48 protein-coding genes and 8 tRNA genes (1 of these 56 only partly in view) are annotated in these 57671 nt (G+C 35.1%); 24 read left to right on the forward strand and 32 right to left on the reverse strand.

The window, feature by feature from the left end:
* The 3 genes from rsmI to KMW28_RS18470 all read left to right on the forward strand — a co-directional run.
* Positions 1-197, forward strand: partial view of a 16S rRNA (cytidine(1402)-2'-O)-methyltransferase gene (gene rsmI / locus KMW28_RS18460; protein ID WP_169666804.1) — the 3' end only. 529 nt of this gene lie to the left of the window's left edge; the window shows 197 of its 726 coding nt (coding positions 530-726); the start codon falls outside the window, past its left edge; the stop codon is at positions 195-197.
* The gene (gene lnt, locus KMW28_RS18465; RefSeq protein ID WP_169666801.1) at positions 194-1816 is read left to right on the forward strand and encodes an apolipoprotein N-acyltransferase; all 1623 of its coding nucleotides are present in this window, start codon (positions 194-196) and stop codon (positions 1814-1816) included. Before rsmI ends, lnt begins: the two co-directional genes overlap by 4 nt.
* Before the next feature lie 68 nt (positions 1817-1884).
* The gene (locus tag KMW28_RS18470; protein WP_205958235.1) at positions 1885-2388 is read left to right on the forward strand and encodes a methylated-DNA--[protein]-cysteine S-methyltransferase; all 504 of its coding nucleotides are present in this window, start codon (positions 1885-1887) and stop codon (positions 2386-2388) included.
* 16 nt (positions 2389-2404) lie between these two features.
* On the opposite strand, the gene KMW28_RS18475 is transcribed toward KMW28_RS18470, so the two are convergent.
* The 7 genes from KMW28_RS18475 to gpmI all read right to left on the reverse strand — a co-directional run bounded on the left by KMW28_RS18475 (position 2405) and on the right by gpmI (position 15001).
* Entirely contained in the window at positions 2405-3082 is a 678-nt protein-coding gene (locus tag KMW28_RS18475; RefSeq protein WP_169666798.1) for a chemotaxis protein CheC, read from the reverse strand.
* Positions 3083-3099: 17 nt separating this feature from the next.
* Complete coding sequence (locus KMW28_RS18480; protein WP_169666795.1) at positions 3100-4905, reverse strand: chemotaxis protein CheA; 1806 nt, start codon at positions 4903-4905, stop codon at positions 3100-3102.
* A 23-nt stretch (positions 4906-4928) separates the two neighbouring features.
* Positions 4929-5288, reverse strand: a complete 360-nt coding sequence (locus KMW28_RS18485; RefSeq protein WP_066212046.1) for a response regulator — start codon at positions 5286-5288, stop codon at positions 4929-4931.
* 31 nt (positions 5289-5319) lie between these two features.
* Complete coding sequence (locus KMW28_RS18490; protein ID WP_066212045.1) at positions 5320-5874, reverse strand: chemotaxis protein CheW; 555 nt, start codon at positions 5872-5874, stop codon at positions 5320-5322.
* Between the two features lie 74 nt (positions 5875-5948).
* Positions 5949-12203 (reverse strand): methyl-accepting chemotaxis protein, encoded by a 6255-nt coding sequence (locus tag KMW28_RS18495; protein WP_169666792.1) that lies wholly within the window; start codon positions 12201-12203, stop codon positions 5949-5951.
* Between the two features lie 337 nt (positions 12204-12540).
* Positions 12541-13308 (reverse strand): ParA family protein, encoded by a 768-nt coding sequence (locus KMW28_RS18500; RefSeq protein ID WP_169666789.1) that lies wholly within the window; start codon positions 13306-13308, stop codon positions 12541-12543.
* Positions 13309-13477: 169 nt separating this feature from the next.
* The gene (gene gpmI, locus KMW28_RS18505) at positions 13478-15001 is read right to left on the reverse strand and encodes a 2,3-bisphosphoglycerate-independent phosphoglycerate mutase (RefSeq protein ID WP_066212040.1); all 1524 of its coding nucleotides are present in this window, start codon (positions 14999-15001) and stop codon (positions 13478-13480) included.
* Between the two features lie 285 nt (positions 15002-15286).
* Here gpmI and KMW28_RS18510 point away from each other — a divergent pair, with 285 nt between their 5' ends.
* The 8 genes from KMW28_RS18510 to KMW28_RS18545 all read left to right on the forward strand — a co-directional run bounded on the left by KMW28_RS18510 (position 15287) and on the right by KMW28_RS18545 (position 22446).
* Positions 15287-15754 carry a hypothetical protein gene (locus KMW28_RS18510; RefSeq protein WP_066212038.1) on the forward strand — a complete coding sequence of 156 codons (468 nt, stop codon included), beginning with the start codon at positions 15287-15289 and terminating at the stop codon, positions 15752-15754.
* Between the two features lie 125 nt (positions 15755-15879).
* On the forward strand, positions 15880-16542 hold the full coding sequence (locus KMW28_RS18515; RefSeq protein WP_169666786.1) for a hypothetical protein: 663 nt from the start codon (positions 15880-15882) through the stop codon (positions 16540-16542).
* A gap of 107 nt (positions 16543-16649) precedes the next feature.
* Complete coding sequence (locus tag KMW28_RS18520; protein WP_169666783.1) at positions 16650-16994, forward strand: hypothetical protein; 345 nt, start codon at positions 16650-16652, stop codon at positions 16992-16994.
* A 150-nt stretch (positions 16995-17144) separates the two neighbouring features.
* The gene (locus KMW28_RS18525) at positions 17145-18365 is read left to right on the forward strand and encodes a pyridoxal phosphate-dependent aminotransferase (RefSeq protein ID WP_169666780.1); all 1221 of its coding nucleotides are present in this window, start codon (positions 17145-17147) and stop codon (positions 18363-18365) included.
* Between the two features lie 72 nt (positions 18366-18437).
* Positions 18438-19415, forward strand: coding sequence for a bifunctional heptose 7-phosphate kinase/heptose 1-phosphate adenyltransferase (locus KMW28_RS18530; protein ID WP_169666776.1), 978 nt, complete (start codon positions 18438-18440; stop codon positions 19413-19415).
* Position 19416: 1 nt separating this feature from the next.
* The gene (locus tag KMW28_RS18535; RefSeq protein WP_169666774.1) at positions 19417-20304 is read left to right on the forward strand and encodes a cation diffusion facilitator family transporter; all 888 of its coding nucleotides are present in this window, start codon (positions 19417-19419) and stop codon (positions 20302-20304) included.
* Positions 20305-20328: 24 nt separating this feature from the next.
* Positions 20329-21825 (forward strand): GH3 auxin-responsive promoter family protein, encoded by a 1497-nt coding sequence (locus tag KMW28_RS18540; RefSeq protein ID WP_169666771.1) that lies wholly within the window; start codon positions 20329-20331, stop codon positions 21823-21825.
* Positions 21826-22041: 216 nt separating this feature from the next.
* Positions 22042-22446, forward strand: a complete 405-nt coding sequence (locus KMW28_RS18545) for a response regulator (RefSeq protein WP_066212026.1) — start codon at positions 22042-22044, stop codon at positions 22444-22446.
* Between the two features lie 105 nt (positions 22447-22551).
* Here the strand turns inward: KMW28_RS18545 and KMW28_RS18550 are convergent, their stop codons facing one another.
* Both KMW28_RS18550 and KMW28_RS18555 read right to left on the reverse strand, forming a co-directional pair.
* A complete protein-coding gene (locus KMW28_RS18550; RefSeq protein WP_169666768.1) occupies positions 22552-24006 on the reverse strand; it encodes a SpoIIE family protein phosphatase in 1455 nt (484 codons plus the stop codon).
* 283 nt (positions 24007-24289) lie between these two features.
* The gene (locus KMW28_RS18555) at positions 24290-25084 is read right to left on the reverse strand and encodes an SDR family oxidoreductase (RefSeq protein WP_169666765.1); all 795 of its coding nucleotides are present in this window, start codon (positions 25082-25084) and stop codon (positions 24290-24292) included.
* Between the two features lie 175 nt (positions 25085-25259).
* Here KMW28_RS18555 and KMW28_RS18560 point away from each other — a divergent pair, with 175 nt between their 5' ends.
* The gene (locus KMW28_RS18560) at positions 25260-26429 is read left to right on the forward strand and encodes an iron-containing alcohol dehydrogenase (RefSeq protein WP_169666762.1); all 1170 of its coding nucleotides are present in this window, start codon (positions 25260-25262) and stop codon (positions 26427-26429) included.
* Positions 26430-26600: 171 nt separating this feature from the next.
* Here KMW28_RS18560 and KMW28_RS18565 read toward each other — a convergent pair whose 3' ends face one another.
* The 18 genes from KMW28_RS18565 to KMW28_RS18650 form a co-directional block, all read right to left on the reverse strand.
* On the reverse strand, positions 26601-27221 hold the full coding sequence (locus KMW28_RS18565; protein WP_169666759.1) for a ferric reductase-like transmembrane domain-containing protein: 621 nt from the start codon (positions 27219-27221) through the stop codon (positions 26601-26603).
* Between the two features lie 29 nt (positions 27222-27250).
* Complete coding sequence (locus KMW28_RS18570) at positions 27251-27556, reverse strand: hypothetical protein (protein WP_066212016.1); 306 nt, start codon at positions 27554-27556, stop codon at positions 27251-27253.
* A 60-nt stretch (positions 27557-27616) separates the two neighbouring features.
* Positions 27617-28165, reverse strand: coding sequence for an RNA polymerase sigma factor (locus tag KMW28_RS18575; RefSeq protein WP_169666756.1), 549 nt, complete (start codon positions 28163-28165; stop codon positions 27617-27619).
* A 195-nt stretch (positions 28166-28360) separates the two neighbouring features.
* Positions 28361-28750, reverse strand: coding sequence for an SMU1112c/YaeR family gloxylase I-like metalloprotein (gloA2, locus tag KMW28_RS18580; RefSeq protein WP_169666753.1), 390 nt, complete (start codon positions 28748-28750; stop codon positions 28361-28363).
* A gap of 16 nt (positions 28751-28766) precedes the next feature.
* A complete protein-coding gene (locus tag KMW28_RS18585) occupies positions 28767-29465 on the reverse strand; it encodes a LytR/AlgR family response regulator transcription factor (RefSeq protein WP_169666750.1) in 699 nt (232 codons plus the stop codon).
* A gap of 2 nt (positions 29466-29467) precedes the next feature.
* A complete protein-coding gene (locus KMW28_RS18590; protein ID WP_169666747.1) occupies positions 29468-30520 on the reverse strand; it encodes a sensor histidine kinase in 1053 nt (350 codons plus the stop codon).
* A complete protein-coding gene (locus KMW28_RS18595; RefSeq protein ID WP_169666744.1) occupies positions 30483-32243 on the reverse strand; it encodes a serine hydrolase domain-containing protein in 1761 nt (586 codons plus the stop codon). The genes KMW28_RS18590 and KMW28_RS18595 overlap by 38 nt, the downstream gene beginning before the upstream one ends.
* A 172-nt stretch (positions 32244-32415) precedes the next feature.
* On the reverse strand, positions 32416-32799 hold the full coding sequence (locus tag KMW28_RS18600) for a hypothetical protein (RefSeq protein WP_066212010.1): 384 nt from the start codon (positions 32797-32799) through the stop codon (positions 32416-32418).
* A gap of 115 nt (positions 32800-32914) precedes the next feature.
* A complete protein-coding gene (locus KMW28_RS18605; protein WP_169666741.1) occupies positions 32915-35827 on the reverse strand; it encodes a VIT domain-containing protein in 2913 nt (970 codons plus the stop codon).
* Positions 35828-35943: 116 nt separating this feature from the next.
* Positions 35944-36543 carry an outer membrane beta-barrel protein gene (locus KMW28_RS18610; protein WP_169666738.1) on the reverse strand — a complete coding sequence of 200 codons (600 nt, stop codon included), beginning with the start codon at positions 36541-36543 and terminating at the stop codon, positions 35944-35946.
* Between the two features lie 149 nt (positions 36544-36692).
* A tRNA-Glu gene (locus KMW28_RS18615) sits at positions 36693-36764 on the reverse strand.
* 33 nt (positions 36765-36797) lie between these two features.
* Positions 36798-36869: transfer RNA gene (locus KMW28_RS18620), tRNA-Glu, on the reverse strand.
* 33 nt (positions 36870-36902) lie between these two features.
* A tRNA-Glu gene (locus tag KMW28_RS18625) sits at positions 36903-36974 on the reverse strand.
* A 33-nt stretch (positions 36975-37007) separates the two neighbouring features.
* A tRNA-Glu gene (locus tag KMW28_RS18630) sits at positions 37008-37079 on the reverse strand.
* A 33-nt stretch (positions 37080-37112) separates the two neighbouring features.
* Positions 37113-37184, reverse strand: a tRNA-Glu gene (locus KMW28_RS18635).
* 33 nt (positions 37185-37217) lie between these two features.
* Positions 37218-37289 (reverse strand) — tRNA-Glu (locus KMW28_RS18640).
* A gap of 33 nt (positions 37290-37322) precedes the next feature.
* Positions 37323-37394: transfer RNA gene (locus tag KMW28_RS18645), tRNA-Glu, on the reverse strand.
* A 33-nt stretch (positions 37395-37427) separates the two neighbouring features.
* Positions 37428-37499 (reverse strand) — tRNA-Glu (locus tag KMW28_RS18650).
* 140 nt (positions 37500-37639) lie between these two features.
* Between KMW28_RS18650 and KMW28_RS18655 the strand changes: the two genes are divergently transcribed.
* The 3 genes from KMW28_RS18655 to KMW28_RS18665 all read left to right on the forward strand — a co-directional run bounded on the left by KMW28_RS18655 (position 37640) and on the right by KMW28_RS18665 (position 40245).
* Entirely contained in the window at positions 37640-38404 is a 765-nt protein-coding gene (locus KMW28_RS18655; RefSeq protein ID WP_169666967.1) for a TIGR02757 family protein, read from the forward strand.
* Between the two features lie 147 nt (positions 38405-38551).
* The gene (locus KMW28_RS18660) at positions 38552-38947 is read left to right on the forward strand and encodes a c-type cytochrome (protein WP_066212002.1); all 396 of its coding nucleotides are present in this window, start codon (positions 38552-38554) and stop codon (positions 38945-38947) included.
* 131 nt (positions 38948-39078) lie between these two features.
* Positions 39079-40245 (forward strand): AIR synthase related protein, encoded by a 1167-nt coding sequence (locus KMW28_RS18665; RefSeq protein WP_169666965.1) that lies wholly within the window; start codon positions 39079-39081, stop codon positions 40243-40245.
* Positions 40246-40427: 182 nt separating this feature from the next.
* On the opposite strand, the gene rsgA is transcribed toward KMW28_RS18665, so the two are convergent.
* Both rsgA and KMW28_RS18675 read right to left on the reverse strand, forming a co-directional pair.
* Positions 40428-41492 (reverse strand): ribosome small subunit-dependent GTPase A, encoded by a 1065-nt coding sequence (rsgA, locus tag KMW28_RS18670; RefSeq protein ID WP_169666963.1) that lies wholly within the window; start codon positions 41490-41492, stop codon positions 40428-40430.
* A gap of 271 nt (positions 41493-41763) precedes the next feature.
* On the reverse strand, positions 41764-41928 hold the full coding sequence (locus KMW28_RS18675) for a DUF5522 domain-containing protein (protein WP_169666961.1): 165 nt from the start codon (positions 41926-41928) through the stop codon (positions 41764-41766).
* A 590-nt stretch (positions 41929-42518) separates the two neighbouring features.
* Between KMW28_RS18675 and KMW28_RS18680 the strand changes: the two genes are divergently transcribed.
* On the forward strand, positions 42519-42851 hold the full coding sequence (locus KMW28_RS18680; protein WP_169666959.1) for a hypothetical protein: 333 nt from the start codon (positions 42519-42521) through the stop codon (positions 42849-42851).
* A gap of 148 nt (positions 42852-42999) precedes the next feature.
* Here KMW28_RS18680 and KMW28_RS18685 read toward each other — a convergent pair whose 3' ends face one another.
* The gene (locus KMW28_RS18685) at positions 43000-43644 is read right to left on the reverse strand and encodes a glucosaminidase domain-containing protein (protein ID WP_169666957.1); all 645 of its coding nucleotides are present in this window, start codon (positions 43642-43644) and stop codon (positions 43000-43002) included.
* Between the two features lie 527 nt (positions 43645-44171).
* On the opposite strand from KMW28_RS18685, the gene KMW28_RS18690 reads away from it, so the two are divergent.
* From KMW28_RS18690 to KMW28_RS18710, 5 genes are all read left to right on the forward strand, one after another.
* On the forward strand, positions 44172-45086 hold the full coding sequence (locus tag KMW28_RS18690) for a coiled-coil domain-containing protein (RefSeq protein ID WP_169666955.1): 915 nt from the start codon (positions 44172-44174) through the stop codon (positions 45084-45086).
* 86 nt (positions 45087-45172) lie between these two features.
* On the forward strand, positions 45173-45970 hold the full coding sequence (locus tag KMW28_RS18695; protein WP_169666953.1) for a hypothetical protein: 798 nt from the start codon (positions 45173-45175) through the stop codon (positions 45968-45970).
* Positions 45971-46021: 51 nt separating this feature from the next.
* Positions 46022-47557: a glycoside hydrolase family 10 protein gene (locus KMW28_RS18700; protein WP_169666951.1), complete on the forward strand. Its 1536-nt coding sequence runs from the start codon at positions 46022-46024 to the stop codon at positions 47555-47557.
* Positions 47558-47581: 24 nt separating this feature from the next.
* The gene (locus tag KMW28_RS18705; RefSeq protein ID WP_169666949.1) at positions 47582-49018 is read left to right on the forward strand and encodes an MFS transporter; all 1437 of its coding nucleotides are present in this window, start codon (positions 47582-47584) and stop codon (positions 49016-49018) included.
* Between the two features lie 114 nt (positions 49019-49132).
* Entirely contained in the window at positions 49133-50782 is a 1650-nt protein-coding gene (locus KMW28_RS18710) for a glycoside hydrolase family 43 protein (protein WP_205958237.1), read from the forward strand.
* A gap of 97 nt (positions 50783-50879) precedes the next feature.
* Here KMW28_RS18710 and KMW28_RS18715 read toward each other — a convergent pair whose 3' ends face one another.
* Positions 50880-51881, reverse strand: a complete 1002-nt coding sequence (locus KMW28_RS18715) for a hypothetical protein (RefSeq protein WP_169666947.1) — start codon at positions 51879-51881, stop codon at positions 50880-50882.
* 170 nt (positions 51882-52051) lie between these two features.
* Positions 52052-53098 carry a hypothetical protein gene (locus KMW28_RS18720; RefSeq protein ID WP_066211985.1) on the reverse strand — a complete coding sequence of 349 codons (1047 nt, stop codon included), beginning with the start codon at positions 53096-53098 and terminating at the stop codon, positions 52052-52054.
* A gap of 301 nt (positions 53099-53399) precedes the next feature.
* Here KMW28_RS18720 and KMW28_RS18725 point away from each other — a divergent pair, with 301 nt between their 5' ends.
* The 3 genes from KMW28_RS18725 to KMW28_RS18735 are packed head-to-tail and all read left to right on the forward strand — an operon-like array spanning position 53400 to position 57509.
* A complete protein-coding gene (locus tag KMW28_RS18725; protein ID WP_169666944.1) occupies positions 53400-53981 on the forward strand; it encodes an RNA polymerase sigma factor in 582 nt (193 codons plus the stop codon).
* Between the two features lie 53 nt (positions 53982-54034).
* A complete protein-coding gene (locus tag KMW28_RS18730; protein WP_169666942.1) occupies positions 54035-54988 on the forward strand; it encodes a FecR family protein in 954 nt (317 codons plus the stop codon).
* The gene (locus KMW28_RS18735; protein WP_169666940.1) at positions 54972-57509 is read left to right on the forward strand and encodes a carboxypeptidase-like regulatory domain-containing protein; all 2538 of its coding nucleotides are present in this window, start codon (positions 54972-54974) and stop codon (positions 57507-57509) included. The genes KMW28_RS18730 and KMW28_RS18735 overlap by 17 nt, the downstream gene beginning before the upstream one ends.
* Positions 57510-57671: the final 162 nt, after the last annotated feature.

Genomic DNA, 57671 nt, shown 5'->3' on the forward strand with positions numbered 1-57671 from the left:
GGGAACCTGATAGAAAGGCCTCTGTATCTAGAGAATTATCTAAACTTCATGAGGATACCAAAAGAGGGACTTTAGAGGAATTGGCTCAACATTATACCGAAGTACCGCCAAAAGGGGAAATCGTTGTAGTGGTTGAAGGAAAGAAAATTGAAAAGAAACCAAAAGGAAATAAGTACAAATACAAAGACGAAGCATGAGAAAATTAATCTACGACTTCATTCAAGCAAACTCTTCTAAGAAATGGTATTTATGGCTAATGGCATTAATTAGCGGCCTTTTCTTGGGATTATCGTGGCATGGTGCTTTGCCGCTTGTATTTATTGGCTATGTTCCTTTGTTAGAAATTGAAAGGGTAATTAGCATTAGCGATAAAAAGTACAAAGGGTGGAAAGTATATTTCTTCTCTTTCATCACCTTATTTATTTTTAATGTTACTGCTTACTGGTGGCTTTGGTATGCTTCTGCTTGGGCTACTTTTGGTGCATGGGGAGCAAATGCAGCTTTAATGGCATTGCCTGTATTGGCTTATCATCATACTAGAAAAATATCAAAAGGAAAATACTTCCATCTAGACTTTGTTTGCTGGATGATCGCTTTTGAGTATTTACATATGCATTGGGATTTCTCTTGGCCTTGGTTAAACATTGGAAATGTATTAAGCTACACTCCAAAACTAGCTCAATGGTATGAATATACTGGTGCTTTTGGTGGTACACTTTGGATATTAATGCTGAATATCTACTTCTTCAGTTTTATGGTGAGTGGTAGAAAAATAGTTTCTATTTTCTTCTATTTAACGATACCTATCACCTTCTCATTATACTTGTATTACACCTATGAGGAAGAAGGTACTGAGATCGAAACAGTGGTTGTACAACCTAATATTGACTGTTATTCGGAGAAGTTCAGGTACAATGCTAGAACGGGAGAACAAAATACAAAGACGTATATCTCTCCAAGAAAGCAAGTCGCTCGCATGATTGAGTTGACGGAAAAAGAAATTACTCCAAATACTAAATTTATCTTTTGGCCTGAAACATCCATCAGTCAGAGTATCGATGAGAAACATCCTGATGCTTCCGGTGAGGTACAATTGGTCAATAAAATGATGCAGAAGTATCCAAATGCTACTTTGGTTACTGGTGCAGATACTTATAAAATTTACGGTGAAACGCCTGAATCAGAAACTGCCCGTCATTCAGAGAGAATTGGTTACTATGATGTATTCAACACAGGCATTCGTTTTCATCAAAAAGATTCTTTGGAATTCTATCATAAATCTCAATTGGTCATTGGTGTAGAAACTATACCATTCCCTGAAATCTTAAAACCTATCATCTTAAACTTCGGAGGAAGTTCTGGAGGATTAGGAAGGCAAGAGGATAGAGATGTATTTAACAATGGAGCTATTAATGTTGGTCCGATTATCTGTTACGAATCTGTTTATGGTGAGTATGTGACTGAATATGTTCAAAATGGTGCTGATTTCTTAACAGTCATTACGAACGATGGTTGGTGGAATGACACTCCTGGACATACTCAACACCTTGCGTTTTCATCACTTAGAGCGATAGAAACTAGAAAAAGTATCGCTCGTTCGGCAAATACAGGTATATCGTGTTTCATTAATCAAAGAGGAGATATTCTTGACCCTATCGCTTATGGCGAAATGGGTGTTGAAAAAGGAAACGTTCATATCAACAAAAAAATGACTATCTATTCTGAATATGGAGATTTTATAGCTCGTATTGCTAGTGTATTGGCGGTAACTATGTTGGTCATTGGTTTTGTAAGAAATAAATCGAATAAATTATAATGGTTTACAACCACTAGAGGAGTCTAATTCTAGTGGTTGTACTTCTTCTAAGTATTTATTATAGGGTGATGAAAACCACAATTTTTAGAGATTATATTGAAAGCCCGATAGGCTTGATCGTTGTTGAAGCGACCTCTAAAGGTGTTTCTTCTATCAGATTCCTTGATGAAAATGAGGAAGTATTGAATGATCTAACAAACCCCCACACAATGGAGGCGATAGAATGGATTGATCAGTACTTTAATGGAGAAAGTAAATTGGGATTTGAGTTTCCATTGGATTTACAAGGAACCACTTTTCAAAAGACAGTTTGGAAAGAGCTTTGTAAAATTAAATACGGTACAGTAGTTTCTTATCTTGATATTTCTGAGCGTATTGGTAATCCAAAAGCAATTCGTGCTGTTGGTGCTGCAAATGGTCAAAATCCTATTGCTTTGGCTATACCCTGCCATAGAGTGATAGGAAGTGATGGATCGCTTACAGGATATGCAGGTGGTATTGGTCGTAAAAAGTGGCTTTTGCAACATGAGGGGCACACTAAATACGGGCATGAACAATTAAGCATGTTTTGATATCAAGGACTCTTTATTAACCGAAAATACTTTTAAAGAAGCCTTTTTTACTATCTCCACAATCTTTTTGCTGGGTTTCTTCTTGATGTCCCACAAATGCTTTATCAATATCAAAGTTATTTACTGTAGGTACCAAGCTTTCATCAAAAACACATACTAAATCTAGTTTTACTCTCGATTTAAAGGCGGCTAGCTCAGCTTTTAAAGCATAAGAAATATTCGTTTCAGCTTCTACTTGCTTGATTTGTTCTTCAAACTGTGAAGAGTTCATTTCTTTGATACTTGGTACATGGCCATAGATCTTATTGTTGAATAAGTTGGCCAATTTGGTCACAAATGCTGCAATAAGAATATTATCTAGTTCCATCAGCATTGCTTCCCTCATTTCTTTTTTACCCCATTCAGAAGTAGGTAGTATTTTCTCTATGATCCCTTGTTCATCTTCTGCATGAATAAGAAGCATAGTATGGGCATTCATATCCCCAATAATATTGGTGGTTAAAACATAAACGTTACCATTGTTCTCTTTACCAAGTAAGGTGTCATTATCTAAAGACTTAACTTCTTGAACATTCCTTATTATGATTTCATCTTTCATTACGGTAGACAAAGACTGGGCAACATTTCCGAGGGCAATGTTAGTTATATCATTAATTAGATAGGTATTCTCTACTGAAAATTGGGATTGAGTCATGACAATCTTTTACTATTTTAAACTGTTGCAAATGTTGGTTTGAATAAGAATTCTGAGATGTCGTTGGCATCTAAAACTAAGCAAACATTACCGTTTCCTAGTATGGTGGCTCCACTTATAAATCTCGCATTTTCAACCGGTTTTCCAAGTGGTTTCTCGATTATTTCTTTTTGTTGTAGTAGTCTATCTACAACAAAACCAATCATTCGATTATCTACTGATACTACCACTATATTAATTTTAGATACTTGATCATCAATTTGATCAAATGATTTGTGGAGAAGATGAGGTTCTAATAACTCTTCGTTGTTGGCACAATCAAAAATATCCTTTAGGAACATCACTGAAATCGTCTCCTCCAAATGTGTGGTTACTAATCCATTTCCCACTTTATGAATGGCCGATTTTTTAACGGAAATTACTGCTTCAGTAAATGATAGAGGTATGGCATATTCTACTTCATTTACTACAAATAACAATGCAGATTTTACGGCCATAGAACTTGGTAAACTCAAACTAAAAGTTGTTCCATGTCCCAATATGGTTTTGGTATTTATCTTACCACCAACAGAATCTACTGCCTTTTTAACCACATCCATTCCAACTCCACGTCCACTTACGGAAGTGACATTATCGACACTAGAAAAGCCTGGTTCGAAGATAAATTTCACGACATCATCATCTGATAATGCGGATAATGCTTCTCTTGATGCTAAGTTCTTTTCTAGGACTTTTTTCCTGATTTTTTTAGCATCTACTCCATTTCCATCATCAATTACTTCGATGATTACATATTCTTTATCTGATGATGCTCTTAGAAGAATATTACCTTCTTCTTTTTTTCCTTTTTTCTTTCTCTCTTCTGGACTTTCAATTCCATGACTCACTGCATTTCTTACCAAATGAATCATAGAATCTGAAATGATCTGAAGTACATTACGATCAATTTCAATTTCTGTTCCTTCAAGTTTCAGGTTTACTTTCTTTCCTTCAAGAGTAGCTACATCACGAACAATTCTATGGAACTTATGAAATAAGGCACCAACTTGTACCAAGCGCACTCCCATTACAGAATATTGTAAATCTGATGTGATTCTATAGAGTCTAGTATACTCATTGGTTGTCCCAAAACTTGCTCCTTGAGCAATTATTCTATCTTTTTCGATAGCTAATTCCCCAACTAAGTTCAGAAGTGTATCTAGTTTACTTACTGGAACTTGAACAAAATCAGAGAAAGTGATTTTTGCCTTTTTGTCTTCACTTTTACTTTCATCATCAAATTCTTCGGCTAAAGGAACACCTATTGGAACAGGTTGTTCTTGCAAGGCTGAAGCTTCTACGGTTTCTTCTTTCATCTCGACTTTAGAGGCTAAAATTGCATCTAATGCCTTGTCTTTTTCTTCTGAAGATTCCCCTCCTTGTGTCGCTTTGTATTCTATTTCACCTTTAAGGTTTCTTAGAATTACTTTCAGTTTTGCTCTTAGTCCTTTGTATGGTACTTTTTTCTCTGCTTTTATGCCATCAATCATCTCTCCAAGCTTATCTATCGCTTTAAAGAGATCATTAAATACCATGGAAGTTAGAACAATTTTTCCTTTACGGATTTCGCTGAAGATATCTTCTAATAGATGACCAATAGCAGCTATATCTTCGAATCCCATCGCTGCAGCATTACCTTTTAGCGTATGAATAATTCTGAAGATAGCTTCTGTGGCTTCTCTATCAGTTATATTTTTTTCGAGCTGAGTAAATAGCCTGTTCAATTCCTCAAAACTGGCTTCCGCTTCAGCAAGAAATATCTGTTTTAGTTCTTCTTGGTTCATCCCTTCCCTAACTTAATCGTCTATTACATTATTTGATTGATTGCATCGGTCAACTGTTCTGGTGTAAAAGGTTTTACCAAGTAGCTATCCAAGCCTAGGTTCATTCCTTCGTCTACAACAGACTGTTGTCCTACAGCACTGATCATAATAATTTTTGATTCCAATTCTTCTTCTTTGAGTGTTTTCAGGATATCCAACCCTAGCATATCTGGAAGAATATTATCAAGGGTAATTAAATCAGGTTCTGTATCAAGTGCTAAATCAATTGCTTCTACTCCATTAGAAGCTTGTCCAATAACTTCGTATCCGGCATTTTCTAGTGCGTCTTTGATTATGGAACGCATATACAATGAGTCGTCTACGATTAAAACTTTTCTTGCCATGATATTAAAATTTAATCATCAAACAGTTTCCTTAAGTTCCCAATACGGGTTTAAGGTCTTCTTTTGTAATGATTTTAAAGATGTCAATTAGAATGATTAAACGTTCTCCAATTTTTATTATTCCATTAATATAGTCTTGTTCTCCTTGCATATCGGCGACCACCGAGGGAGAATAATCTATGTCGTTATCGCTAACTGATAAGGTATTAGGTACATCTTTTACTAGAATTGCCATGTTGTACTCATGGCTTTCTACAACTAATGTATACCCACTTGTTTCACTTATGGTATTACTTAATGCAAACTTATCTTCTAGATCTATTATTGCTAAAATATTACCTCTAATATTCGCCACTCCTTTCACGTAGGAAGGAGTTAAAGGAACTTTTGTAATTCTTGGGGTAATCACGACTTCTTTAATCTGATCGATGTGCAACCCATACTCCTCTTCACCTAATCTAAAAACAATAATATTACTTTTCTTTTCCTGATCGTCCGTATCAATACGGTTCAATTCCACAGGAGAAGCATTTTCCTCTGGTAAAGAAGGTGAAGGCGTTACTCCATTTGGTTCTTCAAGGTTCATAATAGTTGTTTCTGGGTATTAATAGCCAGGAAAGTTGATGATGACAGGTATATCATCAACTTTTCTGGACTTCATTATTTCAATTTAAATTTACTTACACCTGATTTCAGCTGAGCAGCCACTTCGTTCAATTGTTCCGAAGTTTCACCCATTTCTTTTACAGATTCTGACATTTCATCTGCAACACCGGCCACGTTTTTGGTTCCTGCTGCCGTGTCTTCAGATACCACTACAATCTTATCGATGTTTTGTACGACTGAGTCAATAGATGACTTTTGCGTTTCTGTCGCTTCCAATACATCTTTTGATAGGTTAAGTGTTTCTTCAGATGAATCAAGAATTGTTTTAAATACTTCAGAAGCGTCTTTCGTTGCACCGTTTCCGACTTTTACTGCTTCTTCCATTTTGTCTATGGCTTTCGTTGCTAATCCAACGTCTTTTTGAACGTCTTGAATTACCTTCTCAATACCACCGGCTGATTGTCTTGAATCCTCTGCAAGTTTCCTAATCTCTTCGGCTACAACTGCGAAACCTCTACCTGCTTCACCGGCTCTTGCGGCCTCAATTGCTGCGTTTAGGGCGAGTAGATTGGTTTGTGAGGCGATATCAGTAATTACTGTTAGTGCTCTTGAGATCTCTTCTGATCGTTTTGCCAAGACTTCAATTGAATTGGATGTAGACCCTGCCGAGTTTTCTATCGCATTCATGTTTTCTACCAAGTGTTTGACAATCTGCATACCGTTCTGACAAGATTCCATACCAGATTCAGCCGATCGGTTAATGACATGTGCCTTATTCCCTGTATCATCGGCTGCTTTCAAAATCTGATCTACCAACTGAGAAGATTCGTCCGTTCTAGATACCTGTTCCAACATACCAGCGTTAATTCCTTGAATGGCGTCTACCACTGTGGTTGTTGATTTATCCATGATACCGAACTTATCTTTCATGGCCTCTGATGATCCTGCTACCGTATTCGACATTCCTTCAATTTCTAATAGTAGTGTCTGAAGGTTGTCTAGGGCGTCGTTTAGACCATCAGCCATTTGTTTAATATCACCGGCTGATTTACCCACGAATCGTTGTGAAAGATCTCCTTTCGATAAACTCTTCGTTAGTGATTGGAATTCTAAAATTGGTTCAGAAATAGAGCTTAGTAAGTTGTTAAAGGCTTCGGTCAATTCATGCCATGCTCCTTGTGCACCAGCAATCTCTAGTCGTTCATCCAATCGTCCTTGATTACCGGCAATATGTACTACTCGGTTAATCTCGTTAATAAACTTCTTCAGGTTATCTCTTAATGATCGGTTATTATCAATCATACGACCAATATCAGAGTCCATATTGATATTACCAATATCTATCTTCGCATCGAAATTACCTTTAGCTAGCTCATCCAGGAATTCGGATAGTGCTACATATGCTGATTTAAACTCTGTGACGTCTGATGCGTATTTTACTACTTTGAATAAGTTACCGTCATCGTCCATAATTGGGTTATAGGTAGCTTGTAGCCAAACAGGATCTCCTGTTTTACTTACTCTTTGATATTCACCCGCATCGTGTTCACCATTTCTAAGTTTCTCCCAGAACTGTTTGTACTCGAAGCTATTGGCATCTTCGTTACTTACAAACATTCTATGGTGTTTACCTTGTACCTCTTCCAAAGTATAACCTGTTAGAGATAAGAAGTTATCATTGGCTGTAAGAATGTTTCCATTCATATCGAACTCTACCACTCCTTGTGCCTTGAGGATGGCGTTAATCTTACCTCGGTTTTCTGCATTGGCTAAACGTCTTTGTGTTACATCCTCTGCAATTTTTACTACTTTATAGAAGTTACCATCATGGTCTCGTACTGGGTTATAGGTGGCTTGTAACCATACCTCTTTTCCAGATTTAGTATATCGTTTATATACATTTCTATCGAACTCTCCTCTTCCGAGTTTCTCCCAGAACTGCTTGTATTCTTGAGAATCGCCATAGACCTTATCAACAAACATACTATGGTGAGAACCGATTAATTCTTCTCTACTGTATTCCGTATTTCTACTAAAGATATCGTTACAGTCCATGATATTACCAGTCAAATCAAACTCTACACGCATGTAGGAAGCATCAATGGCTGCAATCTTACCACGGTTATCTGCATTTTGAATTCTTCTTTGAGTAATATCCTGTAAGTAAGCGACAATCTTCACGTAGTTTCCATCGTAATCTTGAATTGGATTGTAAGAACCTTCCAGCCAAACTTCTTTGCCTTCTTTGGTCACACGTTTAAAGGAATCTACTACATATTGTCCTTTCTGTAATTTTGCCCACAGCTCTTTATTTTTGAGGGTGGCATCCTGATCTACTGGAACAAGTGTATCGTGAGGAACTCCAAGAAGTTCTCCTTCGTTGTATTCTAAGTTTTCTAAAATTGTGTCGTTGGCAGAAATCACATCGCCATCCATACTTAATTCTAATACACCTGATGATTTCGAGATAGCTTCATCAACACCATCTTTTTCGACTTTATTGTCCATTTGTTCCGTAATATCGAAACGAATACCAATAAACTTAATTGGTTTTCCATCAATATCAAGTACCGGTGCAATGGTTGCATCTACCCAGTAATAACCACCATTTTTCTTCTTGTTACGGTATTGTACTTTAAATACTCTACCTGACTGAATGGTCTCCCAAAGATCTTTAAATACTTCTTTAGGTGTAGATGGATGTCGTACAATGTTGTGAGGTTTACCAATCAACTCATCTACCGTATATCCAGATAAAGAAGCGAATGTTTCGTTGGCAAAAGTAATCGTACCATGCAAATCTGTTTCCGACATTAGAGCGGCAGAGTTAAAGGCATTTACTCTAGACTCTAATTCGTTCTTTAAGGCATCTGCTCTTCTTTGTGTCTCTACCTGATCGGTAATATCAGTTGCATATTTGATTACTTTATATGCTTGATTATTTAAGTCGAATATTGGATTATAGTTTGCTTGTAACCACATGATCGATCCATCTTTTCGAACTCTTCTATAAACACCTTCATCGTTTACACCTTGGTTGAGTTTTTCCCATAGCCTTTCGTATTCTATAGATTTAGCATAGCTTTCTTCTACTAACATTCTATGGTGTTTACCAAGCAATTCGTCTTTAGAGTATTGAGTTGTTTGGATAAATAAATCGTTACAATCTTGAATGTATCCATTTAAATCAAACTCTACTACTGCTTGCACCTCGTTTATTGCTTTGATCTTGGCTCTGTTTTCAGAGTTATTCAATCGACGTTCGGTTACATCTTCCGCAATTTTTACAATCTTGTAGATATTTCCTTCCTGATCTCGAATTGGGTTATAGGTAGCTTGTAACCAAACTTCAGCTCCTCCATTTGCAAAACGTTTGAATACCCCTTTTTCAAAATTACCATTTCTTAATTTTTTCCAGAAGTTTTCATATTCTTGAGAGTTACCGTAACTGTCGCCTACTAACTCTTTATGGTCAATACCTATTAATTGATCTTTTGAGAAGCCTACCACTTCGGCAAACATATCGTTGCATTCGATTATTCTTCTATTTAAATCAAATTCAACTCTCATGTAACTCACGTCAATCGCGGCAATTTTACCTCTGTTGTCTGCATTCGCTAAACGTCTTTCGGTTACATCCTCACAGATTTTTACTACTTTATAAACATTGCCCTCTGCATCTTTAATAGGATTGTATGTTGCCTGTAGCCAGATTTCTTTTCCTCCTGCTACTTTACGTTTGTAGATGTTTTTATCAAATTGACCTTTTCGTAACTTATCCCAGAAATCGGCGTACTCTTTTGATTTACCGTAAGTTTCATCTACCAAATTAATATGATCGAGACCAATCAATTCATCTTTAGAGAAACCAACTCCTTCTGCGAACAAATCATTACAATCAAGAATATGACGTTCTAAATCAAATTCTACTCTCATGTAACTATTATCGATAGCCGCAATCTTACCACGGTTATCTGCATTATTGGTTCTTCTTTCAGTAACATCCTCACAGATTTTTACAATCTTGTACACATTACCTTCAGCATCTTTGATTGGGTTATAAGTGGCTTGTAACCAAATTTCTCTTCCGCCTGCTACTTTACGCTTGTAGACGTTTTTATCAAATTCGCCTCTTCTTAATTTGTTCCAGAAATCGGCATAATCCTTTGATTTACCATATTCTTCATCAACTAAATTAATATGGTCTAAACCAATTAATTCTTCTTTTGTGAAACCAACACCTTCTGCAAAAAGATCATTACAATCGAGAATATGACGTTCCAGATCAAATTCTACTCTCATGTAACTATTATCGATAGCGGCAATCTTACCTCGGTTATCGGCGTTATTGGTTCTTCTTTCAGTAACATCCTCACAGATTTTCACCACTTTATAGACATTTCCATCGGCATCTTTAATTGGGTTATAAGTAGCTTGCAACCAAATTTCCTTACCGCCTGCTATCTTACGTTTATAGACGTTCTTATCAAATTGTCCTTTCCTTAGATTATTCCAGAAATCGGCATATTCTTTTGATTTGCCGTATTCTTCATCAACTAAGTTGATATGATCAAGTCCAATAAGTTCATCTTTAGAGAAGCCTACCCCTTCTGCAAAAAGATCGTTACAATCTAGAATATGACGTTCTAAATCAAATTCTACTCTCATATAACTGTTATCGATAGCCGCAATCTTACCACGGTTATCTGCGTTAGTCAATCTTCTTGCAGTTACATCTTCAGCAATTTTCACAATCTTGTAAATATTACCATCATGATCTCTTACTGGTGAATAAGTTGCTTGTAAAAATACTTCTTTACCACCAGCTACTACTCTTTTGTAAACGTTTTTATCGGATTCACCTCTTCCTAGCTTTGCCCAGAAATCTTCATACTCTTTAGAATTTCCGTAGCTTTCTTCAACAAGCATTTTATGAGAAGCCCCTATTAATTGCTCTTTAGGATAACCGGTACCCTCAGCAAAGAGATCGTTACAATCGAGAATGGTTTTATCTAAATCAAACTCTACTCTCATGTATGATTCATCAATCGCTGCGATTTTACCGCGATTATCTGAATTGGCTAAACGACGAGCGGTTACATCTTGAAGGTAAGCGATGATCTTTGTGTTATTGCCATCGAAATCTTTAATTACATTATAAGTACCTTCCAACCATTTTGTTCTTCCTTGAGCATCTAATCTTTTAAAGGTATTTTTATAAAACTCACCTCTTTTTAAACTTTTCTTTCTGTCTTTCTCAATACCTAGGTGTTCAGGTTCATTCGGTACTAATGAGGAATGTTGTTTACCTATGATATCTTCAACACTTGAATAACCTAAGATTTTAGAAATATGATCGTTGGCCTCAATAATGTTTTCATCTAGATCTAAGGTTAGCACGCCAGTTGATTCAGAAATTACTTCCTGAACAGCTTGCATTTCATTTTCCTGATCAATTTGTTTGGTTACATCGAAACGTACCCCAATATATTTTACAGGTTTTCCATTATTATCAAGCACTGGAGCAATGGTAGCTTGTACCCAATAGTGAGATCCATCTTTGGCCAAATTTCTATACGTCCCTTGGAAAATCTGTCCATTCTGAACTTTATCCCATAATTCTTTAAATAGTGATTTTGGATTTGCAGGGTGACGAACAATGGAGTGTGGTTTACCTATTAATTCTTCTGGAGTATAACCTGATAATTTTGCAAAGGTCTCATTAGCAAAAGTGATGGTACCATATAAATCAGTTTCTGATACCAAAGCTGCAGTATTAAAAATATTTACTCTTGAATCCAATTCGGATTGAATGTTGGCAAACTCTTTTTCCTTAGACATCACCTCAGTAACATCCATACCTAACATCAGGTAGCGTATGATACGTTTTTCATCGTCTAAGATTGGAGAGATAGTCACCTCCAACCATACAGGGTCACCCTCTTTTGTTACATTATTGAGCGTACCTGTATAGGTTTCTCCTTTACCAAGAATAGATAAAACACTTTCTGCAAAATTCTGTGGTGTATCTGGTGACAGTAATTTTGATAATGGTTCATTTAAAAGCTCCTTGGAAGAGTATCCAAAAGTACTTGCAAAATGATTATTACAGGAAACGATTGTGCCATCGGGGGCTGTTTCTGCAAGTAAAGCAGCTTTATCAAATGCTTTTAATTTTGCTTTAAGTTGATGTATTTCTTTTTGTAATTCTGCAGCTCCTTCAAAGAATTTCTTAGGACGTCCGTTACCTGCAGAGGCATCGTCTTTACTTAATAGACGATCTTTCTTGATGTTATCTCCAAGTGCCATTATTTAGATAGTTATTGGGTATTTTGATGTAACATGATTGGATCTGAGCAATGGGTTATTTAGGATCCGTTACAGAATTAAATACAATAGTTAAACTTTAATTTAATTATCTGGATGATAAGGACATTTTTTATTTTCCAGCTAACAATGTCATCATCTCTGAAATAGTAATAAGAGTTAGTAGACTACTAACCAAGATTTCATTTACTTAATTAATTTACGATTTTTTTAAAACAATATTACTATGCAATTAGTTATGCTAGGAATATTTATACACTTTCATAAAATTTTCTAGAAACATTAAATTGAGAAAATCATTTCTCTCAAAATAAAGCAATTATGCCTTTACAAGAGAGATAAATTCTCTTGCTACTCTCATGTATTGTATGGCTCCTGTAGATAAAGGAGCATACTCAAATATAGATTGTCCAAAAGAAGGAGCCTCTACTAATTTCACATCAATTCCTATATTGTTATTCAACACTCTAATACCAAAATTCTCTTTGATATGATTTAAGATTTCCATGGTGATGGATCTTCTTGTATCGAACATCACAGGTAAAATACCAAGAATAGTTAAGCTATTATTTAGGTTTTCTTTTATCTGAAAAACAGTTTCCAGGATTTGAGAAAGACCTTGCATACTTAATACCTCCATTTGCAAGGGGACCAATATATGATCTGATGCTGTTAAGGCATTAATACTTAAAATAGATAAAGCAGGAGCACAATCTATAAGTATATAGTCGTATTTTTTTCTCGCCTTATCTACTGCATTTCTTAAAATGAACTCTCTTCCCTCTGCATTGACTAACGATAATTCGGCATCGGCAAGAGACACATCAGAAGGTGCTACAAATATCCCTTCTCTTTCTACTGCGATATCTTTTAACTTCTCACCTTCTGTCAGTACATGAGACATTGATTTGGTGTATTTGTCTTGTACCCCAAAATGAAAAGTCATGTTTCCTTGGGCATCCATATCAATTACCAAAACCTTGTGACCAAGTTTTCCCAATGCCACCCCTAAATTAGTTGTGGTTGTGGTCTTACCTGTTCCTCCTTTTTGGTTTACTATTGATATTACTTTTGCTGTATCTGACATAATTACACAAATCTGTTATAAGTTTCTAGACATGAATATATCAAATATCATTCTAATGTGGATGATATGTGACGTAATTCTAATGTGTATATCAAATAATTTTATTGAAACGAAAAAGCCACTTACCTCAAAAAGAAGTAAGTGGCTGAATATATTTATCACTAAGTGATTAGATTAGACAATCACCTGTCATTTCTTCTGGCTGATCAACACCTACAATTTTAAGAACTGTTGGAGCGATATCACCTAACTTACCGTCTTTGATTTCACCGTCAAAATCTGGATCAACGAAGATACAAGGAACAAGGTTAGTTGTGTGAGCAGTGTTTGGAGAACCGTCAGGGTTCTTCATCACGTCTGAGTTACCGTGGTCAGCAATTACGATTGAAGAATAACCGTTATCTAAACCAGCTTCAACTACAGCTTTAGCACACTCGTCTACAGCTTCACATGCTGCTACTGCTGCTTCGAATACACCTGTATGACCTACCATATCAGCGTTAGCGAAGTTCAAGCAAACAAAATCAGCATCTCCTTTTTGTAATTCAGGAACAATTTTATCGCGGATATCACGAGCAGACATCTCCGGTTGTAAATCGTAAGTAGCTACTTTTGGAGATGGAGCCAACAAACGAGTTTCACCTTCGAATTCTTTTTCACGTCCACCTGAGAAGAAGAATGTTACGTGAGGATACTTTTCAGTTTCCGCAATTCTGATTTGCTTCTTACCTGCAGCCTCTAATACTTCACCTAAAGTTTGCGTCAAGTTATCTTTATGGAACAATACCTTCACTCCTTCGAATGTCTCATCGTACATTGTCATTGTAAGGTAGTTGATGTTCAATTTAGTCATACCGCCTTCTGGAATATCTCTTTGCGATAATGCTTGAGAGATTTCACGACCACGGTCAGTACGGAAGTTGAAGCAAAGTACTACATCACCTTCTTCGATTTTAGCTACAGGCTCACCATCAACAGTGTTTACCAATGGCTTGATAAATTCGTCAGTGATCCCTTCGTCGTATGACGCTTGGATAGCAGCATCGATATTATCTACTTTAGTTCCTTCAGCATTTACCATTACGTTATAAGCTAAAGCAACTCTTTCCCAACGGTTATCACGGTCCATTGCATAGTAACGACCTACTACTGAAGCAATTTGACCTGTAGTTTTAGACATGTGGTCCTCAACATCAGCGATAAAACCTTTACCAGACATTGGGTCACAGTCACGACCGTCAGTAAATGCGTGAACAAATACTTGATCTTTAGAAAGACCAGCAGTATTTGCTGCAGATAAAAGTCCTTTTAAGTGATTGACATGAGAGTGAACACCCCCGTCTGAAACCAATCCCATAAAGTGAACTTTTTTATTATTGTCTTGCGCATATTGGAATGCGTCTTTTAATTCTTGGATATCAGCAATAGAACCGTCAGCAACGGCATTGTTAATACGAACAAGCATTTGATAAACAACACGACCAGCACCTAAGTTCATGTGTCCCACTTCTGAGTTACCCATTTGACCTTCAGGAAGACCAACAGCAAGACCAGAAGCTTCTAATTTACTGTGCTTGTATTTTGTATATAATGAGTCGATGAAAGGAGTATTTGCCTGCTCAATTGCAGAAACTTTTGGATCAGGACCGATTCCCCAACCATCAAGGATCATTAAGATTGTTTTCTTGTTCATTTTGATAATTTTTTCCGATTAAATATTCAGTAATAACGAATGCGCAAATATACATCAACTATGTAATCTTATAAATGATATTCATCACACTAAATACCTTTTAAAAAGAATATTAGTAATGAAATAACTATGATTAAATCAATTCTTTTAAATGAAAACAATTAACACATTCAAACAGTTATAATATCTATAAAACAATCTTTAAATAATACAATTTAATTCGGCTTATTTTTCTTAAATTGTAAAAAATGAACCGAACCTTCTATCTACTTAACCCCTAGTCAAATGAAAAAGCTTATCTCTATTACTCAGGTCCTTATAATTACAACTTGCTTCTCCTTTATTTCGTGTGAAAATGCTGAGTTAGCGAATACTGCAAATGCAGTAGCCGGAAATTATCAAATAACTAATATTTCAGCGAAAACCAATCAAGGACAAGCCACTGTTCAACACAATCCAGAATTTGATAAAATTATTATCTCGGCTACAGATGAAAGAACTGTAAAAATTGATGTGATTGTAACTACGGCAAAAGTTTCGATTGGTACTTCAAACGCTAATTTATTACAAACTATATATCATGATGTAAGCGTTGAGGGTAACAATGAAAACAATACGTTCACTTTGACCAAAACAATCAACATGGATAATAACGCTACCCTTGTAGGTCATGTTAATAGCAACAGCGAATTAATGCTTGAGTATAAAATATCTGGAACTGAATTATTTTCTATAACAGCATATAGACCCTAAATAATTATTTATTTAAAAAAATAATAGCATAGATTTTGTTTAACAACATTTAATAATTGTCTTTACAGTAATCTCATATTGAATGAGGTTACTTTTTATTTTTTTAATCTAATTTTGACTTCACTATGAAATTAAAAGTATTGTTTGTCTCGATTCTATCGTCATTAATGTTTTTCTCTTGTTCAGACGATGTAATCAATGACTTAGTTGATTCTGTCATCAGTTTTGGTGATGCAAAAGCAACGGTAGACGGAACTGAAAAAGATTTTAGTAACTATGCTGGCTATAGAATTAGTGGTAATTCAACAGCTCTTTATTTTGCAGATTTTGAATTTAAAGTAACTGAACTTGATGTTAAAGGGCATGCTATTTTAGGATTCATGCACACTGACCTTTTTGATACATCAGAAGGAGTTGAAATCAATCTTTCTAATGCTCCAGGAATTGCTACAGACCCAATTAAAGGTTTAGGTGGCGCTTTATATCTTACTAATGTTTCTGCTCAAGATTTATATGATTTGGTTGTTGAGTATAACAAGAATCAAAATATACAGGCGGTTATTCAGCTTGCTGGACAAAAAGATGTAGTAGTACAAAGAGCTACTGTAGTTGATATTGTTACTAATCTAGATATTGCTGGTAATATCACATTCAAATTCTCAAAAATTGCTGATGATAAAGCTTCAGGAACATTTAGTTTCAAAGCATACAGCGATGATGGTAACGTTGAAGTAACTAACGGTACTTTCACAGATACACCAATGGATACTTTCGATTTCAGCAACTAGTCAAAAGATATCTTACACATAAAGAGCTTATTACACCCGATAAGCTCTTTTTTTTATACCCTATTTTTAGTAAATTATGGTAAGCCCCAATACTAACCCTTACCATTATGTACTTACTCATCTTCCTTTCTATTATCCTTTCCCCAATTTTATCAAACAGTAGCTCTGAAAAAAGAATTGCTGAATCAAAAGTGGTTTTTGAAGTCATCAATCATCAAGCAGAAAATATGGATGACATTCCTTTGGAGATTTATCAAAAAGATCAACTAATTGCAAAGTTTTACACTAAAAAACTTACAGCCATTTCTCTGCCTGTAGAAGACTATCAATTCAAAGTATTTTACTGTGATGATACGTATACTATCAATACTACCCTCCATAAAAGTCGACATCATTTAGTGTTCGTTTTGGATGAAAAACCTTGCAATGAACCATTACTTTTACTGAAATAAACCGTTGCCTCATATTTATTAGCTTAAATTTATTGTGTACTCCCTCATATCGTTTAATTTCGCATTCTAAACGCTTATTTCAAGAGAGTCTTTTCTCTCTACAAGAAACTAAGTGATGTACAACTGAAGATATAAGATTTAAATAACAGGATGGGAACGCAAACAGAATCGAAGTTGACGTTATCTAATCGTTTTGATAACATTACTGAATCTGCCACTTTAGTGATGGCTGTAAAAGCAAGAGAATTACAAGCTAAAGGGGTGAATGTAATTAAGTTGAACTTAGGTGAGCCTGATTTTCCAACGCCACAATACATTCAAGATGCTGCGAAGGAAGCAATCGACGAAGGAAAATATTTTTCTTACCCACCTGTTCCAGGCTACCCAGAATTAAGACAAGCCATTGCTGATAAGCTAGATAGAGAAAATAACTTATCTTACAAAGCAGAAAATATTGTTGTTTCTGCTGGTGCCAAGCACTCTGTAGCCAACGTAATGTTGAGTATCTTAAACCCAGGTGATGAAGTGATTGTATTCTCTCCTTATTGGGTATCCTACACTGATCAGATTCACTTAGCTGGCGGTACTCCAGTTATCCTTTCAGGTAGTATCGAAAATGACTTTAAAGTTACTCCAGAAGAATTACGTGCTGCAATCACTCCTAATACAAAAGCTATTTTATTCTCTTCTCCTTGTAACCCTACAGGCACTGTATTTACAAAAGAGGAATTAAGAGGTATTGCTGATGAGGTAGTAAAACACGATAACATTTACATCGTTTCTGATGAAATTTACGAATACATCAATTTTGGAGGCAAACACTTTAGCATTGCACAATTTGATGATGTAAAGGACAGAACAGTCGTTGTGAATGGTTTTTCTAAAGGTTTTGCTATGACGGGATGGAGAATCGGTTATGTAGCCGCTCCACTTCACTTGGCTAAAGCTTGTACTAAAATCCAAGGTCAGGTCACTTCTGGTATCAATACAATTACCCAAAGAGCATGTATTGCTGCTCTAAAAGGTGATAGTGCTTCAGTTATTGAAGAAATGCGTACTGCTTACTTGAGAAGAAGAGACCTTCTTAAATCGATGCTTGACGAAATCGAAGGTGTAAAAACAAATCTTCCACAAGGTGCATTCTACATCTTCCCAGATTTCAGTGCTTTCTTTGGTAAGTCATTCAATGGTGAGGTAATCAAAGACTCTTCTGATTTATGTATGTTCTTCTTAAACGAAGCACACGTATCTACAGTAGCAGGTGCAGCGTTTGGAGCACCAAACTGCATCCGTATTTCCTATGCTGCTTCTGATGAAGAATTAGTTCAAGCAGTAAAACAAATCAAAGAAGCTCTTAATAAGTTATCATAAATTCAACGTCAGTTTAATGTATTCGTACATTAAACTGACTTTTTTCTTTTGAATAGATCAAATAATAAACCCATGAGTATAAGAGAAGCGTTAGACAAATTTAATGGCCTCAAAGCATTAGTCATTGGCGATGTGATGATAGACTCCTATGTATGGGGGAATGTCGACAGAATCAGTCCTGAAGCTCCTGTACCAATCGTTAACGTGAAAGATAGAGAATCCAGAATGGGAGGAGCTGCCAACGTAGCAAAGAACCTTCATTACTTGGGTGCTGAACCTATCTTATGCTCTGTAGTTGGTAATGATGGTAGTGCCGATACTTTTATGAATCTTTGCGATTCCCTTAATATCTCAAAAGAGGGAATTATACGTTCTGAAAGTCGTATTACTACGATAAAACACCGTGTGATTGCAAGTGCACAACATGTACTAAGAATCGACCACGAAGACGATGCTCCTTTAAACGCTAAAGATACCGATCTTCTATTTGACAACATCAAGAAATTAGCTGAAGATGCTGATGTGATTATTTTTGAGGATTATGATAAAGGGGTAATTACTCCCGAATTAATCTCTAAAGTCATTCAGTTAGCGAAAGAAAAAAATATTCCTACCACTGTCGATCCAAAGAAAAGAAACTTCTTATGTTATGAAGGTGTTACTCTTTTCAAGCCTAATCTTAAAGAAATGAGAGAAGGTTTAAAATTCGATTTTGATGGGGGTGTGATTGATGAGGTGAAAGCCGCTACCAAAGAATTAAAGTCAAAAATGGATAACGACCATACTATGGTGACTTTATCCGAACATGGGGTATATATTTCAAACCATCAATCTGATGTTCATATACCGGCTCATAAGAGAGAAATAGCCGATGTTTCTGGTGCAGGCGATACCGTAATCAGTATTGCTTCTTTGGCATTAGCAGTCGGTTTACCAATGGATCAAGTGGCTGGATTGGCTAATCTTGGTGGTGGATTGGTATGTGAATCGGTAGGTGTGGTACCTATCAATAAAGAAGCGTTGTTGGAAGAGGCGGAAAGAAAACTTTAATATGATTTCTAAAGAAGAAAAAAAGAAAGCATTTAAAACCACATGGTTGAGCATCATCGGGAATATATTCCTAACTTCAGTAAAGGGAACTGTGGGTATCATAGGAAATTCACAAGCCATGATTGCCGATGCCATCGAATCTTGTGCAGATATTATTTCTTCTTTTGTCGTTTTAGCTGGATTAAACTTTTCTACCAAGGCCCCGGACGAAAACCATCCGTACGGTCATGGTAAATTTGAGCCTATTGCAACATTTATCACTATAGGTTTTCTGGTTACTTCGGCTTTAATCATTGCCGAACAAAGTATCACTCGCATCATAGAAGGTACAACAGAGTCCCCTTCCCAATATACTTTGATTGTTTTGGGTGTGATCATCCTTATCAAATACGGTTTATACAAATTTGTAAAGAAAAGAGGCAAAGTCCTCAACTCTTCTTCATTGGAAGCAGATGCTGGACACCATCGAAGTGATGCAATGATTTCACTTTCTGCTTTTATTGGCATAGCTATCTCTATTTTTGGAGGCGAAGGTTATGAAACAGCTGATTCTTGGGCCGCACTTTTTGCTGTCTTAATCATACTTTTTAATAGTTATTTATTGTTTCGTCCTGCTTTTGGAGAAATTATGGACGAAAATCTGTACGATGATTTTATCGATAAGGTAAAGCAAGAATCTCAAAAGATTGAAGGAGTTATTGCTCCGGAAAAATGCTTTATCAGAAAAATGGGTTTTAAATTTTACATAGATCTTCATATTATTGTCGACGGCGAAATCTCGGTAAGAGAAGGTCATGACATTGCCCATAACGTAAAAGATTCTCTTAAAGCCGACTTCAACGAAATAGCAGATGTGTTGATTCATGTAGAACCCACATCAAAAACATAAAATAAGCAACTCTATCATAGAACTATGGGGTTAAAATCTTTTTTAAGTAAGCCATTTGCTGCTTACGTTGTCAAGAAACAATCCGAGTGGGTACAAAACCCTTCTCGAGCTCAGGATAAGGTATTCAATAACCTTATTGAAGTGGGCAAAACTACTGCTTTTGGCAAAGACCATCATTTCGCAGATATCAAAAACTACGAGGACTTTAAAAAGCATGTCCCTATTGTCGATTATGAGCAACTTCGTCCATACGTCGATAGAATTATAAAAGGTGAAAGTGATATTCTTTGGAGAGGAAAACCCGCTTATTTTGCAAAAACCTCTGGTACGACTTCAGGAGCAAAATATATCCCTTTAACAAAGGATTCTATCCCTAACCATATCAACTCGGCTAGAAATGCCATGTTGAATTATGTGCATGAAACGGGTAATTCTAAATTTCTAGATAGAAAATTGATATTCCTTTCAGGATCACCTATTCTAGATACTTCCGGAGAAATCCTAACAGGACGTTTGTCTGGCATAGTGAATCACCATGTTCCTGGATATTTAAGAAGAAATCAAATGCCTAGTTATGATACCAATTGCATCGAAGATTGGGAGATCAAACTAGAACATATTATAGATGAAACTCTCGCTCAAGATATGTCATTAATCTCAGGTATCCCACCTTGGGTACAGATGTATTTCGACAGAATTCAGGAAAGAACGGGAAAAAGTATCAAAGAGGTATTCCCGAATTTTGAGATGTTTATTTACGGAGGAGTAAACTTTGAGCCTTACCGCAAAAAGTTATACGACTCTATTGGAAAAGATATTCCTTCTATCGAATTATTCCCTGCCTCTGAAGGATTCTTCGCTTTCCAAGATTCTCAAGAAGAAGAAGGTCTTTTATTACAATTGGATTCTGGTATTTTCTATGAGTTTATCCCATCAGACGAATATTTTGATGATAACCCAACGAGATTAAGAATCGAAGATGTAGAAGTGGGTAAAAACTATGCTTTGATTATTAACTCGAATGCAGGTTTATGGGGATATTCTATTGGAGATACTGTTAAGTTCGTTTCTAAGGACCCTTACCGTTTGATCGTATCGGGAAGAATCAAACACTATATCTCTGCCTTTGGCGAGCACGTGATTGGAGAAGAAGTGGAAAAAGCCATGAAACATGCTTTGGAACAATTCCCGGAAGTTAAAATCACAGAGTTCTCAGTAGCACCTCAAGTAACTCCAACTGAGGGACTACCATATCACGAGTGGTTGATCTCCTATGAAAGTGAACCTAATAACCCCGAAGAGTTTGCACTTTCTATAGATAACAAACTCAGAGAATTGAACACTTATTACGATGATTTGATAACAGGAAGCATTTGCAGAACACTTGTGGTTACTCCTTTACAAAGAGATGCTTTCCAACAATATATGAAATCGATTGGTAAACTTGGAGGACAAAATAAGGTGCCTAGATTATCAAATGATCGAAAAATTGCTGATTTAATCAGTGAATGGAAAAAATAAATTTTGAATCCTTCTAATTATACGATTTGTGTTGTATAATTGGAAGGACTTTTTATTTGATTTAATAGCAACAAATACAAACTAACTAATTGATTAAAAAAAATCATTTCTCTTTAATCATTTATAATTATTTTTTGTAATTTGAATATGCATTCGGAAAAATAGCATATTTCAAATGCTAACTACTGAATCAAGGCAGTACACTCAAAACCTGACATGAGCAAAAAGATAAAAACGATATTACTTGTTGATGACAACGACACAGATAACTTTATCAATAGCAGAATTATTGAGTTAACAGAATTTGCTGAAGAAATCATCATCAAAAATTCTGGTAAGAAAGCATTAGAATTTCTTCAAGAAAGACTTGATCAAAATGAGACTCTCCCTAGTTTAATCTTATTGGATATCAATATGCCAATTGTTGATGGATTTGTATTCCTATATGAATTTGAAAACTTCGCCGACGAGCTGAAAAATAAATGTAAGATAGCTATTCTTTCTAGTTCAGATAACGAATCTGATATCGAGAGAATCGTCAATAACGAATATGTGATCAAGTTTATCACCAAACCTCTCACAGAAGAGTCTCTTCTTGAAGTGGGTGATCTATTACCTTAAAGTACATTATTAAGAAATCAATATGGGTTAATTAGGATATAACGTTTTAATTATACCCTTTTTTAAAAAGGCGATCTTAAACCAATAAGATCGCCTTTTATTTTTCTAATTAGGAATCGCTAAAAATATGGTGATATCATCTCTTTGCTGATAATTATCAGACATCTCTTTTCTTAGATAAGTATCCAATTCTTTTATACAGTCCTTGGTATATTTTAAATAATACCTTTGGAGCATTTCTCTAAACTTGAGGGTGCCAATTTTACCATTGATACCATTCTGGTCTACAAATCCATCAGAATATAAACAGATCATTGTATCCGGTTGAATTTTTAATTTGGTTACTTCGAATCTCCTTTTGCGTTGGAAAGCTCCTCCAATTGATCTATTGGTGGATTTTAATGGGGTAATACCATTTTCGTCTACGATTAAGCCTTTTCCTTTCGCTCCAGCAAATGACAAATTATATTCCTGATCCACATAGGCTACAGAAATATCCATACCGTCCCTATTACCATGTATATCACTTTGTCTTAGCTTATCAAAGAAATAACCATCCAACTGTTCCAATAAAATGGCAGGAGACTCAGGAAGCTCTTCTAGACGATCTAATGCCTCTAACCCTACCATGGATAACAAAGCTCCGGGTACACCATGACCTGTACAGTCGCCCACAACCATCAAGGTTTTATTTCCATATTGTCTAGCAAAGTAGAAATCGCCAGATACGTGGTCCTTGGGTTTATACAATACACTTGCTTCAGAAAAAATCTTATCCAGCTCATTTTGCCTGGTCAATAACGCTACCTGAATAGTTTCCGCATAACGAATTGAATCCGTCACCTGATCCATGGATTTTGTAAGCTCCATATGATGTTGCTCTATAGCATCTCTTTGAGATTCTATTTCTTCCTTCTGAGCATTCATCTCTTCGTTGGTTTGAGACAACTCTTCACCGAATTGAATTAATTCATCTGAATTTTGTTTTAGCTTATTCTGAAATGAAGTAGTCTGAATATCGATTGATTTGATATCGTTACTTATGTTCAGTAAAATTCCTAAATCAAATAACCAATTGATAAATAATAAGTGATGATGCTTTAAAGGTACTTCCAATAAAGGACCTCCATGAATTAACTCAATAACAAATAACGAAGAAATGAGTGTTACAGAATAAATTAAAATCAGTCTCCCTTTTTCTTTACCTAGAAACCAATAGGAGGTAATTAAAGTTGTAGCAATCCAAGCTATAGCATGCGATTGCATCCCCCCAGAAATTAGCGAAAATACTAATAATGCGGTAATTAGTATAACTATATAAGCCGTACATAGCTTTTCCCACTTTACTTTTCCTTTCAGAAAATAAATAACTCCTAGAAAAGGAATTCCTGTAAATACCACAAAGGCTCCTAATTGATAATCAAGGATAAAAAATTCTACAAATGAGAAAAAGACAACAAAAGCTAAACTGAATTTCACTTTTCGCCAAAAACTCATCTCTTTGTCCATCTCTATTTTAGTTGCATAAAGTAGATGATGTCCGCCTAAAGGTGCAGTCATAAAAATTTAAAAAATAGGTCAATAAATTATAGCAATAACAACGTATTATTTAGTTGTAGTAAAAAGTTATTTAGTTGTTATTAGTCGCTGATCGATGATAGTTGAATAACAAAAACGTTGACAAAAATTTACATTTCGTTAAATTGTTATTTACAATTTAGTTAATAAAAGTTATTAAAGTAACGCTGTTTCATTATGTTGTTTTAACACTTAATCGAACAAGTAAAAAGTATTACAAAAGTTAGACTATAAAAAAAGGTGCTTAATTAAGCACCTTTCAATTTTATTTTAAACCGTAGGTATTACGGACCATTTTCTCTGCTACTTTATCAGGTAAAAATCTTTTTGCAAAGGCCAACAATCCTGCATTACCTCCTGACACATAAATTGGAGAAGGTGCTTTCTTCAATATCACATTCATGACTGTATTTGAAATTACGGTAGCTGACTCTGCTTTCGACATACTCGATTTTACACTTTGTCGAATATTATCTGCATATGGGAAGTACTCAGACTCCTCAGAACAGTTAAAGTCGGGAACAATATTCGATGCAATATGATTAGGCTCAACTAATGCAACGTGAACATTAAACTCCTTCATTTCGCTTCTCAACGATTGTGTATATCCGGATAGGGCAAACTTCGTTGCACAGTAACTTGAATAATAAGGAGCAGCAAATCGACCGTTTAATGAACCGATATTTACAATGGTACCCGCTCTTCTTTCTCTCATTTGTGGCAAAATCTTCTTTGTCAATTGAATTAAACCAAAGAAATTCACCTCAAATAAAAATCTTAATTTTTCAAGACTGGTTTCCTCTACAGGACCAATTTGCGACTGGCCTGCATTGTTTACCAAAACATCTATTCTTTGATCTTTAATTTCGTTCCAGCATGCATCAATACTTTCTGGAGAGGCAATATCTAAAGCTACATACTGAACTCCCTCCAACTTGTCTTTTATAGTATCTGGGTTTCTAGATGTACCTATAACTTTGTATCCTTTCTCTAAAGCTGACTTTGCAATGGACTTCCCAATTCCGGAAGATGCACCTGTAATAAAGATCGTTTGTTTCATGATAAAATTTTGATTTAGTGCGAATTTATAGAATTCAGTCAAATGAAGTAGTAAATCCATCAAATTTTAAAACAAAATATTAGTCATTTTAGTAATATGTGTTGATCTTTATTCTAATTAAGAATACGCATCACATCCGTTCGACTTATTATTTAAATCATACATAACCGATCACATGAAAAACTTTGAATTGTGGAACCCAACACGTTTGGTATTTGGAGAAAATCAATTAGAAAACGTACACAAGCACATTCCTGCAGGTGTTAAGAATATTTTATTAGTATTTGGTGGAGGTAGCATTAAGAAAAATGGTGTACACGAAACCGTTACTGCTGCATTAAAAGACTACAACGTCGTTGACTTTGGTGGTATTGAGCCTAACCCTCGCTACGAAACAATTATGAAGGCTAGAGAAGTGGCATTAAAAGAAAATGTAGACTTTATTTTAGCTGTTGGTGGTGGATCTGTTATCGATGCTTGTAAGTTTTTATGTGTAGCTACTCCATATACGGATGGTGACCCTTGGGACATTATCACAAAGCGTTTGGGTAAAGTAGTGACAGAGGCGATTCCTTTTGGTACAGTGCTTACATTACCAGCCACTGGATCTGAAATGAACTCTGGTTCTGTAGTTACTAGAGAATCATCAAAAGAAAAATTAGCTTTTGGAGGTCCATTGTGTTTCCCTAAATTCTCTGTTTTAGATCCTAGAGTTGTTGCTTCACTTCCTGAGCGTCAAATTGTGAATGGTATTACAGATGCTTTCACACACGTGTTAGAACAATACCTTACTTACCCTGCTGATGCTCCATTACAGGATCGTTTTGCTGAAGGTATTCTTCAAACTTTAGTAGAAATTGGACCTAAAGTGATTCACAATCCATCGGACAGTACGGTAGCAGGTAACTTTATGTTCTGCTGTACTATGGCGTTGAATGGTTTGATTCAACAAGGTGTGCCTACCGATTGGGCTACTCACATGATTGGTCACGAGTTAACGGCATTGTTTGAAATAGACCATGCACGTACTTTGGCGATTATTGGCCCTAACTTATACCGAGTGATGTTCAACAATAAAAAAGAGAAGTTGGCACAGTACGGCGAAAGAGTTTGGGGAATTACAGAGGGAAGCTTAGAAGAAAAAGCACAGAAAACGATAGAAAGAACTGTTGAGTTCTTCCATTCTATGGGCATCAAAACTAAGATCTCTGATTATACTGAAGATTACTCTGAAGTTGCCAAAACCATTACTTCACGCTTTGAAGAAAGAAAGTGGATGGGTCTTGGAGAAAGAGGTGATGTGACCTTAGAAAAAGTAGAAGAAATTGTAGAAATGAGTCTTTAGTGCTCGAATCTTCATCTATAAAAAAGAGCTTGTGATAGTATTATCGCAAGCTCTTACTTTTTATTCTAATCCCTTTTTTCTGGATTCTGTAAACAACTTTTGATAGTTGTTCTTTTTATAAAAACGTCTTTTCGTCTAAAACTACCAATGTTAGTATAGTTTCTATGAAGTTCATTTTTTTCTTTTCAATCTGAATGCTATGATGTGTTCTTTTACATCAGGGATTCTGATGATAAATCCAATCCCTACTACCACAGCATAAATTATCCATGTTTTTTCCAAAAGAGCCACATGTAGTAAACTTAAGATAACAGCTACATAGGCATACTTCTGAAGTTTCTTCCACTTCTTTTTTAAACGTTTCATCGATTTTCTATTCGATGTTAACAACAGTGGAATTAATGTTAATACAGCAATGAAACCAGCTACATAATTTACTTGAGTAAAGGTTTCCATAAATCCTTCCATCCATATAAAAATGATAAAGTGAAGGATACTCCAAACGGCAGCAGCAATACCCATTGCTTGACGTACAAAAAGATTATTTACCCCAAACAAGATAAAGAACGGAGTACATGTTAAAACAGCAGTTAACCATCGGATAGCAAATTCACCAGTAACGTGATACAACATATCCAATGTGGTTCGATCTCCTTTACCCATGCTTTCTACTAGCGATAGAGTAAAGCCATCGCTCCAATCCACTTGTATCATTTTCGTTAAAACGATAAGAGGTAATGCAGTAAGGATTGTCACGATAATCCAGCCGTAGTTTCGTTTAATGAATGCCATTCTTTTTTGTTTGTTAGGTATATGAAAGTTTAATCTTCTTTATTTTCTTCTTGATGATGTACTTCTGATGATCTCATTTTAAAGTCCTTCATGAACTTCTCTCTGTGCATCATGGCTCTTCTATTTTTAAATGGTGGTCGACCACCTCTTCCAAACAAGATTTTTGACATGGCCAATAAACCTAAGGATTGAAGGAAAGAGATCGTAGTTAACCCGAATATTACAGGCATCAGCCAGTTCCACAATTGCATAAATATAAATGTGATGGCTGTGATAGCTACTGCTCCAAAAACTATTTTCTTCGCTATGAATTTTTTCTTTGAAAACTTTTCCATGATTTCTTATTCTTTATTCATCATCTAATCGATGACTTGTTGTACCATAATTTTCAGCAATTAGTCTTTCATCAGTTTGAAGAGACTTTCCAATTGCTCTCTTAGATACAATACCGCATATCTTTTTCTGCTTATAAGGGTGTTGACCGTGAGTCCTGTAAAATCAGAGATTTGTTTAAAACTGTAGCCTTCTAATTCATGCCACTCGAAGACCTCCCTCTGTTCTTTGGGCAATTCCTCTAACCTCAATTGAATTTCTTCCCAGATCATATCTTTCATTAACTGTTCATCGGGCATAGTTTCCAATGAGGGAAGTAAGTCCATAAGGTTTAAACCTTCATCATCATCATTTACTTTTTGATCTTCGATAGAAAGTGGTTTCTTTTTTCTACGGTAATCAACAATCTTATTTTTTGCGACAGTATAGAGCCAAGAGATTGATTTGCGCAAATCTGAGATCTCATCAAATCCTCCGACAAAACTCAAAAACACATCTTGTGCGATGTCTTCTGCATCTTCCATTGAACCAATTTTCCCTTTGATGTAATTCGTCAAACGGCCTTGTTCCTCATGGTATGTGTCTTCGATATTTTGTTTTTTCCCTGTCATAAATATTGTATCTACCTATTAAGTCGATTAAGGGAAGATTATATTTTAAGAAAAGTGATATTTTTTCAAATAATTTTCAGAAAGTGGTTTTTTGAATAGTTTAAAGCGATTTTTATCAAATTATTTTTTGGGGCTAGGTAGTAGAATTTAGAAATTTTCTGATGAAAAAACCTAAGAAAACAAATCGCATCCAAATTATAATTCATATAATTCTAATGGCAATTGATCTGGATCTTCAAAAAATACGAATCGTTTGTTGGTATGTGGATCAATCATAATTTCTCCTGTTTCCACACCTTTGTCATTTAATTGTTGAATAACTTCTTCGATATTCTCTACTGCAAAGCATAAATGTCGTAAACCTCGAGCCTCTGGGTAAGACGGTCGTTCAGGGGTGTTTGGGAAGCTGAAAAGTTCTATCAAATACTCTCCTTGAAATGCTAAATCTAGTTTCCAAGAATCTCGTGCTTCACGATAGACTTCCTGAATCACCTCAAAACCCATCACTTCAGTGTAAAACTTTTTAGAACGTTGGTAATCATCACAGATGATAGCGATATGATGGAGTCTTTTTAATTTTAGCATTATTATTCTTTAATTTTTAAATACTTAGCAATCTTTTGAAGGCTACACTTTGTCGCTCACTTACTTCCACTTCATTACCACAACTAAGAGTGAGCTTCAGTTTTCCTTTGAACCAAGTATCAATATCTTTTATCTGATTAACATTGATGAGTTGTTGCCGGTTAACCCTGAAGAAAAAAGAAGGATCTAGACGACTTTCGATTTGGTTTAATGACTTATGAAGCAAAGGAGATTTATCGTCAAAAAAAACTTTAGTGTAGTTTCCTTCTGTTTCAAAAAGTGATATCTTACTCAGTTTTGCTAGATAACAGTCGTCAGAATCTTTGATAAAAATTGAATTATCCATTCCTAGTTGAGGGGCTTCCTCTACATCATGATTTAACTTCTGTAATGCAACATCTAACCTTTGCTGAGTAATTGGCTTCAACAAATAATCAATCGTACTGTAATCAAATGATTTAATAGCATATTGATCATAAGCAGTCGTAAATATAATATTTGGAATCTGATTTAAACTATTCAATATTCTAAAGCCATCCATATCCGGAAGGTGAATATCCAAAAAAATAAGTTCTGGATTCAATTCTCCAATTAGCTGAATTGCTTCTTCTCCTGTTTCTGCTTCTCCTACAATTTCAATTTCCTTGTGCTTTTTTAAAAGATGATTTAGTTCTAACCGAGCCAAGTTAGAATCTTCTACAATTATAGCTTTCATAATTAGTTTGGTTTAATAGTTATTTGTGCTGTTACAGAATGGTCTTTTTCAAAAATCTTAAAGTCGGCAGAATTATTCAACTCCGAAATTAATCTTTGTTCAAGATTCCTCAAACCTATTCCATTTCCTGGAGATCCTCTTAATGATCCTTGATTTTTTACATAAATAAATACCTCATTATTTTTATCAAAAACATGAACTTCGATACTGCTGCCTTTATTTATATCTCCATGTTTTATCGCATTTTCCAATAATAATTGAATGGACAAAGGGGGAATTTCAATATCCAATAAACGATCGTTCACTTTTAAAATAAACTCCACTTTATCTCCAAAGTGAAGTTGATTGAGTTGAATATAGCTTTTCACAATCTCAATTTCTTCCTCCAAATGAACTAGTGTTTTGTTCTGATAATTTAATATGTACCTCAATAGTTCAGAAACATGTACTAAAGATTCTCTTGCTGATTCTGCATCAATCAATATCAAAGAGCGAATATTATTGATGGCATTAAAAAGGAAATGAGGACTTAATTGATCTTTTAAATTAGAAAGTTCTAACTGCTTCAACTCTAGAGATAGTTTTAATTTATCTGTTTCTATCTTTTTCTGATTCTCAAAATATTTATAGTTAAAATAAATCAGTGACCAAATTGAAAGCACCATCAACATACTAAACATATAAGGTAAGACTTCAAATTCACCTTCGAGATAATTCAACTCTTCAAACTCAAAAACAATAAAAAAACATAGATCAATAATAGTCTTTAAGAAAGATATTATCATCAACACTGCTATACCTTTTAATATTGTGATGAGAATAGGTGTATTTTGAATAATAATTTTTGAATAAAAATACCTCAAGAACAGACTTATCATAAAGCCTGTTCCTGCGATAACTATTGAATAAAATATTGCTTCAAAATTGCATGTGAAGTATTGTGTTTGGAAAGTAACATTGATAGCATAAAGTATTACCCAACCTATCGTATTTGTTATCCAAAACTCTCTCCTTGCATTAAAGAGCAGATTTAATTCTTTTGAATTCGAATCCATTATAATATAAGTTTCCGTTGTCTAACACCATCAAATAAGTTCCAGTATTTCTCCCTATTCCTGCTTCTTGAGCAGTAGAATCATCTACTATTTTAAAAAATGGCTGTGGCAGACTGTCATTCGTTTTCGATTGAAGAAAAGCTTGAAGTACCCCATCTGTTTCTTTAAGTTCTAGTTTGGCTGTCGAAAAATTGAAAGTTTTTGCTTCTCCACAAGAGATGGCATTGATGGCTTCGTACTTACCTAATCGGTTTTTCCAAGAATCTGTAATTTGCTTATTATCAAACTTATTTCCAACATATCCTTCTCTTCCTGTATGAACACTTACTGATTTTACTAAAATCTCGTTGCCTACCTTTACAAATCTATATTTCTGATTTAACTGAGGGATAAAGTAAAAAAGGGAGTCGTTTTGTTTTTCAAAATCTGCAGTAAAGCTTCCTATTTTTAGATGAAATCTGTCAATACTATCCACATCAACTTTGTATGTTCCGATAGTATATGTTCCTAAAATTTCTTTCGGAGAAGGTATTTCTGTTTTTGCCTCTTGAAATTGTGCTCTATTTACGACACTTAGTTTAGCTTTCAATTCTTTTTCGGTGTTCAAATAATCTAGTAATACCGATCGAGCACTCACATAACCTGCATCTGTATTCGACATGACTACCACTCCTACTTTTAGTTCAGGAATATATTTATAGTCTGCATGAAAAGAAGGTGTATCTCCTCCATGACCATACATTTTAACTTCTTTCGTTGAGTTCTTTTTATTGTTGACTGTTACTTCTTGAACAGTTAAAGCATAAGCAGTACCCTCCCAATCATCAAGTAGTTTGGTCTTAGTAAATCTCTCCTTTTCCATTTCATTGATACTCGTTTTATGCATCAGTTTTCCCGATGATGACTTCCCTTTGTTGATCATCATCATCATGAATTTACTCATATCTAAAACATTAGAATTAATCCCTCCGATACTTGGAATGACACTACTTTCTTGAATTTGTTCATTCTTCAAGTAACTCACCGGAATGTTTTTATTCACAGTAGAATTTTTCATACCTAAAGATTGAAAGATCTCTTTATTGATGTATTCTGAATAATTCATGCCGCTTTCTCTTTCGATAAGTTCCCCCAATAACATGTAGCCGACATTAGAATAAGAAGTAAAATAATTTCTAGGCGATGCCATCTTTTGTTTATTCAAAGCATCTATTATCCATTCATTTTTTGGTAATTCTTCTGTAAACATTCCATTTAGAATATCATTAGGAAGTCCCGATGTATGTGTTAGAATATCTTTGATGTAAATGTTGTTATCTGTATCAAAATCTGATTTTATTGTTAGTTCAGGAATATACTTTTGAATAGGATCATCTAAAGATAACTTCTGTTCCTCTTGAAGTTTTAGAAGTGATAACGCAGTAAATGATTTTGTTATTGAACCGACTCTGTAAATACTTTGATCGCTGGCTTTTATTTCTTCTTCTTTGTTCGAATAGCCATACCCATTGGAATAAACTACTTTTTCGTTGTCAACAATAGCAATACTTACTCCTACAGTTTTCTTTGCTTCAATTTTTGCGTTAAAAATGCTATCGATAGTATTTTTAGTTTCGGGTTTGATAGAATTGAAAGTTTGTCCAAATACTACTCCTGATGATACAATTTCAGCTGCTACAAAAAGTGCGACTATTCTAAGGATGATTCTGATTTTCTTTTTCATGGTTGGATTTCGTTTTTATTTTCACAATGATTATGATACAATAATCCAACAATCCTTTCCGACATCACACCATTATTTGATGAACGCATGACGCTAATGATGAACGCAGATTGAACATAAAAAAAGAGCACACTTCCTAAAAAGTATGCCCTATTTGGATAACGAACAATTGTTATTTCTTCTTTTTCTTAAGCTTTTCGACTTTGTCTTTTAAAAGCTCGATGATATCATCTTTATCTTTTAGTTGAGATTTCAGAATCTTGATTTGGTCTTTCAACAATGCTACCTCATCAGATGCTGTTTCTGTTTTCTCTTTTTTCTTCTTTTTGATTTCGACATGGATGTTTTCTGTTCCATCCTCATCTTTTACTTCATCGACGTTGACATCTACAAAATCAGTTTTTTGCTTTACATCATCCATTGCACCTTGAACAGCATCAAATACATTTTTGATCGTATTTTTTACTTTTTCCTTTTGTGCGTCGTCGTTCATTCTTGGAAACACAAAATCATTTAAGATGTCCTCAAATGGATTGTGTGGGTCTTTTTTGCTCATGGCTTAATTAATTTGACATTTTTAAAAATAAATGGAGAACGAAGTTCTGAAGAAGTATTCATTCTCCATTGTTTAAGTTAACGAAATTAAATGGGATTGGGTTGAGTATTTCTCATTAATTTGATGATTTATAATTCACCGTACCTACTTCATACACCTGTTTTCCTACTCCTTGAAGTTGTAAGTTAAGCTCCTGCTTGTCCTCACCTTCTGATGCATAATTAGAATAAACCAATGTCCTTAAGCTCACAGGACCAAATAGAGACTGCTTATTGTTCCCGAAATAATGCACCTTAATGATAAAATCTCCATTATAACCGTATTTCAGTCTAAATTCCTCTGGACCATAACCTCTCGTAAAATCTTGAGACATACGACCTCCTATTTTTGTATTCTTATGACTATAAAAACATTTTTCTTCCAATGGGTCAATCACCCATAAATCAATATCAGTATCCAAAAGGTCCCAATCAATGACCACTCTTATGTCTAAAGGCATAGAATAAATAAACCTAGAATCGATATTCGAAATATCTAATTGATCTTTATAGAGGGTAATTAAGCGATTCATTTCATGAAGGATGATAAGCTCAATATTTCCGAAACGAGCATTGACATCAGCATCCCACTCGTTTTCAATAATAAAATACAGTTGGTCTAAGGCTTTTTGATAATCACCCTTATCCTCATACATTAAGGCCAAATCTCTGTAGTTCTGAGGTTCAAATGGTCGAAGTTCAATCAATTTATGAAAGATGTATTCAGATTCATCAAATTGATGGAAGGATTGTAGCTTTCTCCCTAAATTTCTTAGCAGTTCGTGTCTCTCTAAATCCAACTCAGCTAGATTCGAAATCACTTGTACCCCTTTATCTTTTCTATCAGTTTCAAAGAAATATGAGGCCACATCATAATAAAAAGAAGGAGAAAATTGATACTCTTTTTTCAACTGAAGGTATTTTGACCATTGTTCTTTTTTACCTACCTCTTTTAGTTGGACTAAATATTCTGCACCTGAATCATAAGGAACAAGTCGAGAAGTAACTTTCTTTTTCTTTTTAGGTGCTTGCCTTTTCATATCTGCTTGTCCACCCCAAGAATCACTTTCTGCTCTGCCCCAAGAATCAATATCACTTTCAGATTCAAATTCTGCAGGAGCACTTTCTGCCATATCATAATAGACCACTTCTTCTAATTCGACTTCCTCTTCCACAACATCTGTATTGGTCACTTTTTTGATCTCTTTCTTTGGAGGGACATAACCACTCATATCCTTTACATTATTCCACCATTCAATATCTTTTTGAAATTCAGAATACACACGATCTAACCTTTCCTTATAGTTTTTCACTTTTTTCTCTTTTCCTAAAGCCATCAAACGATCGTATTCCTTTCTTAAAGATGCAGGAGGGTCTATTTCATATCGAACATAATCTTCTACATTATCTAAAACAATAAATGATGTATAATCAGATACTAAACCATATTTCAAGGCTAAATCTGTAATTCGATCTTTGTTCCTTTCAGGTAGAGTACTTAGTTCATTAATCTGCTTCTGACACCAAAGTCTTTCTACTGTAGCATACTGTTTATCTGTTGCTTCCAGAACTATATCTTTAGAGTACAATATTTCTTGAGCTGTACCTACATTTACTCTAATCTTCGCTTGAGATGATTTTAACATACCTGCAATAGATAAATGTGTATCAAAAGTGATGGGTTTACTTGGGTAAACATCTTCTACTTCTCCTTCGAGTACTTCAACATTTAAATATCTTACAAGAGAAGTCGAAAGTCTTGTTACAGCTTGATCCAAACTCAATTGATTTAAATTGATATACCCTCCATTATTCTGATTTGCTACCGCTGATAAATAATTCCCATTGATTTTCTGACTTGAGCTCACCGTAAACAATGGTTTCTCTAAACTGATAAGTTCAGCTTCCGATAAATTGGAAATCCCATTCGAAAACAACCAACATTCATCTTCTGAAACCGATTGGATGATTGAAGCATCAATTTTACTTCCTCCATCATATTCTAATTGCGATAAATAGTTGATTAAGCTTTCTACATTCCCGTCTCGAATAGTAAACTTCTTTTGATCTTTAACTTTATAATTGAAAGTTTTTACGTTCACCTGTATATTCTTATTCCACTTGAAATAGGCCTTCAGTAAATCAAACTCCTTGTCTATGGATCTATCATCAAATACTGAGGACACATCCCAATAGATCAAAATAGATGACGGTTGTTTCTTTGGATTTTGTTTTATCTCAGGAATGGTATTTAAATAGAAAAAATGATCATCCGTTATTGTCCCTTTAACAGCTAATACTTCTTTGTGATCATTATCTGCTGGTAAGTTCAAAGATAGTTTTGACTTTAAGAAAAGATCTTTCCCTTCTAATTTGGCGACTACCGATTTATTTACCCTTTTGATATCTAACTGAAGTCCATCAGGATCTAGAATATTTTTAGTTACGCTCTCATTAATGATCTCAACATCCACCTTAAGTTCTTCTAACTTACTTTGAAAACTTAAGGGTAACTGATAATTGTACTTATTATTTAATTGGCTTAGTTCCTCTTCGAAAGTGATAATACACTTCTTATATCCTTTAGGTGGGATTGGATACAGTCTTGTTTTAAAATTATTACCCACTGTTTTCTCTAAAATTGCAGGGTCTACATTTTGCCTCACAATCTCTTCAAATACCTTCTTTGCTTTATCTTTTTTGATAACAACTCCTTCTCTCCATTCTCCATTAATCTCCAAAGAAAAAGCAGACACCGTTGCTCCCTGTTTTAATGGGAAATTGAGTTCTCCTTCCATAATCCGATTTCCATAATTATAGAAGTGCATTTCCATGGTCGTTGTGGCTATATTATCTAGAATTTCGACATGCACACATAGCTGTTTTAAGGCAATAGAATCTTCATCACTTCTTGGGTTCAAAATATTGATCACTTGGGCATTTATAACACAAGAAACTGTTAGGAAGAGTAATAATAGTTTGTATTTCATAGGAGAGTCTTTTAGGTTGATACATTGTGTTTTACAATATAACATTGAACTCTCCTACGTTGATGTTTACTAATGTTAAGTATAAGATACTATTGAGTTATACTATGTTAACGACGTTAAAAAGAATACCCTAAACCAAATTTAACTCCTCTTTCGGCCAATTTATAATGATAATTTTCTGAAGGAATTTCTACCAACGCTCTTACTTTATAATATGGATTGGCAAATATAGAAATGCCATTGTTGAAGTGATACTGAGCACCTATACCAATGTAGGCACCAAACCCATTCTGTTTATCACGATATTCTTCTGAGTTCAAATCATAAGAAAAAACAGTACCGGTGTTAAAGTAGAAATACTTTAAGATATTGAACTTTACACCTACAGGAATATCAATAATATTTTCTTTTGAAGTAAAGCTGATGTGTTCTCCGTTTCCAGAAATGTAGGAAGTCTCTAAGGTATGTTCTGAATACTCGATAGCTGCTTCTAAATCAATTACTCTGGATAATTTTCTTTGATATTGTAGTCCAAGATTAAAGAAATCTTGTCCATCGTAAGAAGCCCCTCCATCCAAGGTCTGAAAAGACGATTTAACACTCTGACCCAAGCCTGAATAGGTAAGAAAAAAAGTATTTTTCTTAATATCTTGAGAAAATGAAGTACCGTAAATACAAAATAAGAATGCGATAAATAGATTTAGTTTTTTTGTCATGGTTTTAAGTTAAATAGTTAGAGAAAGAAATAGCCTTTCGCTTGAAGACTTTTTAATTCAAAAAATGAAAGATTGCTTTTCAGAGGTAAGACAATTTTTAAGAACATATAGACAAAAAAAATCCTGTTTCATTTCTGAAACAGGATGTGTACTCCGTACGGGATTCGAACCCGTGCTACCAGGATGAAAACCTGGCGTCCTAACCCCTAGACGAACGGAGCGGGGTATTGGTTTATAGTCTCAATCAGACTTTGTACTCCGTACGGGATTCGAACCCGTGCTACCAGGATGAAAACCTGGCGTCCTAACCCCTAGACGAACGGAGCGGGGTATTGGTTTATAGTCTCAATCAGACTCTGTACTCCGTACGGGATTCGAACCCGTGCTACCAGGATGAAAACCTGGCGTCCTAACCCCTAGACGAACGGAGCGGGGTATTGATTTTTAGTCTCAATTAGACTTTGTACTCCGTACGGGATTCGAACCCGTGCTACCAGGATGAAAACCTGGCGTCCTAACCCCTAGACGAACGGAGCGGGGTATTGATTTTTAGTCTCAATTAGACTTTGTACTCCGTACGGGATTCGAACCCGTGCTACCAGGATGAAAACCTGGCGTCCTAACCCCTAGACGAACGGAGCGGGGTATTGGTTTATAGTCTCAATCAGACTTTGTACTCCGTACGGGATTCGAACCCGTGCTACCAGGATGAAAACCTGGCGTCCTAACCCCTAGACGAACGGAGCGGGGTATTGATTTACAGTCTCAATCAGACTTTGTACTCCGTACGGGATTCGAACCCGTGCTACCAGGATGAAAACCTGGCGTCCTAACCCCTAGACGAACGGAGCGGGGTATTGATTTTTAGTCTCAATTAGACTTTGTACTCCGTACGGGATTCGAACCCGTGCTACCAGGATGAAAACCTGGCGTCCTAACCCCTAGACGAACGGAGCAACTGTTTTTTGCGAGTGCAAAGGTAATAGAGTCATGCCATCAGTCCAAACGATTTTCAAAAAAAAGATGAAATATTACAATCATTAAGAAAAAATAAATGTTAGTGTGCTACTTTTGAGGAAGTAAAAATTAAAAATTCATGATCGACCTTTTAGAAGCAAGTTACCAAAAATACAATCAACCTAATTTCATTGAAGACGATCCAATCAGTATTCCTCATTCGTTCTCCAAAAAAGAAGATATTGAGATTATGGCCTTCTGGGCCAGTATGTTAGCATGGGGTCAACGTAAAACAATCATCAATAAATGTAGGGAATTAGTCACTTTAATGGACGGTGCTCCACACGATTTTATCATCAATCATCAGGAAAGTGATTTGGAAAAGTTACTCACATTTAAACATCGAACGTTTAACGATGTGGATACTTTGTATTTTATTTCTTTTTTTAAGAGACATTATCAACAATTTGACTCTTTGGAGGATGCTTTTTTGATAGGTTATTCACAAAATGACGAAAATGTTGAAAAGTCGTTGATAAATTTCCACAATTATTTCTTTGATGATGAACACGCACCACATCGCACAAAGAAACACATTGCCACCCCAGCTAGAAAATCTGCTTGCAAACGTTTGAATATGTTTTTGAGATGGATGGTAAGAAAAGATAATCAAGGAGTAGATTTCGGAATTTGGGACACCATACAGCCTAGCCAACTCATCTGTCCACTTGACGTACATGTCGAAAGAGTGAGTAGAAAATTAAAACTCTTGGAAAGAAAACAATCGGATTGGAGAGCCGCTGTTGAGTTGACCAATGAATTAAAAAAATTAGATCCAAATGATCCGGTACGATTCGATTTTGCGTTATTCGGGTTAGGTTTAGAAAAATTTGCGAGTAGTTAATCAAATAGAAATTTTTATCAAAAAATCTTTTGGAAAATATATTAACACTTACTCTATCTATTGAGAAAAATCACCAAATTGAACAACTTAAACAACTACCTTTGTTAAACAAACGTATAAAACACACTTAAAAATCAAGTTATCAAAATGAAACTAAAATATATACTTCTCAGCTTTCCTATAGTTGCATTACTTTCATTCACTAATAATGATCCACTTAAAGAAAGTATTAGTCGCGGACAAGGCGTGTATATGGTCAATTGCATGCATTGTCATTTACAAGACGGTCAAGGAGTCGAACCAACCGTTCCTCCTTTGGTAGGTGTAAAATATTTAGTAGAAAATAAACATCAAGCGATTCGACAAGTTTTACATGGCTTGGAAGAGCCGATTACCATTAATGGAGTCACTTATGATGGAAACATGCCTGAACAGGGTGCATTATCGGATCAGGAAGCAGCTGATGTATTAAATTACATTCGAAATTCTTGGGGAAATAAAGCCCCAATGATCAGTGCTCATGAGGTAGCAATGGAAAGATAATTAGTAGATTAAAAGAATTTTACAATATAAATATTTTATAATTACCTAAATCAATTAATTTTGCAGCATCAGTCCATGGGGAATGATATTTCCATGGACTTTTCATTTATATTCCAATCATATCGAATCTCATGCAAGAGCGATACGCACAACGAGGAGTTTCTGCCTCAAAAGAAGATATCCACAACGCCATTAAGCGTTTGGACAAAGGATTATTTCCAAAAGCATTTTGTAAAATTGTTCCGGATATCCTTACGGGTGACGACGAGTACTGTGCCATTATGCATGCCGACGGTGCTGGTACAAAATCATCTTTAGCTTACTTATACTGGAAAGAAACAGGCGATATGTCTGTTTGGAGAGGTATTGCTCAAGATGCGATCATAATGAACACAGACGACCTTCTTTGTGTAGGTGCAACAGGTAATACTTTACTTTCTTCTACAATTGGTAGAAATAAAAACTTAATTCCTGGTGAAGTAATCTCTGAGTTGATTAACGGTACTGAGGAAGTACTTCAGATGTTAAGAGACAACGGATTCGAAATTCATTCTACAGGTGGTGAGACTGCCGATGTAGGCGATCTAGTAAGAACTGTGATTGTCGATTCTACCGTAACCACTCGTATGAGAAGAGACGAAGTGATCGATAATAGTAATATCCAAGCAGGTGATGTTATTGTAGGTTTGGCTTCATACGGTCAGGCTACCTACGAATCTGAATACAATGGCGGTATGGGTTCTAACGGTTTAACTTCTGCTCGTCATGATGTTTTTGCTAAATACTTAGCAGAAAAATATCCTGAAAGTTTTGATCCTCAAGTTCCAAACGACTTGGTATACTCTGGTTCTCAAAAGTTAACTGATGCCATTGCTGACTTAACTCTTGACGCAGGTAAACTAGTATTATCGCCAACAAGAACATACGCTCCAATCATCAAGAAAGTATTGGACGAACTTCGTCCTGAAATTCATGGTATGGTTCACTGTTCGGGTGGTGCTCAAACTAAAGTGCTTCACTTCGTGGATAACGTTCACGTGGTAAAAGACAACTTATTTGCAGTTCCTCCATTGTTCGAAATGATCCACAAAAACAGTGGTACAGATTGGAAAGAGATGTACAAAGTATTCAACATGGGTCACCGTATGGAGATTTATGTGGATCCTAAACATGCTCAGACAATTATTGATATTTCTAAATCTTTCAATGTGGATGCACAAATTATTGGTCGTGTAGAAGCAAAAGAAGGTGGAAAATCACTTGATATACACTCAGAATTTGGTAAGTTCTCGTACTAATCAAATTAGCTGATAAAAACAGAGACTTAGTCTCCTAGATATCTTTCGAGGGGTTTCACCTCCTCGTTAACAAAGAAAGTTCAACTCATGTTTTATGAAAATCGTTTGATTCTCAAAAACCGAGTTGAACTTTTTCTTTTTTGAAACAAACTCTTTAATACATTAAAAGAGTAACTTTCGACTTATCTATTCTTCAATCGTTTGACATCTTTCACCATCCGAGCCAAATCCTTCCCTTTCTTACGACGTTCAGCAACTGTCGATTCAAAATGGGCTTGTTCTCGACCTAATCTCAAATAGTTCTGATACGCTTCTTCAGGAATTTCATCGTTATTGACTGCTTCGATCACTGCACAACCTCTCTCGTGAGTATGTGTACAATCGGAGAAACGACATTGATCGGCTAATTCCTCGATATAAGAATAAGTGGTGCTCAAACCATCATTATCTGATACCATCCCAACTTCTCTTGTTCCGGGGTTATCAATCAGAATACCTCCAGAAGGCAAAACATGAAGCGATCGTGAGGTGGTCGTATGTTTACCTCTATCTGTCCCCTCTCCTATTGCTCCTGTCACTAGAAATTGATCATCAAATAATGCATTGATAAGGCTTGATTTACCTACACCCGAAGAACCTAGAAAACAATAGGTCTTGGCTTCTTCTATGGTTACTTTCATCAAACTCATTCCTTCATAAGAAGTAGCTGATGTACATATCAAGTCAATATCAAATAATCGGTTTTCGATCTCAAACTTCATTTCCTCTAGTTTATTTTCAGAAATCAAGTCCACTTTGTTCAAAATAAATACCGGATGTATACCAGCATCATAACAGAGCGTCATGTAACGTTCCATACGGTTGAGGTTAAAATCACGATTGACAGCTTCGACAATAAAAGCAGTATCGATATTCGAGGCGATGTATTGCACCTCTGCATCTCTACCTACTGCTTGACGCTTAAGGGCACGCTCTCGGTGGGCTACTTCGTGAATCAACGCCTTGTCTTCATCAAAAATTTGAATTCTTACCCAGTCGCCTACCACGGGGAAATCGGATCGATCCGAAGCCGTAAATCGGAGTTGACCAGTAATTTCTGCTGAAAATGATCCTTGTTCATTTTGGACTACATAACGTTCTTTATGTTCCTCAATGACTCTTGCGAAATCGTTTTCATCAAATCCTTGAAATTTATTTAAAATATTTTTTTGGAAGCCTAATGAGGCATTAGAAATTTTCTTTTCCAATTTCTTCTTTGTTTAAAATGAATGATTTTTTGATATACTCTCGACGGATCATCTTACTGAAAGATGTACCGGAAAGTAGGGATACAACAAACCGACAGGTACTTTTTTAGTACCTAATAACAAAGGTGATTTAAAATGGAAATTGCACCTGTCGGTCTACGCCGAGATAGGATGCACTATAGGTAATGTATGTGTCATAAGCCACAAAGATGAGAGTTAAGTTGAACGAATGCAACTTTCTCAAAATGAAGTGTTTATTTATTGATGTTTATTAAATAATTGAGATTCTTTTCTTGTTCTTCTTGAATCCCCAAGGGCAGTGTTTACATTGGTTTTTACAGCAATATCCTCTTTTTATATGATACGCTTTTGTAAAAACATACAAGCCATTTTCGATATAATAATCTTCTCCTTCTTTTAATTTCTCGCTGCTCATATTTCAAAAAAAATGTTCTTCACCAAAAAAGACATTTCATAGGCACGGACTTTCAATATAACAGAAAAGATTGGAAATACCATATTTTTGAAATGAACTTTTTGTTAATATAATTCTGTTGTTTTGAATAAAATCGAATTTTAATTTCAAACAAAACATTTGCAACAAAATTAAATTTTGATTTATCAAATAATAACTCTAACTTATGATTAAGCAAACGATCAAAACATCACCAAAAAACAGAACAAAACTTTGATCAATTGCTACCGTGCACCGCACATCAAAGTATTTTTTTATTTGATTCAACGTGCATACCTCTAGACGGGAGATTGTGCGTTATTACATCCTTCTCATATGTTTATTGAAATCACAGACCACGCTTTCAATGCGATGTCCAAGCGATGTCGACATTGGAGAAAGAAAGATTATCTAAACATCGTTCACCAAGCATACAAATCAGAATGCTATGGTAGTCATTGCAAAAGGGACAAACGAAAGTATAAGTCCTTTATCTTCATCTTCGAGGACACCCGTCTCATTACCGTTTACCGTTCTCGAAAAAAATCTAAAAACTACATAAACAGGGCCTCATGAAGCATTTTGTAAAACCAAAAGTGACTGCATCTGCACTAGGAAACGATTATGAGTTCAATGTCAACATTAGAGCGAACTCAGAATTCGAACTTGGCGTCTGTGCTCAGCTGATTCAAAGAATGAAAGACATTCTGGTCGACAACGAAATCCAAAGAAGGGGATTAAAAGAGTTGTATAAATTTGCTGACAAAGAAGACGAAGAGCAGTTCTATGATATTCTTCGCATGAGTATTTGGGAGGAATTAATGGCTCAAGGAGATGTAGTACTCGACTTAGGTCGTAGTGGCTATAGACGAATGGATGGGGAAATACGTCAGATGATTAAATGATGCATTCCCTTTTTTTAGTATCGATTTTTTCTGGATACATCAATTTTTGATTTTTATTAAACCTTTATAATGAAAAAGACCCCGTCCAAAAACGGGGTCTTCCTATATAAAAGGCATTGCCTTTAAAAGCCAAGAAATAAGGTTGATTCTAGTAGCCCGATGGCATACAGAATCTAATGTGTTGTGCTTCTACACTACTAACTGATGCTACTTGTTGAAGTTCCTCAGATCTTCTTGCAATAGCTTCTTCTTCACGCATTTCGTCAACTACTGGAGCTACAAAGTTGTCCATTACCGACGATACTAATTGTAAATACTTAGGATTGGTAGCATAACCTGCATTCGCAATGGCTTGAATTTGCTCATTTGCATTGAATGTATCGAATAAACCATTATTCCTATAAGTATGATAACTAGTTAGCACTTTACAGTAGTCCTCAACAGCCTGTTCTAAAGAAGAGTAAACTCTATATCTACGGTATCTTTGTTCGCCGTTATCATAAACGAGTTTACTTTTAGTAGGGTTAGTTGATGCAATATTGAAAATTCTGAAGTCCTTTCTTAATTCCCAACCTTGCTCAGCTATTGCCTGTGAGATAGCTACTTTAGTATTAATTCCATATTTTCTACAGATCGGGTCGAAAGACTTATACAACAAACGTATGTAGTTCTCTCTTTTAATTTGATCCGTATCTTTTACACTTACAATTGAATTATTAGAAGAAGCGAAGGCTAAGTCCAGGTTTCCAAAAGGTAATGCTATAATGGAAAAAATGAGTAAAAACTTTTTCATTAAAAGTTTATTTCGTGAAAATATCAAGTGTCCGTCTGACGCTTGTGCTGATTATCAGCGAGTTACAGATTGATTTTGTGTTTTTCAAAATGTTGACTGCAAATATATAGCACACGTATGTAATAAAAAAATTTTCAAGTTATAATTTTCATCACCTTAATTTTAACTATTCTAGTTATTAATTGTACTATTCTAACATAACACTATAAACGACCACGTTTTTTAAGAAAAAACCGAGATAGCATAGCACTTTATGATGATGAAATATTCTTAAAAAATTTAACCTAATTAACTTTTATTTAAAATAACACGTAAGTTTTCTCTAGAATGACACAAAATTCATCACATTAAGTGTACATATAACTCCACTATCACATTAACATTCCAGACCTAAAAGTGTTCAACAATCTGTTTTTCAGATGAAATTCTTTTGAAATGATCAGAAAATCAATAATTTGTATATAAATATCTTATACTCTATACTATTCTCTTAGTGCCCTAAACTTTAAATTGACTTTTATAAATAAATGAGAAATCACTCTTCAGATTTTAAAAAGGAACTATTACAACAGAAAAGCTGGATCAGAATGGGTATCGCTGGAATTGTACTTTGTGGTACAGTGATAACTTATGCCGTTTTTAATGGAAGCGATGGAAGTAAGCAACAACGAATGCGTATTAATGAACTGGAAAAAAGAAATGCACAGATTGAAGCAGAAGGAAGTGCATACCTATCAAAGATCAAACATCAAAATGATCGGATTCTAGATCTTAAAGATGATGTTTTAAGACTTGAGAAAAAGCTCAACTTAAAAGAAGCGGAATTAACTACTCATGATCAAACACTTGACATGAAACAAGGATCGATACGATCGTTGGAATCTCGTATTTCTGAGTTAAAAGACGACAAATATAGAATGCAAAGAAATATCGATGAGAACAATCGAGTAATACAAGAAATGAGTCAACGTTCCAAAGAACAAAATGAATTACTCAAGCAGACTCAAAATCAATTAAAAGATGTACAAGCTCAGTTAGAAAGAATACAAGCTAAACATCTTGCTGCTTTAAAAGATCAAAAATTAGCGGAACAGTCTGAAATAGCTGCACAGGAGGCCTTACGTAATCAAAAAATGTTGTACTCTAATTTAATGCAAGAATTAGCGACAACTCGTGCCAATTTAAATACCGCTACTTTACAAGCAAACGATAAAGATCTTCAATTACAGTTGGCTCAGCAGAAGGAACTTCAACAGCAACAACTACAATACAAAGAAAAAGAGTTACAAACACAGGCAAATACCGACCTTTATAAGCTGATTTCTGTGACAAGTATTGTTTTGGTCATTGCCTTGATTATTTTTGTAGTGTTCGCATTACAAAAATCAGATAATGATTTTATATTATTTAGTCGATCACAAAGGAAAGACGAAGTTACTTAAACTAATCGAAGAGTATTTTACATCTAATTGCAGATAGCGGCTCAACAAAAACAGATTGGACATTAATCAATCCATCTGAAAAAAAGGTGATTTTTAAACTAACCTCACCTGGTTACAATCCATTTTTTTGGTCTGAACAAGATTTGCTGTCTTCATTTATTAATGATGAAGAACAAATTGCCCCTTATATAAAAAATGCTGATCTCGAGATCTTCTTCTACGGTGCTGGCTTAGGAAGTGAGGAAAACAAATCAACTATTCAATCGGCGCTAGAAAAAGTATTTTACTCAAAAAATATTTTCGTTGAAGATGACCTTTTCGGAGCAGCAAGAGGCTTACTTCTAAATTATAGAGGTATAGCTTGTATTTTAGGTACAGGTGCAAACTCAGGGTATTATACCGGAAAAAAAATAGCGAACCGCCCCATTTCTCTTGGTTATTTATTGAGTGATTTTGGAAGTGGAGCGACGATAGGACTGGCTTTTTTAAAGCTATTACTAACGAATAAATTAAACATTACGACCATCGACTCTTTCATAGAAGAATTTGATTATAGTACAGATTACATTCTAAGTCGATTATATAAGGAAGAACGCCCGAATGCATTTTGTGCTTCTTTTGCTCCTTTTATTATTAAATCAGTTGAACTTGACCCTGCACTAAGTTCGATGTTAAAGCAACAAATGATGATGTTTGTTGACTATTATGTCTTGCCTTTTGTTCGATCTAAGAAAGAACGTATTAGTATTACAGGAAGTATTGCGTATCACTTCAAATCATATATAGAAGATGCCTTTCATGAAAATCAATTACAGAAACCCGAAATAGTGGCTTCCCCTTCTGAGGGTTTGATTGAATATCATATGCATCATCTCAACTCATAATTCAATTGGGTATCAATTAACAAATAACTTTTTAAACTAAATATTAGCCTCATGAAAAGTGGTTATTTCTTTACATTCATTTTTAGCCTAATTTTTTGCTTTTCCAGCTTTGCTCAGAAAAGAGAATTAAGAGCGGTTTGGATCGCTACGGTAAATAATATTGATTTCCCTGCCAATAATTCGATGAGCCCGAACGACCTTAAAGCCGATTATGTTCGCTATCTCGATAAAATAAAATCTACAGGTTTAAATACAGTCATTGTACAAGTTCGCCCTGTGGCAGACACTTTTTATCCTTCTGGGTTTGAACCTTGGAGTAAGTACATGACAGGTAAACAAGGAGTTGCCCCTAACCCCTATTTCAATCCTCTTCAATTTATGATTGAAGAAGCCCACCAAAGAAATTTAGATTTTCATGCTTGGTTTAATCCTTATCGAGCAACAATGAATTCCGATACCACTGCCTTATCGCAAGAACATCCTTTTTATCAGCATAGAGATTGGTTTGTAAAATATGGCAATAAATATATGTACAACCCAGGACATCCTGATGCTAGAGAATATGTGTTGGATGCGATTATGGAAGTGGTGAGACATTACGATTTAGATGCCGTGCATTTCGATGATTATTTCTACCCTTACAAAGTACAAGGTGAAGTTTTTCCTGACTCCACTACTTTTACTGAGAATAATCCAAAGCAATTTGATAAAATCGAAGATTGGAGGAGAGATAATGTAGATTACTTCGTAGAGAATTTATCTTCACGAATAAAACAAGAACGTCCCGATGTCCAATTTGGGATTAGTCCTTTTGGCGTTTGGAGAAATAATGATGTTGACCCCAATGGTTCAAAAACAAGAGCGGGAATTACCAATTACGACGACCTCTATGCCGATGTGGTAAAATGGATGAAAAAAGGTTGGTTAGACTATGTCATTCCTCAAGTATATTGGCATAGAAAGTTAGGTGCTGCTCCTTATGAAGAAGTGGTCAAATGGTGGGATAAAAACTCCTTTGGAACACAATTATATATAGGCCACGCACTCTATAAAGTGGAAAAATGGGAAGCCAACGATGAAATTGCTGCTCAATTAGATATCAATAAGAAATATAAAAATGTACAAGGAAGTGCTTTCTTTAGTGCTAAATTCTTATTTAGTAACCCTAAAAATATAGTGCAGACTTTACAGAGAAGCTACCCTTACTTTACCTTACCTCCTTCGAGCAATAAAATGGATCAAACTCCACCTTCCAAAGTGAGAATATCAAGTACTGAGGGACAACTCGATGCTGGACTTAAGATTACTTGGGAGGATATTAACTTTGATACCAACGCAAAGAAATATTTAATTTATAGATATGAAGATTTTGGATTTGGTGTTTTAGATGGTCAGTTTATTCATAAAATCATCAACAGATCACCTTATAAAGAACAAGTATTTATTGATGATCAATTAGAAAAAGGAAAACAATATACTTATATCATCACGGCATTAAGCAATAACAAAATTGAGAGTAACCGAAGCAATGCTATCACTGTAAAAGCGGGAGGATTTTTGAGTAAAAAAATCAAGGTCGTACATTAACATCAACCGGATAACAACACTAAAATGAATAAAACGAAAAACCCTTTGTTTTGGATTCCAAGTATCTACTTTATCGAAGGTCTTCCTTATACCATGGTGATGACCGTAGCGGTAATTATGTATAAAAACTTAGGCATTCCAAACGAAGATATAGCACTATATACTTCTTGGCTATACCTACCTTGGGTGATTAAACCTTTCTGGAGTCCGGTAGTCGATGCTTTAAAAACTAAAAAGTGGTGGATGTTTATTACCCAAACCCTTATTGGAGGTGCATTTGCCTGTGTTGCTTTCACTCTGCCTGTAGATCAGTTTTTTCAGTATTCATTGGCCGCCTTTTGGATTGTAGCATTTACTTCTGCCACTAACGATATCGCAACCGATGGTTTTTACATGATTGCCTTAAAAGAAGAAGAACAATCTTTATTTGTAGGAATCAGAAGTATCTTTTATCGTTTGGCTATGTGGGCTGGACAAGGAGGAATTGTGATGATCAGTGGTGAGTTATTCGAATATTATGATAACTATAAAACAGCTTGGAGTATCATTTTCTTTGGTTTAGGTATCATCATGGTTGGATTTGCTTTGTACCATCGTTTTATCTTACCCGATGCAGAACAACAACGTTCTGATGACGCGAAAAAAGAAGGGGTGACTGAAGGAGTTTTAATGATGGTTATTCTAATTTCGATTGCCATCTTTGGATGGGGTATCAATGAATATGTGCAACCGGAAAACACCACGCTTACTTATATTCTTTTAGGTATTATCGGCTTAGGCATTTTGATATTCAAGTTTAAAAAAGGAACTCAAGAAAGTACATCAAACGAAGAATCTGCCCTTCGAAATTTCTTCAATAAAAAAGACTTAGTACAGCTCATTGGCTTTATTCTTTTATTCCGTTTGGGAGAAGGACAATTGGTAAAAATCGCCTCTCCGTTTTTATTAGACGATATTGCACAAGGTGGAATTGGACTGGACAATGACACTCTAGGTTTTCTTTATGGAACAATTGGGTTAGGTTGTCTCATTGGAGGAGGAATCTTAGGCGGTATTGCTATTTATGCCAAAGGACTTAAATTTTGGTTGATTCCAATGGTGCTTTCTATCAACCTACCGAATATCGGCTATTGGCTATTATCATCATATCAACCCGAAAGTCAGATTGCTATTGGAAGCGTTATCGCTATAGAACAATTCTTTTATGGGTTCGGTTTTACAGCATTAATGATGTACATGGTCTATGTATCCAAAGGAGAACATAAGACTTCTCATTATGCCATTTGCACGGGCTTCATGGCTTTAGGAATGATGCTTTCCGGTATGGTAAGCGGCTTTATACAGAAGTACTTTGGTTACACCGATTTCTTCTTGATTGTTGTTTTATCGGGTATTCCTGGATTGCTTTGGGCCTTAAGATTAAAGATTGATCCCGAGTTTGGGATTAAGAAGGAAGAATAAAATTTTATACATAGAGGGGAGTAATTTTTCTATATCATCTTTTTAAAATGAATACCTATAGTAATGGGTTTTCAATTCGTAATTTGATCATCAACGATCACTTATTTGAATGAAATGATGAAACAAAGAATTATTACTCTCCTTTTTTTAACGCTAAGCTTACAAACGCTTTGGGGGCAAAATGCTCCAACCACATTTAAAAATCCTATCCTACCGGGATTTCACCCCGATCCTTCCATATGTAGAGTGGGTGATACGTATTACATGGTCAACTCTAGTTTCGAATGGTACCCGGGATTGCCCATTCATAAAAGTAAAGATTTAGTTAACTGGGAGTTGATTGGCTATGGTTTAGACCGACCCGATCAAATTGTTTACAAAGACGGCTTAAGAGATTCGAATGGTATTTTTGCTCCAAGTATTCGTTACCATGAAGGTACTTTTTATATCATCACCACAATGGTCGGACAAAATGGTAATTTTATTATTACTGCTAAAGACCCTGCCGGACCTTGGAGCGATCCTAAATGGATAAAAGATGCTCCTGGTATCGACCCTTCTTTATTTTGGGATGATGATGGAAAATGTTACTACACTGGTGCAGGAATTGTTGACGGAACTGAAAAAGAATGGCCAGGTAAAAACGGTGTTTGGATGCAAGAAATTGATCCTGATAACGCCATTTTAATCGGTGAGAAAAAACAACTTACATACGGTCACGCATCAAATGCTCGGTGGGCAGAAGGACCACACCTTTATAAGATTGATGGAGAATATATACTTCTTATTGGAGAAGGTGGAACTGGAGAATTTCATTCTGTCACCATTTTCAACAGTAAAGATATTTGGGGACCTTACATTCCAAATCACGCCAACCCAATCATCACACATAGACATTTAGGGAAAACCTACCCGATTATTCAACCAGGTCATGCTGATTTAATTCAAACGCAAAACGGTGAATGGTGGAGTGTTCTTTTAGCAAAACGATTGGTGGATGGGTACGTTACTTTAGCTAGAGAAACTTTCTTGGCAAAAGTAATTATGACTAAACAAGAAAGTGGAGTTACACCCATTTATAACCCAGGAATTGGCCTTCTTCAAGAAGAACAAAAAAGACCTGATTTACCTTGGACTCCTGTCAAAAAACTAGAAGAAAAAGACGAGTTCACCTCTGATAAATTGGCATTAAAATGGAACTTCTTACGATCACCTCAGGAAGAATGGTATCAGTTAAAAGACGATCAATTACAAATTCAACTGCGTCCAACAACTCTAACTGATTTAAGTAATCCCTCTTTTATTGGACAAAGAACTACCTCTTTTAATTATTCTGCCTCAACTAAACTATTGTTTAACTCTAAGAAAGAAAATGAAAAAGCAGGATTAGTAATCTATAGAAGACATGGAAATCATTATCAGTTAGTGAAATCGAAGAAAGAGATTTTACTAGTGAAGACTTTTCAAAAAGGCAATAAAGGTGATGTAACTCCAGAGATTATCGCCCGAGTGCCTTATACCAAGAAAGAAGTAGTATTGAATGTTGAAGTAAAAGGAATTTCAGCTCAGTTCTACTATGGGGAAACACAAGATCAACTTCAACCTCTTGGAGGAAAACAAGATTATACCATACTATCTGATGAAGCCACTTTAAAATTTAATGGAGTCTATATCGGTATGTATGCCACTTCGGAGCAACTCCCTAGTAAAACCAAAGCATCTTTCGATTGGTTTGATTTAAAGCCACATCAAGAATTAGAATAAAACAAAGGGGATGCCACTAAAAAGGCATCCCCCACTTTACTTTGATGGAAAATAGTTTGACTAAATTTTAATCCAACTATTTAGTTCTCTTATTATATTAATTCTCTCTACGAACTTTTAAGCCTCCTCTTACACCAATGAAACCATAGTAGTCGTAACCTTCTGACAAGTCTACTACTTTTTCTGTTCCATCAGCAGTTGTGATTGTGATGATGTAATCACATTCGCCACTACCATAATCTACTGTAATTGTATCATCGCCTCTTGTAATCACCTCAGTTCCTTGAAGTGCTACAAATACTGGACGTTCACCCGAACATCTTGGCGAGAATACCAATGCCGAAGTAATCTCTGAAGTAAAACCTGAATTTTCTCCAGTTGATGTTACAGTTAAAGTACCTGTAACTGTTTTTGTACCATTATCCACTTCTTCTTGTAAAGATCTTACAATTGTTTCCGTATAAGCTGCTACATCTTCAGTAGCCGGATGATCAATGGTCACATTTGTTGTTTTTGTTAATGTAGCAGAAGCAATTTTTGGTTTCTTACCTTCCTCTACTACCTCTTCAAAAACCACATTTTCTCCAGTAATCGAAGAAGTACCATTTACTGTATTGTCGTTTCTAGAAAAGTCTTGGAAAGTAGTAGAATGTGCCATGCTCGACTCTCCAAATGTATGCGTACTTGTTACTACACCACTGATTGTTTCCCCTTCTCGGTTTTCACACAAACCATTAGAGAAATCCATTACGACAGTTCTCGTATCGTTTTCATTTGTGATAGTGATGTCCGCACAATCAGCGTGATGACGAGCAAAGAAACGTCGAGCACCAGGTCTAAACGGTCTTCTTTGTACATCGTCCTCACTGTCTGATGTGGTTCTGAATGAAGATGATGATGAAGCAGTACTAGATTCCATCATGTCTTCTGAAATGTTGTCTGTGTAGTCTTGTGCTTCTAAAGCAGAAGAAATCAGGTCAGAGCTTGTCTCGTCAAGAGTCGTATTTAATGAGCTTGAGTCATTATCTTTTAACGAGTCACATGACATTGCCGATACGGCTAAAACAGAAATGATAAGAGCAAATTTTTTAAGTTTCATAATCTTTATTTTTTTTAGAATGCGTTCAATAATTCAATTTCGAATCCCGGTTTCAATCCAATAAAGAGGTGTACCTAAAACTTGTACTCTATTTTTTTGAAATATTTTTTACTTTTTACAAAAAAATGCCCTTACATACATGTAAAGGCACTTTTTTGAAGATATTTTTTTTACAAATTATTTTCGTCGGTACTTCTAATCACGATTTCATCTATATCTAAATCGCCATACCATAACCTCAGAATTCCAATCTTACCTGTAAAATCATACTTTGGAGAAATACTTATCCGATGAGTAAACCAATCAGATTCAGCAATATTTTTTGAAGCTTCAGCATCATTAGAAGAAATAATAGATTCATCATTTCCTACATCAAGTAATTTGATTTGTCTTTTAAACTTCCCTCTTGTTTTTACACTAATCGTATAACTTTCCCCTTTTTTAAACTGAAATTCATTCTTTAAAAACACTATAGTATTGGCCGATTGTCTAGTTTCTTCAATAGATAACTGAAGAAATGAATTTCCATATTGATTATTTACAGACAAACTTCTAGCTAAGCCTTCTTGTTGGAATGCTTTAAATTTAAAGTGCTCGCCCACATTACTTGATGTCATCACGGAGAAATCACATTTGTACACCTCATGCGGCAATTGGGCATATCTATTTTTTATTCTAGAAACGGTAGACACCTTAATGTCATCTACATCTAATACTCCATTCCAATTTCTTAGAATAGCAATTTGACCCACAAAATTATCTGTAGGCGAATATTCTAAAGTATGCTCGTGCCATTCCAATGAGTAATCTTTATCATTTGCGGCATTAAAAGAGGCCCCTTTTACGACCGCTTTCATCGTTTTGATATCAATTAATCTCAGACCTCTCTCAAACGGTCCTCTTGTCTTTAACGTAATAGTGTAGGTTGCCCCTCTATGAAAATGAATCTTTTTCATATCTCTAATCAGAGAATTGTATTCTGTTTTGGAATCCATACCGGGAATATCAAATCTTAGAAATTTATTCCCATGTTCTTTTACTACAGAAATCGTTCTCTTCACGGTAGCATTCGAATAAGCTTCTACTTTATACTCATTGTTCAAAAGTAGATTTTCTCCCTCTTGTTTTGCATCGAATGTATTTTGGTAAATGACATCTTGTCCAAAACTTACCAAATAAAAAACCGTGGTAAATAGTAAAGTTAGTGTCGTCTTCATGTTGGTGTTAATAAGTAAATAATAATTCTTTCAGTTCTTTTGCTGGATATACTGAATAAAGTAAATGTTCTCAATGTTACACATAAATCAGACAATCAGATACATCAAATTATTCTGATTATAAATCAATCCTATCTTATTTTGTTTTTAGTAATACATAAATTATCAATCAAAGAACACTTGTTATTCTAATTCAATTTTCTCTATCTTTAAAAAATATTACTTTTGAACACATTTACTGATTCAATCATTTTCACTGTTGACAATTACTCTTCAGCAGAAAAGCTTCACTATTTTTTAAATGGATCAACAACACTGGAAAGCATTAAAAGAAAAGGACGACGAGAAGGCGTTAAAGTATTTTTATGATCAATACATTAAGCTACTCTATAAATACGGCTATCATTTTTGTCAGGATGCCGCATTAGTGGAGGACTGTGTCCAAGATTTATTTCTAAGGATTTGGGAAAAAAGAAGAACTTTAGGTGATACTGATAATGTAAAGCTCTATCTGATGGTCGCTTTAAAAAGAAGCATCTTCGAAAAAATAAAGAAGGGAAGCAAGGTATCTACCGACGAACAAATCGAAGATACTTTTGATGTTACATTTACCATGGAGGAATCTATTATATCTTCAGAAACAGATCAGATAAACAAAGACAAACTATTAAAGACTTTAGAAACGCTTTCTGGAAGACAAAAAGAGGTGATTTATCTACGTTTTTATAATGGGTTTACTCCAGAAGAAGTGAGCGAGGTAATGAATATTAGCAATCAATCGGTAAGAAATTTACAAGCCTCTGCCCTTAAAAAAATGAGAAATAATATGGGTGATGGTATCAATTTGGTCTTACTCGGATTTTTTATTGAAAATTTCTATTAAAAATTGAGTACAAACCTCATTCTGTTCACTTTACTGAATATAACTAGAAAAAAATGCCGTCAATTGATAAATATATAGAGAATAAAGATTTTGTTGCTTGGGCGTTAGGGGACGACTCCTTTAATGACTACTGGAAACAATATTTAGATCAGCATCCTGAAGAATCTGAAGATATTGAGGCTGCCAAATCTTTTGTACAGAAAACTTCTGTAAAAGATCCTTATTTCTCCGTTCAGAGAGAAAAGGAATTGTGGGATCAGATCTCTGCCAAAGTAGTTCCTAGTAAAACGACCAAAACTGTTTCTATGCAATGGTGGAAATATGCTGTAGCTGTAGTTGTATTAGGGTTCATAGCTTCTTTCTATTTTCTGTACTTTGTGCCAAGTAATCATGTTGAAATTGCACATAAAGGCTATACAAAAGATGTGGATTTACCAGATGGATCTAAGGTCGCTTTAAATGCTGAATCAACGATATCATTTAATAAATCTGAGTTTTCTAAGGAACGTCTTATCGAACTGAAAGGAGAAGCCTTCTTTGAAGTAGAGAAAGGCACGTTATTCCAAGTACAATCTGAAAAAGGTAATGTGACCGTTCTTGGTACAAGTTTCAATATTTATTCTAGAAACGATAAATGGACGGTTGAATGTTTCTCTGGTAAAGTTTTAGTAGAAGATAGAGCAGGTAAATCGGTCACTTTAACCAAAGGTGAAGGTGTAGCATATAAGGATGGTGACTTCGTTTCTTTAAATACTAAAGGAAAATTACCGTCTTGGAAACAAGGTATATTTACTTATCAAAATGAAACTTTGGAAGAGGTATTCCAAGAGGTGCAAAGACAATTTGATGTACGCATCATATATAAAAACCCTAAAGTTCAACATTTAAGATTTACAGGTACAATTACCAACAAATCTTTGGAAACTACTTTAGAAGTAATTTCGAAAACAATGGGTATCAATTATCAAATTAACAAGGATAAAAAAGAGGTTGAGATCTCTATGTAATTACTTTATTTTTCTGACTTCTTTACTTTATACTACGAACATTATTGCCCAAGAGGAAGTCACTTTCACTGCTCAATTTCATGAGGAGCCTATTCAACACGTCTTTAAAGAAATAGAAAAGACATTCAATGTTTATATTTCTTATAGCGAGAAAACCCTAAAAGAACATAAGGTAACAGCCTCAATTCAAAAGGCGAATTTGTACACAACATTAACCCAAACATTGGCTGGATCTTCTTTAGTTTTTGAGGAAGTGGACGACAAATTTATTGTGATTAAAACAAAAGTCTATGCAAAAATAGAACTAGAAGGCAGAGTCACTGATGAAAATAATGAACCTCTACCCTATGCTTTTATCAAAATCAAAAACACTGGGCTTGCTTCTGATACGGAAGGTAGATATCATATTGTGGCATTTGAAAACGATAGCTTAACTTTTTCTTATTTGGGGTATTATCCTCAAACATTATCTATACAAAAAGTACTTGATAAAAAAGGGGGCATCAAATTATATAGAAATACACAGGAACTTCCGGAATTGGTCTATGAAAAACAGCTGAATGAAATCAGTCAGGTCAACCAAGTGGCCGGTATGGGTAAAGAAGTAAAAAACTCAGGAATAGGCAATCTATCCACTGCTGAAAATGATAATTTATATTATGCGGTAAAGTTGCTTCCTAGTGTGAGTAATACCGGATTTTCTTCCGCTTTAGAAGTAAGAGGTGGAGAGGAGGATCAGAACCTCACTTTGGTTGATAAATTCCCGATGTATCAGTTGGATCATTACTTCGGATTGGAGAATGTGATCAATCCTGATTTAACCAATTCGGCTACTTTTTATGCAGGCGGATTTAATAGTCAATATGGCTCGAGGATATCCAGTATTTTAGATATCCGTTTAAAAAATCCACCATTAGATTATGTAGAAGGAAATGTTGGAGTAAGTTTATTAGGTTACAAAGGATATTTATCTTTACCCATCGTTAAAGGAAAACTAGCCGTTTTGGGATCTTATAGAAAATACCATGGAGCCATTGAAAAATGGTTGTATGATAGAGCAAAATCTACAGATATAGAAAATTCGGATTACAACCCGGATCAATTGGCACTTTACCAACAGCAACTTTCCCCTGAAATTGATTACCACGATGCCAACGCAAAAATGGTGTATCAGATGAGTGAGTCTGATGAGTTATCGTTTAGTTTTTTAAACTCAAGAGATAATTATTATACCTCTTATGATTTAAGACCTAGACGTCTTAATCGATTAAAGTTTACCAATAGCGATGAGCGTTTCTGGAAAAACAATGCATTTACCTTAGAGTGGAAAAAAGAAAAAGAGAACTTCACATCATCAGTCTATTCTTCTTATTCTGAAAATGAAAGATATAGAAAAAAGATATTTCATGTAAGAGATACTACTCGTGTATTGCCACAGCAACGAACTTTGGAGACCTATCAAAAGCTGAAGGATTTTAGTATTCATTCCGATCAGTCGATAAAGTTTAATAAAGGAGTATTTGATTTTGGTGCAGTCTACTCTTCTTTTAATGTGCAAAAAGAACTCAAACCAGAATCGTATTTTTCCTATTACGTAGATAGCACACATCAATCACATCAGTTAGGTATCTATTCTCAATATACTTTTAACCTGAAGAGATTAAAGCTAACTGCAGGAGGAAGACTTTGGTATTATCAACCGACTGCTAAACCTTATTTTGCTCCAAGATTACAAGGAGAATTGGCATTGGATCCTCAAAATAAATATGCTTTTACTTTCTCTATGGGTAGGTATTATCAGTTTATCCGTGAGTTATCTGATGAGTTGACCTATGATAGCTATTGGATTATTTCTGATGGAAATCGTATTCCAGTAATCAATGCTAATCATTTTATTGGAGGATTTAAAGCACGACAAAAAAGTCATACTTTTAATATAGAAGGCTATTTGAAAAATAGTGACGGAGAAATGTCGGATCTGGCTTTTAGAAATGTCGTTTTCTTTAGGGATTATATTGGAACAGGTCAGTCGTATGGTGTCGATATGATTTACGAGTACAATCATAAAAATTGGTACAACTACATCAGTTATGGCTACAACCAATATGTGAAAACGTATACTGAGAGAGAACAAGAGAAAAAAACAACACATTTGGTTCAGCTTGCTTCTGTGTACACCAACAAACATTGGAAAATTGGTTTAACATGGTTGCTTAGAGATGTAAATTACGATATCAATTCTTTATTGGCTTCTCGTTCTTCTAACACTGATAACCCTTCCACTTATTCACCCTATGACGTTCCTCTTTACCATCGGTTAGATTTCACTTCTTCTTATGGATTCCGACTTGGCAAACGTTCAAAGGGTGAAATTGTATTTACAGTATATGACCTCTACAATCAAAAAAATACAGAGGAAAGACAGATTACTTCCTTAGGCTCTGATAGCTTGGAGTTTATACTTACAGATATTTCTCAATTAGGTATTTTGCCAAATCTATCTTTTAATCTAATTTTTTAATCATTTTAAGGATTGTTATAAATAAAACATAATTTATTATTTGCAAATGTTTACATAACTATTAAATTTGTGAATATAATAAGCAAACGTGTTTCATAATTACCTATACCTAATTCAATTTTTTAAATCATAAACAAACTGGTCGTTAATGTAACACACTTG

The organism is Flammeovirga yaeyamensis (assembly GCF_018736045.1).
Taxonomy (GTDB): domain Bacteria; phylum Bacteroidota; class Bacteroidia; order Cytophagales; family Flammeovirgaceae; genus Flammeovirga; species Flammeovirga yaeyamensis.

Excerpts from the sequence above, each read along its gene's own strand:
- gloA2 (WP_169666753.1), bottom strand. The coding sequence starts at position 28,750 with ATGCTAAAATTAAAAAGACTCCATCATATCGCTATCATCTGTGATGAT.
- KMW28_RS18490 (WP_066212045.1), bottom strand. The coding sequence starts at position 5,874 with ATGAACCTTGAAGAACCAAATGGAGTAACGCCTTCACCTTCTTTACCA.
- KMW28_RS18485 (WP_066212046.1), bottom strand. The coding sequence starts at position 5,288 with ATGGCAAGAAAAGTTTTAATCGTAGACGACTCATTGTATATGCGTTCC.
- KMW28_RS18545 (WP_066212026.1), top strand. The coding sequence starts at position 22,042 with ATGAGCAAAAAGATAAAAACGATATTACTTGTTGATGACAACGACACA.
- KMW28_RS18610 (WP_169666738.1), bottom strand. The coding sequence starts at position 36,543 with ATGACAAAAAAACTAAATCTATTTATCGCATTCTTATTTTGTATTTAC.
- KMW28_RS18570 (WP_066212016.1), bottom strand. The coding sequence starts at position 27,556 with ATGGAAAAGTTTTCAAAGAAAAAATTCATAGCGAAGAAAATAGTTTTT.
- KMW28_RS18555 (WP_169666765.1), bottom strand. The coding sequence starts at position 25,084 with ATGAAACAAACGATCTTTATTACAGGTGCATCTTCCGGAATTGGGAAG.
- KMW28_RS18710 (WP_205958237.1), top strand. The coding sequence starts at position 49,133 with ATGATGAAACAAAGAATTATTACTCTCCTTTTTTTAACGCTAAGCTTA.
- KMW28_RS18470 (WP_205958235.1), top strand. The coding sequence starts at position 1,885 with ATGAAAACCACAATTTTTAGAGATTATATTGAAAGCCCGATAGGCTTG.
- KMW28_RS18525 (WP_169666780.1), top strand. The coding sequence starts at position 17,145 with ATGGGAACGCAAACAGAATCGAAGTTGACGTTATCTAATCGTTTTGAT.
- KMW28_RS18585 (WP_169666750.1), bottom strand. The coding sequence starts at position 29,465 with ATGAAAGCTATAATTGTAGAAGATTCTAACTTGGCTCGGTTAGAACTA.
- KMW28_RS18550 (WP_169666768.1), bottom strand. The coding sequence starts at position 24,006 with ATGACTGCACCTTTAGGCGGACATCATCTACTTTATGCAACTAAAATA.
- KMW28_RS18730 (WP_169666942.1), top strand. The coding sequence starts at position 54,035 with ATGCCGTCAATTGATAAATATATAGAGAATAAAGATTTTGTTGCTTGG.
- KMW28_RS18520 (WP_169666783.1), top strand. The coding sequence starts at position 16,650 with ATGTACTTACTCATCTTCCTTTCTATTATCCTTTCCCCAATTTTATCA.
- KMW28_RS18665 (WP_169666965.1), top strand. The coding sequence starts at position 39,079 with ATGCAAGAGCGATACGCACAACGAGGAGTTTCTGCCTCAAAAGAAGAT.
- KMW28_RS18655 (WP_169666967.1), top strand. The coding sequence starts at position 37,640 with ATGATCGACCTTTTAGAAGCAAGTTACCAAAAATACAATCAACCTAAT.
- KMW28_RS18605 (WP_169666741.1), bottom strand. The coding sequence starts at position 35,827 with ATGAAATACAAACTATTATTACTCTTCCTAACAGTTTCTTGTGTTATA.
- KMW28_RS18515 (WP_169666786.1), top strand. The coding sequence starts at position 15,880 with ATGAAATTAAAAGTATTGTTTGTCTCGATTCTATCGTCATTAATGTTT.
- KMW28_RS18690 (WP_169666955.1), top strand. The coding sequence starts at position 44,172 with ATGAGAAATCACTCTTCAGATTTTAAAAAGGAACTATTACAACAGAAA.
- KMW28_RS18575 (WP_169666756.1), bottom strand. The coding sequence starts at position 28,165 with ATGACAGGGAAAAAACAAAATATCGAAGACACATACCATGAGGAACAA.
- KMW28_RS18535 (WP_169666774.1), top strand. The coding sequence starts at position 19,417 with ATGATTTCTAAAGAAGAAAAAAAGAAAGCATTTAAAACCACATGGTTG.
- KMW28_RS18500 (WP_169666789.1), bottom strand. The coding sequence starts at position 13,308 with ATGTCAGATACAGCAAAAGTAATATCAATAGTAAACCAAAAAGGAGGA.
- KMW28_RS18480 (WP_169666795.1), bottom strand. The coding sequence starts at position 4,905 with ATGAACCAAGAAGAACTAAAACAGATATTTCTTGCTGAAGCGGAAGCC.
- KMW28_RS18715 (WP_169666947.1), bottom strand. The coding sequence starts at position 51,881 with ATGAAACTTAAAAAATTTGCTCTTATCATTTCTGTTTTAGCCGTATCG.
- KMW28_RS18510 (WP_066212038.1), top strand. The coding sequence starts at position 15,287 with ATGAAAAAGCTTATCTCTATTACTCAGGTCCTTATAATTACAACTTGC.
- KMW28_RS18705 (WP_169666949.1), top strand. The coding sequence starts at position 47,582 with ATGAATAAAACGAAAAACCCTTTGTTTTGGATTCCAAGTATCTACTTT.
- KMW28_RS18475 (WP_169666798.1), bottom strand. The coding sequence starts at position 3,082 with ATGACTCAATCCCAATTTTCAGTAGAGAATACCTATCTAATTAATGAT.
- KMW28_RS18685 (WP_169666957.1), bottom strand. The coding sequence starts at position 43,644 with ATGAAAAAGTTTTTACTCATTTTTTCCATTATAGCATTACCTTTTGGA.
- KMW28_RS18530 (WP_169666776.1), top strand. The coding sequence starts at position 18,438 with ATGAGTATAAGAGAAGCGTTAGACAAATTTAATGGCCTCAAAGCATTA.
- KMW28_RS18495 (WP_169666792.1), bottom strand. The coding sequence starts at position 12,203 with ATGGCACTTGGAGATAACATCAAGAAAGATCGTCTATTAAGTAAAGAC.
- KMW28_RS18675 (WP_169666961.1), bottom strand. The coding sequence starts at position 41,928 with ATGAGCAGCGAGAAATTAAAAGAAGGAGAAGATTATTATATCGAAAAT.
- lnt (WP_169666801.1), top strand. The coding sequence starts at position 194 with ATGAGAAAATTAATCTACGACTTCATTCAAGCAAACTCTTCTAAGAAA.
- KMW28_RS18595 (WP_169666744.1), bottom strand. The coding sequence starts at position 32,243 with ATGAAAAAGAAAATCAGAATCATCCTTAGAATAGTCGCACTTTTTGTA.
- KMW28_RS18600 (WP_066212010.1), bottom strand. The coding sequence starts at position 32,799 with ATGAGCAAAAAAGACCCACACAATCCATTTGAGGACATCTTAAATGAT.
- KMW28_RS18720 (WP_066211985.1), bottom strand. The coding sequence starts at position 53,098 with ATGAAGACGACACTAACTTTACTATTTACCACGGTTTTTTATTTGGTA.
- KMW28_RS18565 (WP_169666759.1), bottom strand. The coding sequence starts at position 27,221 with ATGGCATTCATTAAACGAAACTACGGCTGGATTATCGTGACAATCCTT.
- KMW28_RS18700 (WP_169666951.1), top strand. The coding sequence starts at position 46,022 with ATGAAAAGTGGTTATTTCTTTACATTCATTTTTAGCCTAATTTTTTGC.
- gpmI (WP_066212040.1), bottom strand. The coding sequence starts at position 15,001 with ATGAACAAGAAAACAATCTTAATGATCCTTGATGGTTGGGGAATCGGT.
- KMW28_RS18560 (WP_169666762.1), top strand. The coding sequence starts at position 25,260 with ATGAAAAACTTTGAATTGTGGAACCCAACACGTTTGGTATTTGGAGAA.
- KMW28_RS18680 (WP_169666959.1), top strand. The coding sequence starts at position 42,519 with ATGAAGCATTTTGTAAAACCAAAAGTGACTGCATCTGCACTAGGAAAC.
- KMW28_RS18660 (WP_066212002.1), top strand. The coding sequence starts at position 38,552 with ATGAAACTAAAATATATACTTCTCAGCTTTCCTATAGTTGCATTACTT.
- KMW28_RS18725 (WP_169666944.1), top strand. The coding sequence starts at position 53,400 with ATGGATCAACAACACTGGAAAGCATTAAAAGAAAAGGACGACGAGAAG.
- KMW28_RS18590 (WP_169666747.1), bottom strand. The coding sequence starts at position 30,520 with ATGGATTCGAATTCAAAAGAATTAAATCTGCTCTTTAATGCAAGGAGA.
- KMW28_RS18540 (WP_169666771.1), top strand. The coding sequence starts at position 20,329 with ATGGGGTTAAAATCTTTTTTAAGTAAGCCATTTGCTGCTTACGTTGTC.